We start from the raw sequence: 56182 nt of genomic DNA, 5'->3' as shown, positions 1-56182 counted from the left end.
TTGCTGACCGGCCCGACGCTCGTCGAGCGCACCGGAACGCAGGTCTCGATCCGCACCCCGCGCGGTGCCGACAACGCCCCGGCGATGGCGATCGACCTGGCCGCTCACGGCACGCCGGCGATCCGGATGGAGGTCCACAGCCCCACCCTCGACGACGTCTTCCTCGACCTCACCGGCCGCAGCCTGCGCGAGTCGGCCGACTCCACCACCCAGACCGAAGGAGCAGCAGCATGACCACCCTCACCATTCCCGCCACCCAGGTCCGTCGGACGACCGAGCCGCTGAGCAGGCCGACCGGGTTCCTCACCGACACCTGGACCGTCCTGCTCCGCGAGCTCACGCCCAAGCTGCGCCAGCCCGCCTCCATGCTCTTCGCGATGGTGCAGCCGCTGGTCTTCCTGGGCCTCTTCGCACCGCTTCTGCCCGCCGTCGAGAACGGCAGCGCGTTGCAGTGGTTCGTGCCGGGCATCGTCGTGATGACCGCACTCATGGGCGCATCGATGACCGGCGCCGACCTGACCGCGGAGATCCGCTCCGGCTCCCACGAGCGGCTCCTGGTCTCACCCCTCTCCCGGCCGTCCCTGCTGGTCGGACGGGCCCTGAAGGAGGTCGTACCGGTGCTGTTCCAGGCGGCGGTCATCCTCGCCGTGGTCACCCCGTTCAGCTTCGACCTCCACCTCGGCGGGGTCCTGGTCGGCGCCGTCATCGTCTCGCTCTTCGCGATCGGGCTGGGCGCGTTCAGCTTCGCCCTGGCCACCGCCGCCAAGGAGCAGGACTGGATCTTCTGGACGGTGCAGCAGATGCTGATCTTCCCGCTGCTGCTCCTCTCCGGCGTCCTCCTCCCGCTCGACGGCGCACCCGGCTGGCTGAAGTTCCTCAGCGACATCAACCCGATGACGTACGTCGTGGAGGCGGAGCGGGCGCTCTTCGCCGGTGAGTTCCCCGTCGATGTCGTCGCCAGCGGCTTCGTCGCGGGCGCGGCCGTCGCGGTCGTGGGAGTCCTGGTCGGCGTACGGACCATGGAGCGGTCGAGCTGAACGGTCGAGCCGAAACCCCTTGACCTCAAGTTCACTTTAGCTTCCAGACTGGACGCATGACACCCGGATCCCGCACCGCCCCGAGCCCGACAACGATCGTGCTCACCGTCATCGCCGGCACGGTGATGATCCCGATCGACATCACGATCGTCGCGGTGGCGATCGCCCGTCTCTCCCAGGAGACGGGCGCTTCGCTACCCGTGATCCAATGGGTCGCCACGGGCTACACGCTCGCCCTCGCGACGGTCATCCCGGCCGCCGCGTGGGCGATCAGCCGGTTCGGCGCCCGCCAGGTCTTCCTGACCGCGATCGGCGTCTTCACCGTCGGCTCCGGCCTGGTCGCGGCCTCCTGGAACGTCGAGTCGCTGATCGCGTTCCGGGTGCTGCAGGGGCTCGGCGGCGGCTTCGTGATGCCGGCCGCGATGACCCTGACCCTGCGCTCGGCACCACCGGAGGAGCGCGGCCGGCTGATGGCCCTGATGGGCCTGCCCGTGCTGGTCGGCCCGGTCTTCGGGCCGGTGCTCGGCGGCTGGCTGCTCGACACCATGTCGTGGCGGTGGATGTTCCTGATCAACCTGCCGCTCGGCGTGCTCGGCCTCATCCTCGGGCTGCGCAACCTCCCTCGCCTGGACCGCGGGCCGAGCGCCCGCCTGGACGTACGCGGCCTGCTCCTGCTCCCTCCCGCGATGGCGCTCCTCGTCCTGGGCACCTCGTTCGCCGAGGGCACGCTCCTCGACGCCCAGGTGCTGGTGCCGATCGGGGCCGGGATCGTCCTGGTGGCGCTCTTCGTCCGGCATGCGCTCCGCGCCGCGGCCCCGCTCCTGGACATCCGGCTCCTCGGCCGTCGCCTGACCGGCGGCAGCGCCGCGCTGCTGGTCTGCTTCGCCGGCGGTTACTTCGGCTCGATGATCCTGGTACCTCTCTACTGGCAGGTCGTACGTGGCGAGTCCGCCACCACCGCGGGGCTGCTGATGGCTCCCGCCGGGATCGCGGCCGGGATCATGATCCAGATCTCCGGCCGGCTCATCGACCGCTTCCCGCCGCTGCCGGTGATCGGCTCCGGCATCGTGGTCTCCACCCTGGGCTTCGGCGCCCTCGCGCTCCAGCTGAGCGCCGACGCACCGATGCCGCTCCTGGCCATCACCCACGCGATCGCGACCGCGGGCGCCGGGTTCGTGTTGCTGCCGACGATGACCATCGCCACCCGCTACCTCGAGGACAGCGCCATCCCGGCCGGGTCCACGATGATCAACGTGATGAACCAGGTCGCCACCGCCCTGTGCACCGCCGGCGTCTCGGTGCTCCTGGCCGCGGCGCTCTCCGCGCGCCTGCCCGGACTGGGCGGCGACGGCGTCGGCGCACTCAGCACGGTGTCACCCGCCGAGCGCGCGGCCGTCGCCCCGTTGGCTGCCGAGGCTCTTCAGGTCGCCTTCTGGCTGCCGGTCACGATGATGGCGGCATCGGTGATCATCGCGTTCATCGTCTTCCGGCGTACGCCCTCTGCTCGGCCGGCTCCGGCCGACAGCATTCAGCCGGTGGCCGCGGCGGTCGCCGAGTAGGCGCCTACCACCGGCGGTGGCCGCCCGGATACGGGTTGGGGTGGCCCGGGACGGGAGGGCCTGGGACAGGAGGGCCCGGCACAGGGCGGCCGGGGTAGCCGGGGTAGCCGGGGTAGCCGGGGTAGCCGGAGCCGGGATGACCGGAGTGGGGGCGAGCCGGCTGGACCGGGCCCCGGTGGAGCGGGCCGCCGGGGTGAGGTCCGGCCGGCCGGACCGGGCGGGTGGCCTCGAGGTCGCGCCGGTGCCGGTCTCGGCGCCGGCGCCACGCGAGCAGGAAAGCGATGAGCAGCCCCAGCGCGGAGAGGCCGAGCACCGCGACGGCGATCTCGACGTACCCGATCCCGAACAGCCCGCTCGAGGCCGGGGTCGGACCGTCCGAGGCGTCGGTGAACGTCACCGGACCGGCTGTCTCCGAGTCGCCCTGAGGCAGGGCCGAGGCGGATTCCGACTCGGACGGTGAGGCCGAGGGCACCTTCGACGGTGATGCGGAGGCAGAAGGCGTACGCGACGGGGTCGGCGAGGCGGTCGCCGACTTCTTCGGCTTCGGGGCCTGACGAGGAGTCGGGTCCTTGGTCGACGCAGGGGCGGTCGGCGCCGGTGCGGCGGTGGCCTCCGGCTTCGCGGTCGGCCGCACGCCCGGCGGGTACTTCGCGAAGACCTGGACACCCCAGGTGGTGCCGTCGACCTCCACGAACGCGATCCCGATGTGGGTGTAGTCGCCCAGGATGTTGGCGCGGTGGCCGTCGGAGTTCATCCAGCCCCGGTGCATCTCGGCGCCGGTCGGGTAGCCCATGGCGACGTTCTCCCCGATGCCCTGCCACCCCTCCGGGACCTGCTCGGCGAGGTCGGGGTTGTGCGAGAGCTCGCCGTCGGCGGCGATCTTGTAGGCCCATCTGCGCGCGAGGCCGTCGAGCGCGGAGTCGCGCGTGAGCGGGTCCAGACCGGCGTCGGCCCGCGCGGCGTTGGCCAGCCGCTTGATCGTGCCACCCTCCCCCGCGGACGCCGGACCAGCGCCGAGAAGCAGCGCGGCGGCCGCCAGCAGCAGGACGAGGACAGAGGACACGGGGCGATGCAGGTGGGGGGACATCCCCGCCAGGGTATCGACCTTTACTCTGGGACGCTGCGCTCGAGGTGGCGCTCGATGTGGGCGGCGATCCCGGCCATCAGCAGACTCTGCCCGAAGGCGGACGGGTCGTCGGAGTCGGATCCCTCACCGGGCCCGGCAGGCCGCCAGGTGGCCATCGACTCCATCAGACTCGGAAAGCGCTCCGGATCCGCGTACGTCACGAGCATCTGCTCGAACGAGGCATAGGGGTTCTCCGCGAGCCGCGCGGTCTCGACCTCGATCCGCGCCTCGCCCAGGGCGTACTGCGAGATGATGCCCAGGATCGCCATCTTCTCCTCCGGGGGCAGCGACACCTCCCGGAGGTAGTAGAAGCCGAGGTCGATCCAGGCCAGGCGGTTCGGCCCGGGGAGCGACGCCCCGAGCGGCAGGTCCAGGAACCAGGGCTTGCTGAGCGACAGGTCGACCTGGGCACGCATCCAGGCCGCCAGGCCTTCTCGCCAGCCCAGGTCGCGGGACGGCTCGCGCAACTCTGCACTGAGGCGGTCGGCGAGCAGGATGAGCAGCTCGTCCTTGTTCTTCACGTGCCGATAGAGCGCCATCGGAGAGCAGCCCAGTGCCTCGGCCACCCGGGCCATCGAGACGGCCGCAAGACCCTGCTCATCAGCGATGACGTAGGCAGCCTCGACGATCTGAGCGGCACTCAGCGCCGGCTTGGGGCCGCGCCGGCCGGCCGGAGGCTTGCCCCACAGACGAGGGATCAGGTCAGAACTCATCGCATCCATCATGCCCTGCTCCTCCCCGAAACCGGTTGACCGCCCAGCCGATCTGCGTAATCTATAAACAGTTAACGCCATACGCTATTAGATCGGACGGCTCATGAGCACATCGACACGACCTCTGGCGCGCCAATGGTGGGTCTTTCCGCTGGCTGCGGTGACGGTGATCTTCCTGGTGACGGCGCTGCCGCGATATGTCGGCCTGGACCCGTCGCGCTCGCTCGTCGAGACCGACCGCGGGCCGGCCTTCTATCCGGCGCTGGTGACGCACATCTTCTTCGGCTCGGTGATGCTCAGCTGCGGCGTGCTCCAGCTGTGGCCGTGGTTGCGCGCCAACCATCCGGCGGTGCACCGCTGGACCGGCCGCACCTACGTCGTCACCGCGATCCCGACGGGAGTGGCGGCGCTGGTCACCAGCCAGTTTCCCGTCGCCGGACCGTCCCAGCAGGTCGGCAACACACTCCTGGCCCTGCTGTTCCTGTTGTTCACCGTGCTCGGCTTCCGCGCCGCCCGGCAGCGACGCTTCAAGGACCACCGCGAGTGGATGTACCGCAGCTACGCGATGGCGTTCTCGATCGTGGCCAACCGCTTCTGGGGCATGGTGCTGATCATGATCTTCGTGCCTGAGGTCATGACCGGCGCCGACATCGGCACCGAGGACCCTACGCTCGCCGGCGCCGCCGCGGCCTCGGCATGGGTCAGCTGGGTCGTGAACCTGCTGATCGCCGAGTGGATCATCCACCGCAGGCCGCGGCGGCGGGCGAACCGTCAGGCCAGCGCGTCGCGCAGCGTCGAGCGCCAGACGCCGGTGAGCTCCTCGAGCGGGATCTCGACGGCGCCGCCGTCGTAGGAGATCGCGTAGGTGGAGCCGCCGGTCACGCCGAGCTGCGTCGCCGCGACCCCGTGGCGCTCGGCCAGCGAGGTGAGCCGCTCGACGTCGTCGGCCTTGATGGTGACGACCGCGCGGGCGACCGACTCCGAGAAGAGCGCGACGAACGGGTCGCCGGCGAGGGTGACCGAGACGCCGATTCCGGAGGACATCGCCGGCTCGGCCAGCGCCTGCATCAGGCCACCGTCGGAGAGGTCGTGGGCGGAGGTGACGAACCGCGCCTCCAGCAGCAGCTCGGCGAGCGCCTTCTCGGCGCCCAGGTTCACCTTAGGTGGCAGCCCACCGAGGTGACCGTGCACGACATGGGCCCACTCCGAGCCGGAGAGCTCCTCGTGGGTCTCACCGAGGAGCACCACGACCTCGTCGGCAGCCTGGAAGTCCGACGGCGTACGCGTGGTGACGTCCTCGATCACACCGAGCGTCGCGACCACCGGCGTGGGGTGGATGGCGACCTCGCCGGTCTGGTTGTAGAGGGAGACGTTGCCGCCGGTGACCGGGATGCCGAGCTCGAGGCAGGCGTCCTTCAGGCCGCGGGTGGCCTCGGCGAACTGCCACATCACGTCGGGGTCCTCGGGGGATCCGAAGTTGAGGCAGTCGGAGATGGCCAGCGGCTTGGCGCCGACGGAGGCGACGTTGCGGTAGGACTCCGACAGCGCCAGCTGGGCACCGGCGTAGGGGTCCAGCTTGGCGAAGCGGCCGTTGGCGTCGGTCGCGAGCGCGACGCCGAGGTTGGTCGACTCGTCGACGCGGATCATGCCGCCGTCGGAGGGCTGCGAGAGGACCGTGTTGCCCCGGACGTAGCGGTCGTACTGCTCGGTGATCCAGGACTTGTCGCACAGGTTCTCCGAGGCGACCAGCTTCAGGATGGTCTCGCGGAGCTCGTCGGCGGAGGCCGCGCGCGGGAGCTTCTCGGCCACGTCGGCCTGCAGCGCGTCCTGCCACGACGGGCGGGCGTAGGGACGCTCGTAGACCGGGCCGTCGTGGGCCACGGTGGTCGGGTCGACGTCGACGATGGTCTCGCCGTGCCAGTCGACGCGCAGCCGGCCCTCGCCGGTCACGGTGCCGATCACGGCCGCCTCGACGTCCCACTTGGCGCAGATGTCCATGAAGGTCGCCTCGTCCTCGGGCGCGATGACCGCCATCATCCGCTCCTGCGACTCGCTCATCAGGATCTCCTCCGGAGCGAGCGTCGAGTCGCGCAGCGGCACCCGCTCGAGGTGGACGTGCATGCCGCCGTCACCAGCGGCGGCGAGCTCGGAGGTGGCGCACGAGATGCCGGCCGCGCCGAAGTCCTGGATGCCGCGGACGATGCCCGCGGAGAAGAGCTCGAGGGTGCACTCGATCAGCAGCTTCTCCATGAACGGGTCGCCGACCTGGACGCTCGGCCGCTTGGCCGGACCGTCCTCGTCGAACTCCACCGACGCCAGGATCGAGGCGCCGCCGATGCCGTCGCCGCCGGTGCGCGCGCCGTACATGATCACCAGGTTGCCGGCGCCGGACGCCTTGGCCAGGTGCAGGTCCTCGTGACGGAGGACGCCGACGCAGAGCGCGTTGACCAGCGGGTTGCCGAGGTAGGAGGCATCGAAGACCGCCTCGCCGCCGATGTTGGGCAGGCCCAGGCAGTTGCCGTAGTGGCCGATGCCGGACACGATCCCGGGCAGCACCCGGTGGGTGTCCTCCTCGGACAGCGGGCCGAACCGCAGCGGGTCCATGACGGCGACCGGCCGGGCACCCATCGCGAGGATGTCGCGGACGATGCCGCCGACACCGGTCGCGGCGCCCTGGTGGGGCTCGACGTAGGAGGGGTGGTTGTGGGACTCGACCTTGAAGGTGACCGCATAGCCCTGGCCGACGTCGAGCACACCCGCGTTCTCACCGATGCCGGCGAGCATCTTGCCGGCCGGGGTCTCCTGCGGGATCTCGCCGAACTGCTTCAGGTGGACCTTGGAGGACTTGTAGGAGCAGTGCTCCGACCACATCACCGAGTACATCGCCAGCTCCGCGCCCGTCGGCCGGCGGCCGAGGATGCGCTTGATCTCGGCGTACTCGTCCTCCTTCAGGCCGAGCTCGGCCCAGGGCTGCTCGCGGTCGGGGTCACCGGCAGCGTGGTGCACGGTGTCCAGGAGCGGAAGATCGGACGCAACGGCAGCGGACGAAGTCTCGGTCACGGGCAGAAATCTACGTCAGAAGTGCCCAATCCCCCGAGTCGTCACCCTGGGCCCGATCATCTGGGCAGCCCGCGCCACTCCCGCAGGTCGCGGATCTCACCGAACTCCTCGAGCGCCTGCCGGGCGACCTCGCCGTCGGCGGCATAGGCGGCGACGCTCCAGCCGTGACCTTCCACCATCTCGGCGGTGATCCAGGAGGCCTCACCGTGCGGGGTGGGCAGCCGGCGCGGGCGCCAAGAGAGCGACATCGCGCCGTCGGGGCGCTGCTCGATCCTCGGGGTCGAGCCGGTGGCGGCGTACTTCCGGCGGCCGGCCTGCCAGTCGCTCGAGTAGGCGTAGTGGAGGTGGATCTCGCTGTCGCGCCAGGAGATCGAGCACTCCACGAAGAGGTCGCGCGGGCCGGTCTCGCCCCGGGCGCACTCGCCGCTCTCGGCCGCATCGGCGTAGCCGGGGAAGACCCACGTCATGCCGTCCACGCCGCGCGGGTCCGGGCATCGGGTCAGGGAGCCGGAGCCGTTGCCGTCCCAGCAGACGTAGGGCGTATTGACCCGCTTCGTGGTCGAGCTCACCTGGTCGGCGGCCACGAATGGTCCGGCCATCTCGCCGCCGTGCGCGACGTGGATGATCCCGGCGACCGTCAGCGCGAGCAGCACGGTGATCGCGAAGAGGACCGGCGTCACCCGATCACGTCGTCTCTGCACCGGCCCCAACCCCCTTTGCGGTCCGTTTCTTTACCAAGTTAACGCCGCGGCGCGGCTTTGGTTAGGGCAAATCAGCCGGGACGAACGTCCTGAGTCACGTCCACCGGCCGAGACCTCGGCCCGCGGGACGGATCGACGCCTAGTCTTCTATTCGTAGTTATTCAATAGAGAAAGGCAACACCGTGTCCTCCCCCAGCACGCTCAGCCGACGCAGCCTCCTGGCCACCGGGGCCGGCGCGATCGCCGCCACCGGTCTCGCCGTCCCCGCCAACGCCGCCGACGAAGCGCCCTTCCGGGCCCGCAAGCTCAACCGGCCCCGGCGCAAGCCCAACCTCCTGGTCATCCTGGGCGACGACCTCGGCTGGGCCGATCTGTCCGCCTACGGCTCCCCCGACATCGAGACGCCCCACCTGGACCGGCTCGCGGCCTCGGGCGTGCGGTTCACCGATGCGTACTCTGCCTCCTCGGTCTGCTCCCCCACCCGCTTCGGGCTCTACACCGGGCGCTATCCCGGTCGCCTCGCGGGCGGCCTGCCGGAGCCCATCTCGTCGCCGAACAAGCTGCACGGCATCCCGCTCGACCACCCGACACTGGCCTCGTTGCTCAAGGACCACGGCTACACGACGGCCCTGTTGGGCAAGTGGCACTGCGGCTATCTGCCCTGGTACAGCCCGACGCGGGTCGGCTGGGACGAGTTCTTCGGCAACTTCTCCGGCGGTCTCGACTACTTCTCGAAGCTCAACCACAACGGCGACCACGACCTCTACGAGGACGAGGTGGAGGTCGAGGACCTCCGCTACTACACCGAGATCGTCACCGAGAGGGCCGTCAGCTTCATCGAGCGCGACCACGAGGCCCCGTGGCTCCTGAACCTCAACTTCACCACCCCGCACTGGCCCTGGGAGGGACCCGAGGACAAGGCGGTGAGCGACGAGCTGACGGCCCGGATCGAGGGCGGCGAGAAGGGTGTCCTCTTCCACGACGACGGCGGCTCGCTGGCGACGTACAAGACCATGGTCGAGGACCTCGACCAGTCGATCGGCCAGGTCATCAAGGCCCTCGAGCGCACCGGCCAGCTGCGCGACACCGTCGTCTTCTTCGCCAGCGACAACGGCGGCGAGCGGTTCTCCAACGTGTGGCCGTTCACCGGCGCCAAGTCGGGGCTCAACGAGGGCGGCATCCGGGTGCCCACCATCCTGAGCTGGCCCGGCACCCTGCCCGGCCGGCAGGTCAGCGACGAGCCGGTGGTCACGACCGACTGGACCGCGACGTTCCTCGAGCTCGCCGGCGCGACCCCGTCGCCGGACCACCCGCTCGACGGCGCCAGCCTGGTCCCGTTCCTCTTCGGCGGCCGGCCGCGTGAGACCCAGGACCTCTTCTGGCGCATGCGCGGGCAGCGGGCGCTGCGCCGCGGGTCGCTCAAGTACCTTCAGCTCGACGGCACCGACCACCTCTACGACCTGAGCCAGGACGTACGCGAGCAGGCCGACCTGGCCCGAAAGCGGCCCGAGGACCTGGCGGAGCTGCGGGCGGCCTGGGAGAAGATCGACGACACCTTGCTGCCGTACTCCTGACGTACGCCTGCGCTGATGTCAGGTCAACCAAACGGCGCTGCCTGCGCGAGTCCACTGGTAACTGAGTGACGGTTGTGACTACCGTGACGAAATATGGGGGACTTCACCAGGCGCAGATACGTCAGACGGGCACTCGGCGCAAGCCTGATCTCCGGCGTCGTCGGGGTCGCGGGGCTGGCCGCACCCAGCCCCGCGGCTGCGAACCCGGTCACTCCGGGCAACTTCACCGGCTATGGTTTCGACCAGTGCCAGGCGCCGTCGCAGACGGCGATGGACCGCTGGTGGAAGCACTCCAACTTCAGCGCGGTCGGCATCTACATCGCCGGCAACTCGCGCGGCTGCCGCACCCAGACCAACCTGAGCGCCACGTGGGTGCGCAACCAGCAGGCCCGCGGGTGGCGGCTCCTGCCGATCACGCTCGGCCCGCAGGCGTCCTGCAACCCGCACTTCCCGCGCTACCGCGACGACCCACGGATCAGCGCAAACTCGACCAACCAGTACGCCACGGCGAAGCGCCAGGGCGTCAACCAGGCCAACGCGACCGTGGACGCGGCCAAGCGCTACGGCATCGCCGCCGGAAGCACGATGTTCTACGACCTCGAGGGTTTCGACATCGGCAACAAGCGCTGCCGTGAGTCGGCGATGTGGTTCGTCTCGGCCTGGAACCACCGGATCAAGGCACTCGGCTATCGACCGGGCATGTACTCGAGCGCGTCCTCCGGCATCAAGGCGATGTACGCCGTCTGGCACGCCCAGCCGCGCGGCTTCGTCTACCCCGCGGACCTGTGGATCGCCGACTGGGACGGCCGTCCCGGCACCTCGACCCGCTACATCCCGGACACCCCCTGGAACCCGCACAAGCGTGTCAAGCAGTACCGCGGCCCGCACAAGGAGACCCACGGCGGCACCACCATCGAGATCGACTCCAACTTCGTCGACCTGGGCCGCGGCTCCTACGCACGGCCGGTGACCCACTGCGGCGGCGTGCCGGTCAGCTTCACCAGCTATCCGGCGCTGAGGCCGCGCACCAGCTCCTACACCCCCTCGCCGATCTATACCAAGGCGCTCGAGTGCATGCTCCGCGAACGCGGGAGCTTCGGCGGCCCGATCGACGGGACGTACGACGCGGGGCTGGTGCGCTCGGTCAACGCCTGGCAGCGCTCGCACGGACTGGCGGTGCGCAAGACCTGGACCCAGGGCGCCTGGAAGACGCTGTGGGCAGCCAACAGCCGCCCGCTCCTGAAGCGTGGCTCCGCCGGCGAGAGCGTCCGCGACCTCCAGCGTGCGCTCAGCGCCACCTCCGCACCCGAGCGTCCGAAGATCACCGGCGTCCTGGACTGGAACACCCAGGTCGCCCTCGTCGCCTACCAGAAGCGCCTGGGCCGCACCGCGACCGGCATGGCCACCGAGGTGACCTGGTACGACCTGGCCCACGGCCGCTGAGTCCGAGGTCGTGAAGCCGAGCGTGGCCTATGGACCATGCTCGGCTTCACAACTCCTCGGGCTCGGAACAGACGATCTGTTGGGCCTCGGCGGCCGAGTCGGAGTGGGCGAGACCGGTCAGGTCGGCCGGGACGCCCTCGGCGTAGAGGTCGCTGAGGTCGAGGACGCCCACACAGAAGATGACCTCTTCGACCGCGCTCGGGAGCTCCGGGACCGAGTCGTCGGCGAACGGGCGATACTCCTCGAGCGGCAGCGGCGCGCGTACGGCTCGCTTCAGTTCCTCACCCGCCGCGAGCTTGACCCAACCGACCGCCGGCATCTGGGCGAACGTCTTGTCGTCCGGCGGGGCGAAGACCCGCTTGCTCACCTCGGCCCTGCTCCCGCCGCTGCCCAGGACGTAGACCGTGTCCGCCGACGCCGGCTGCGGCGCCCCGTTGGCGTACGTCGGCACCGAGTCGATCACGTAGACGTCGGTGTCCGCGTCGTTGACCACCCGATAGCTGATCTCCAGCGCATCGGCTGCCGTGACGATCTCCGACTCGAACCGGACTCCTTCGACCTCCCGCTCCCCCTCGGGAGCCTCCGCACAGCCGCTCATCAGAGCGCCGATCACGACCGTTGCCGCCAACGTCCTGGAACGTTCACGGAGGAGTACTTGCGCGAGTGTCACGCGGCCCACCTAACTGATCGCTACCGACTCCGAGCAGAACAGATGCTGCTCGGCGCTCGCGTGTCCGACGGTTTGCATCCCGTCCTCCTAGGTCCGCGGCGTCATCGACTCGGGAAATGGTGCGGAGACGACGCCGAGGCAGAACCGGATTCGGGAGTGTTCGGGTCGCCGTCGTGATCGATCGGTAGACCCACAGCCTGCCGCTCGCCCACCTTGATGTCGTTGTCCGGATCACCTGTGGCGTTGCGAAGTTCTTTCCCGGAACACGCGTGGCTACACGCGAACGCCGCACACGTCTCGTCATCCGAGACGCGTGCGGCGGTGTGCGCTCAGGAGAAGGGGTTGGGGAGGGCGCCGGGCAGGTCGGCGAGGAGCTCGCGGGCGCGGGCGGCGACCTTGTGCTCGACCAGGACCTCGTACTTGGTCGGCACGATCATCTTGACGCTCGAGAAGTCGCGGGTGCCCTTGGTCGCGGCGTAGCCGATCAGTGACCAGATCAGGCCGAAGACGACGCCGAGGAGCACCGTCGAGAGCAGGATGAAGAGGAAGTTCTCGCCGCCGAAGAGCGACATGATCAGGCCGACGAAGACACCGAGCCAGGCACCGGAGAGGACGCCGGCGAGCGCGACCTTGCTCCAGGTCAGGCGTCCGGTGATCCGCTCGATCTGCTTCAGCTCGGTGCCGACGATCATGCAGTTCTCGACCGGGAACTCCTTGTCGGAGAGGAAGTCGACCGACTTCTGCGCCGCCGCGTAGTCGTCATAGGTCGCGAGCGACTGGGGGAATTCCAGCTTCAGCGGGCTCTGCGGGCCGCCGACCGGCGAGGTGAAGGACATGCGTCCAGTCTGCCCCAGAGCAGGTCAGGATTTGAGGACGCCGTTCGCAATGACGTCGAGCATGGGACGTACGTCCTTGGCGTCGAGCGAGGACTGGTCGGCCATCGTCGCGACACCGCCCAGGAGGCGGCAGACGTCGAGGTTGTCGACACCTTCCCGCAGCACGCCGTGCTCGGCCATCTCCGCCAGGACGCTCTCGTTGGCGTCGGCGTAGGTCTGGCACTTGGTGCGCAGCGGTGAGTCCTGGCAGCCCAGGGAGGCGGTGATCTTGGCGGCCGCGCCCTGGTGGCGGGTCAGCAGGGCGACGTACTCCTCGAACCAGGCGAGCAGCTTCTCGCGGCACCCGCCCTCGGTCGCCATCGCCTTCTCGACGTGGGCGGAGACCTCCTCGATCCAGGTCGCCATGATCGCCTCGTGGAGGGCCTCGCGCGTCGGGAAGTGGCGGTAGAGGGTGCCGGGACCGACGCCCGCCCGCCGGGCGACCTCGTCGAGAGGCGCGTCGAGACCGCGCTCCTTGAAGACCGCATGGGCGACCTCGATCAGCCGTTCGCGGTTGCGTTGCGCGTCGGCTCTCATCAGGACCTCCTCGGTGGCTCCCGCTGCACTGCGGGGGCCTCAAGTTAACAGCAGTCACCGCCCGGCCATCTAAATGCGTTGCTAAACGGAGACACTCTCCGGTAGTGTCGTAGTCAAGCGGAGACTTCCTCCGCTTCACTGTACTCCCTTTCCGTCTCCAACAGGAGCTCTCGAATGACATCCACCGTGGCACCACCCACGCCACCCGCGGCCACCAAGGCCGCCGGCGCCGGGATCGCCCTGGTCCTGGTCGCCCAGCTGATGATCGTGCTCGACTCGGCGGTCGTGAACGTCGCGCTCCCCCGGATCGCCGGGGATCTCGAGTTCACGCCGGCGGCACTCACCTGGGTCCTCAACGGCTACACCCTCGCCTTCGGCGGCCTGCTGCTGCTCGGCGGTCGCCTCGGCGACGTCTTCGGCAGGCGACGTACGTTCGTGGCCGGCCTGTCCGTCTTCACCCTCTTCTCCCTGGCCGGCGGGCTCGCCCCGACCGACGATCTGCTCGTCATCGCCCGGGCTCTGCAGGGCTTCGGCGCTGCGATCGCCGCACCCCAGGTGCTGGCCCTGCTGACCACCTCGGCGAAGGACGAGGCCGGCCGCGCCCGGGCGATCGCGCTCTTCGCAGCGGTCTCCTCCAGCGGCGCCTCGATCGGCCTCATCCTCGGCGGCATCCTGACCGACATCGCCTCGTGGCGCTGGACGCTGTTCATCAACGTACCCATCGGGCTCGTCGTGCTCGCCCTCGTCGGCCGCCTGGTCGCCGAGACCGCCCCGCGACCGGGACGCTTCGACATCGTCGGCGCCGTGACCGCCACCGGTGGTGCGGCCGCGATCGTCTGGTCGCTGATCGGCGCCCCGGAGCACGGCTGGACCTCCGCGCGCACCATCGGCGGGATCGCGGTCGGCCTGCTCCTGCTGGTCGCCCTCGTGCTCACCGAGCGCCGCGTCGCTCACCCGCTGCTGCAGCTCCATCTCTTCAACAGCCACCGCCGCGTCGCCGCGTTCATCGCCGCGGTCGGGCTGGTCGGCGCTCAGTTCGCGACGTTCTACCTGACCGTGATCTACCTGCAGGGCGTGCTCGGCATGGGGCCGCTCGCCTCCGGACTGGCGTTCCTGCCGCTCACCCTGATGATCTTCGCGATGTCCCGGATCGCACCCCGCATCGCAGCCCGGATCGGGATGTCGCGAGTCCTGGTCCTGGGCGCCACCGGCCTCACGGTGTCGTTCCTGTGGCTGAGCACGCTGTCGGAGACGAGCACGTACGCCGGTGCCGTCCTGGCTCCGTTCCTCCTCAACGGTGCCTTCGCCTCGCTCGTCTTCACCTCCACCACAGCCCTCGGCCTGGAGGGGGTCGACGCGGCCCACGCCGGCTCGGCCTCGGGCCTGGTGCAGACCATGCAGCAGCTCGGCGGCTCGATCGGCCTGGCCGTGATCGCCTCGGTCTACGTCGCCAACGGCACCCCCGGCGAGGTCGTGCCGGGGATGCGCGAGGCCTTCTACGCCGCGGCCGCACTCGGTGCGCTCGGGATCATCGCCTCGCTGAGCGTCGTGCTCCGGCGCCCCTCCGGAGCGCACTCGTACGTCACCGGGCGGGCGGCGGTCGAGGTCGACTGAGTCATCGTGCTGGACATCGCGGACGCCCGTCGGAGCTCGACTCCGGCGGGCGTCCGCGCGAAGCACGAAGGACGTAGGACCCTCGCCACGAGTCGTTCGACCTCTGCCACCCGGGGCCGCAGAACTGCTATCTACACACCATGGGGGGTATCACTACTTTCGGGCGGGCCCGGCACATCCTTGCCGCCGGCATCACCGCAGGCGTCATGGTCGTCGCGGGACTGGCTTCTGCCGGTCCCGCGACGGCCGCTAACCCGGTCACGCCGGGCAACTTCACCGGCTTCGGCTTCGACCAGTGCCAGGCCCCGTCGCAGACCGCGATGGACCAGTGGTGGAAGTACTCGAACTTCACCGGGGTGGGCATCTACATCGCCGGCAAGTCGCGTGCCTGCCGCGTCCAGACGTACCTCTCGGCGACCTGGGTGCGCAACCAGCAGGCCCGCGGCTGGCGGCTGCTGCCGATCACGCTCGGCCCGCAGGCCTCGTGCAACCCGCGCTATCCGCGCTACGGCGACGATCCGAAGATCAATCCTGACCCGGCCGACGGCTATGCGGCGGCGAGGCGTCAGGCGATCAACGAGGCCAACGCGGCGGTCACCGCCGCCAAGGGCTACGGGATCGCGGCCGGCAGCACGATGTTCTACGACCTGGAGGCCTTCGACATCACCAACCGGACGTGTCGTGAGTCGGCGATGTGGTTCATCTCGGCCTGGAGCTACCGGATCAAGGTGCTGGGCTACCGCTCGGCGATGTACTCCAGCGCCGCCTCGGGGATCAAGGCGATCTACGACGTCTGGCGCGCCCAGCCGAGCGGGTTCACCTTCCCCTCTGACCTGTGGATCGCCGACTGGGACGGCAAGGCGAACACCTCGACGGCATACATCCCCGACACCGTGTGGAGCGACCACGACCGGGTCAAGCAGTATCGCGGCGGCCACGACGAGACCCACGGCGGCGTCACGATCAACATCGACTCCGACTATCTCGACGTCGGCCGCGGCTCCTACGCCCCACCGGTGGTCAGGTGCGGTGGTGTACGCGTCGACTTCGACTACTACCCCGACCTGCGCCCGGCGACGTCGACCTACACGCCTCCCGCGGCGTACGTGAAGGCGCTCAAGTGCATGCTCAGCACCCGCGGCACCTTCGACGGTGTGATGAGCGGCTACTACGGCTCCGCGCTGCGCGCCGCCGTCCACAACTGGCAGCGCAGCCACGGCCTGGCCGTCCGCGACCTGTGGACCCGCGGCGCCTGGAAGACGCTCTGGGCCGCCAACCGGCACCCGCTCCTGAAGCGCGGTTCGGCCGGTGACCAGGTCCGCGATCTCCAGCGAGCCCTCAACTCCACCACCCGCACCGAGGAGCGGGTCAAGGTGACCGGGGTCCTCGACTGGACCACCCACGTCGGCCTGGTCGCCTACCAGCGGCGCCTCGGGCGCACGACCAACGGCATGGCGACCGACATCACCTGGTACGACCTGTCTCGGGGTCGCTGAGGCGAGAGGTCAGGCGAAGGCCTTCTCCGCAAGTGAGGTGAAGAAACCAAGGCCGTCAAGGCCGGAGCCGGTAAGGGTCTCGACCGCGTGCTCGGGGTGGGGCATCAGGCCGACGACGTTGCCGGCCTCGTTGGTGATGCCGGCGATGTCGTTGACCGAGCCGTTGGGGTTCACGTCGAGGTAGCGCGCGACGACACGGCCCTCGTCCTCGAGCCGCTTGACGGTGTCGGCGTCGGCGACGTACTGCCCCTCGCCGTTCTTCAGCGGGACGACGATCTCCTGGTCCTGGGTGAAGGCGGAGGTCCAGGCGGTCGAGGTGTTCTCGATGCGCAGCTTCTGGTCGCGGCAGATGAACTTGAGGTGGTCGTTGCGCAGCAGGCCGCCGGGGAGCAGGTGGGACTCCACCAGCATCTGGAAGCCGTTGCAGATGCCGAGGACCGGGAGGCCCTTCTGGGCACCCTCGATGACCTCGGTCATGATCGGGGCGAAGCGGGAGATGGCACCGCAGCGCAGGTAGTCACCGTAGGAGAAGCCGCCCGGCAGGATCACCGCGTCGACGCCCTGGAGGTCGTGGTCGCCGTGCCAGAGCGCGACGGCCTCGTTGCCGCCGATGCGGACGGCGCGCTGCGCGTCGACGTCGTCGAGCGTGCCCGGGAAGGTGATGACGCCGATCTTCACTTGGCCGGCTCTTCCACGCGGACGACGTAGTTCTCGATCACCGTGTTGGCCAGGAAGGTCTCGGCCAGCTTCTCGATCTGGGCGAGCGCCTCGTCGGTGACCTCGGGGATCTCCAGCTCGAACCGCTTGCCCTGACGGACCTCGGTGACCCCGGTGAACCCGAGCCGCGGCAGGGCGCCGAGTACGGCCTTCCCCTGCGGGTCGAGAATCTCGGGCTTGGGCATGACGTCGACGACAACGCGAGGCATGGCTGCAGTGTAGGTGGGCCATACGCCGCTCACCTAAACCGTTGGTCTTCGGCCGTCACGGGCTTTACCGTCGGTCCTCGTGCGCCATCTGCTGATCGACATCACGCCGTTGCGTACGTCACCTGCTTTCCGCCGGTTCTTCATCGGGCGGGCGGTCTCGGGGCTGGGTGGGCAGATCTCGGTCGTCGCGGTCATGTACCAGGTCTGGGAGTCCACCCACAGCCCGTTCTGGTCCGGCAGCGTCGCCCTCGCCCAGCTGGTCCCGATGCTCACCATCGGGCTCTGGGGCGGCTCCGTCGCGGACCGGGCCGACCGGCGCTCGATCCTGATGGTCACGACCGTCGTCCAGCTGATGCTCGGCCTGCTCCTGGTCGCCCAGGCCAGCTGGCTCGGCACCTCCCCCGCCTCGCTCGGGCCCGTCCTCGCGCTGGTCGCGCTCCTCGCTGCGGTCGGTTCGATCGCCGCACCCGCGGGCATGGGCGTGATCCCGCGCCTGCTGCCGACCGACCAGGTCGCGGCCGGGCTGGCTCTCAACCGGCTGAGCTTCCAGGGGTCGATGCTCCTGGGCCCGGCGCTGGGCGGCCTGATCATCGGCTACGCGGGTCTCGAGGTCGCGTACGCCGTCGACGCCGTCTCCTTCGCCGCCGGCTTCCTCGGCGTGCTCGGCCTCCCAGCCCTCGCTCCCGCCACCAGGACGAGCGGCGGCGGAGTCCTCGAAGGGCTGCGCTTCGCGGCGACCCAGCCGGTCGTACGCGGCGTGCTGCTCGTCGATCTCGCGGCCACCGTCCTGGCCATGCCGGTGAGCCTGTTCCCGCTGATCAACGAGGCCCGGTTCGGCGGCGACCCACGTACGCTCGGGCTGTTCCTGACCGCGATCGCGGTCGGCGGGGTCGCGGCCTCCCTTGTCTCGGGCTCGTTCACCCGGCGCAGCAGGCCGGGTGTGATCACCATCGGCGCCGCCGCCGTGTGGGGCCTCAGCCTGGGTGCCGTCGGGCTGGCCACCTCACCGTGGCTCTGCCTCGCCCTGCTCGCCGTCGCGGGCGCGGCCGACTCGGTCAGCGTGGTCACCCGTGGCACCCTGATCCAGCTCGCGGTGCCCGACGACCTGCGCGGCCGGACAGCCGCGATCGAGATGATCGTCGGGGCCGGCGGGCCGGAGGTCGGCAACCTCCGCGGCGGCGCCGTCGCCCAACTCACCTCGGGCCCGTTCGCCCTGGTCAGCGGTGGCCTCACCTGCCTGCTCGCCCTGGTCGCCGTCGGCCTCACCTCTCGGCCGATGCTCACCTTCCGGACGAGCTAGGCGTCGCGGGCCGGCTGATTGTCGACGCTCGCCGCGCCTTGACGAGCTTTGGGCGCGGCCCGGACGTGAGCGCGTTCCCCTTGTTTGCCGATCAAGCTGAGGTACTCCACCGGCCCCGAGCTGGTGGCTGCGAACCAGTGCGGCGTGCGGGTGTCGAACTCCGCTGCCTCGCCGGGCTCGAGGATCAGGTCGTGCTCGCCCAGGACAAGCCGGAGCCTGCCGTTGAGGACGTACACCCAGTCGTATCCCTCGTGGGTACGCAAGTCCGGGTGAGCATCGTCGCGACCGGCGGGAAGGACGAACTTGTAGGCCTGAATGCCTCCCGGCCTCCGGGTCAGCGGCAGGATCATGGAGCCGTCCGCGCAGGGGATGGGTCGCAGGTTGATGCGCGGGTTGCCGGTTGGTGGCGCATCGACGAGGTCGTCGAGGGTGACGCCATAGGCCCGCGCCAGAGGGAGCAGCTGTTCCAGGGTGGGTCGGCGCAGGCCGGCCTCGAGCCGGGACAGCGTGCTGGTCGAGATTCCGGTCTCTTCAGCCAGGTGACTGAGGGTGATGTCGCGACGTTGGCGCAGCTGCTTCAGTCGCGGCCCCACCGCGTCGAGAGTGCGATCGGTCGAGTCGTCCATGCTCACAGATTGCCATTCGGCAACAACGTTTGCGAATCCGCACAGGACTCCGGACCATCGAATCCAGCGACAAGCAGGATCTGAAAGGAAGTCCATTGAGCACCAATCCACCGATCGTCAGCACCGGTCCAGGCGACCCAGTCGAGGAAGGTGACCCGACCATTCATGACGCGCGGCAGCGCCGCGCGATCCTGATCGCGGTCTGCATCGCGCTGATGGCAGTCATCGCCTCGGTCACGGGCCTCAACGTGGCACAGCCCGATCTGGCCGTCGAGTTCGACGCCTCGCAGAGCACCGTGCTGTGGTTCATCAACCTCTACACGATCAGCCTCGCCGCGCTGCTACTGCCACTGGGTGCCCTCGGTGACCGGATCGGCCGCAAACCGGTGTTGCTCGCCGGTCTCCTGGTCTTCGGTACCGCAAACCTGGCAGCCGGGCTGGCCACCTCCTCGGAGATGATGCTCGCCTCACGATTCCTCTCCGGGGTGGGCGCAGCCATGATCATGCCGGTCACGCTCGCAGTGATCACCTCGACCTTCCCCGAGGAGGAGCGCGCCAAGGGAATCGGCGTGTGGACCGGCGTCGCCGGCGGTGGCGGAATCCTCGGCATGTACCTCTCCGCGCTGCTCGTCGACGTCGCCACCTGGCGCTGGCTCTTCGCCCTGCCGGTCGCGCTCGTTCTGGTTGCGGTCGCGATGATCGTGCGGTCGGTGCCCAACTCACGCGAGCGCACCGAGCACGGGTTCGACACCGTGGGGTCGGCCACCTCCGTCCTCGCCGTACTCGGGCTGATCTTCGCCCTCCACGAGGGTCCGGTGCACGGCTGGACCGAACCTGCGACCATGATCGGCCTCATCGGTGGCATCATCGCCGCCGTCGCGTTCGTCGCCTGGGAACTGCGCCAGATGGCACCCCTGCTCGACGTCCGGCTCTTCGGCGAGCGGAGTCTGGCCAGCGGATCGGTCGCGCTGCTGGTGGTCTTCGGCGTGCAGGCCGGGATCTTCGTGGTGCTGTTCCCGTTCCTCCAGGCAGTGCTCGGGTGGTCAGCACTGCGCGCCACGTTGGCGATGATGCCGATGGCGTTGCTGATGATGCTCGCCTCCGGCCTCGCCCCGCAGGTCGCCGCCCGCATCGGAGCACGGGCCACCATGGCTACCGGCATCCTCCTTGTCGGCACCGGGCTCGCCCTCATGGCCAGCCTGGTCTCCGTCGACGGTGGCTACCTCGCGGTCCTGCCCGGCATGCTCGCCATGGGCCTCGGCATGGGCCTGTCCATGACGCCGTCCACCGAGGCGATCACCGGATCACTGCCTCGCGAACGTCAAGGCGTCGCGTCCGCCCTCAACGACGTGACCCGCGAGCTCGGTACCGCGCTGGGCATCGCCCTCCTCGGAGCCGTTCTGTCCGCCGGCTACCAGGGCGCGATCGACGATCACCTCGATGGAGTTCCGAACGACGTCGCGGACACCGCCCGCGAGGGCGTCGCGAACGCCATCGCCGCCGCCGGTGGCGCCGGCGACCAGGCCCCCGCCGTGGTCCGTGCAGCACAGGAGTCATTCGTCGCGGGGTGGCAGGACGCGATGTGGGCCGGAGCCGCAGTGATGGCCATCCTGTTCGCCTATGTCCTTGCCCGTGGGCCTCAGCGTGCCGCCGAGCCAGCTGACGGTGTCCCCGAGGCTCATCGGTGATACATGCCGAAGGTCGCAGCCACCGAGTGACTGCGACCTTCGGGCTACGGCTGCTGCCGGCGTACGAGCTGTGCTACTTGAGCTCGCGCTTGAGGATCTTGCCGGTGGCGGTCATCGGCAGGGCGTCGACGATCTCGACGATGCGCGGGTACTTGTAGGCCGCCATCTGCTCCTTGCTCCAGTCGACGATCTCCTCCGGGGTGGCGGAGGCACCGGGCTTGAGCACGAGGACGGCCTTGATCTCCTCACCGTGGGAGTCGTGCGGGACCCCGATGACGGCGGCCAGCGAGACCGCCGGGTGGGTGAGCAGGACCTCTTCGATCTCACGCGGGTAGACATTGAAGCCACCGCGGATGATGAGCTCCTTGGCGCGGTCGACGATGTAGTACCAGCCGTCCTCGTCGCGCTTGGCGAGGTCACCGGAGCGGAACCAGCCGTCCTCGGTGAGCACCTCGGCGGTCGCCTCGGGGCGGTTGTAGTAACCCTTGAAGATGTTGTGGCCCTTGATCGCGATCTCGCCGATCGCGTCGGGGGTCCACTCGATCTCGTCCCAGGAGGCGGGCTCGATGAGCTTCATTTCGACGCCGGGGATCGGGATGCCGATCGAGCCGGGGCGTACGGGCTGGCCGTACTCCGAGAAGGAGGCCACCGGGGAGGTCTCGGAGAGGCCGTAGCCCTCGAGGATGGTCACGCCGAAGCGCTTCTCGAACTCCTTGTGGATCTCGACCGGGAGGGCCGAGCCACCGGCGGCGGCGACGCGCAGGTTCTTGGCGAGGGTGGCCACGTCGATGTCCTCGGAGAGGGCACCGAGGAGCCCCCAGTACATCGTCGGGACGCCGGCGAAGAAGCTCACGCTCTCCTTGAGCATCGTGGCGAGCGCGGCCGCCGCGTCGAAGCGGGGCAGCAGCACGACGGTGCCGCCGAAGGCGATCGCGCCGTTCTGCACGACCGTCTGGCCGAAGGCGTGGAAGAGCGGCAGCACGGCCAGATAGGTGTCGGGCCGGTCGGCGGAGGCACCGAAGAGCTCGGCGCCGGCCAGCGCGTTGTCACGCATGTTGCGGTGACGCAGCTCGGCGCCCTTGGGCTGCCCGGTGGTGCCGGAGGTGTAGAGGATGACCGCGGTGTCGTCCTCGTCGGTGGCCACGGTGTCGAAGGTCGGCGGCTGGGCGCCGATGCCCTGGCCGAGGGTGGTGACGCCCTCGATCGGCGACGCTGCGGTCGGGTCGGCGGTGATCAGGAAGAAGTTCCCGATCCCGGCCTCCTGCGCGCCCGCGTGCGCCTCGGCACCGATGGCGAGCTCCGGCGTGCCCTCGAAGGCGAAGAGGGCCTTCGCGTCCGAGTCCTGGAGGTGGTAGGCCACCTCGCGCCCCTTGAGCAGCACGTTGAGCGGCACCACGGTGGCCCCGGCCTTGAGGATGCCGAAGTAGACCATCGTGAAGTAGGGCAGGTTCGGGCTCATCAGAGCGACCCGGTCGCCCGCGCCGATGCCCTTGCTCGCCAGCAGGTTCGCGACCTGGTTGGCGGCTCCGTTGACCTGGGCGTAGTTCAGACGGATGTCACCCAGCACGATCGCGGTGCGCTCGGGATAGTTCGCCGCGGAGTCTTCGAGCAGCGAAGCGAGGTTGTACGTGGACACATGGCCTCCAGTGGTGTGCGTGTTACGCGTCACAACCTACCCGCAAGTAGGACCCCAGGAAACAGAGTCTCGATTTTAGTGCGACACGTGTCCTGCGAAACTTTGCCTGCCGCTCGTCAGAAGCGGTGGCCGGTGAGCTTCTCGTACGCCTCGACGTACTTCGCCCGCGTGCGCGCGACGATCTCCTCGGGCAGTTCCGGCGGCGGACCACCGGCGGCCCGGTCCCAGCCGGACTCGGGCGAGAGCAGCCAACGGCGGATCACGTCCTTGTCGAAGCTGGGGATCGCGCTGCCCGGGTGCCACTGGCTCGCGTCCCAGTAGCGGGAGGAGTCCGGGGTGAGCACCTCGTCGGCGAGCACGATCGTGCGGATGCCGAGGTCGTCCTGGCGTACGCCGAACTCGAACTTGGTGTCGGCCAGGATCAGTCCGCAGCCGCGGGCGATCTCGTCGGCGCGCTGGTAGACGGCAAGCGTCAGCCGGCGCACCGCGGCGGCGTCGTCCTCGCCGATCAGCCTGGAGACGTACTCGTAGGTGACGTTCTCGTCGTGGTCGCCGAGCTCGGCCTTCGTCGCCGGGGTGAAGATCGGCGGGGTCAGCCGGGAGCCGTCGACCAGGCCGACCGGGAGGCGGATGCCGCAGACCTCGCCGGTGGCCTCGTACTCACGCAGGCCCGAGCCGGTCAGGTAGCCGCGCGCGACGCACTCGACCGGCAGCATGTGGAGCTTCTGCGCGACCACCGCCCGGCCTTCGACGGACGCCGGGACGTCGGTCGAGAGGACGTGGGTCGGCACCAGGTCCTCGAACTGCTCGAACCACCACAGCGACAGCTTCGTGAGGATCTCGCCCTTGTCCGGGATGACCGTGTCGAAGACGTGGTCGAAGGCCGAGATGCGGTCGCTGGCGACCATCAGGAGCTGGCCCGCGTACGGACCCTCCTCCAGCTCGTAGAGGTCGCGCACCTTGCCGGAGTGGAGGTGCTTCGCGCCCGGGATCGCCGGCGCCGGCGGGATGTTGAGTTCAGCCACGGGATCAGCCTAAGAGATGGGCGGCCGCGGGCCCGCTGTGGCAGAGTTTCGAGCCATGGCCGAGACAGCTGATCAGATCTACGCCCGCGTCCAGGCCGGCGGTGACCTGCCCGCCCCGAGCGTGACCGAGTGGGACGTCTTCCCGTGGGTCGTACGCGACGGGGAGATCGCACCCAAGCCGCTCGTCCCGCCCGCTCCCGAGGAGCCGCGCTCGGGCGAGGATGGCGTCGACTGCGACCTGTGCGGCACCGATCTGCCCGGCGTGATCTGGCAGGACGAGAGCTGGCGGGTGAAGCACCTGAAGCAGTCCGGCCTCCCGCTGGTGGTGATCCTCGAGCCGCTCGAGCACTACGATCTGCCCGATCTCGACGAGCACCAGGCGGCCGAGTTCGGTGTCCTCACCGTCCGGCTCGTCCGGATCATCGAGAGCCTGCCCAACATCGGCCGCTGCCATGCGATGCGCATCGGCGACGGCGCCGAGCACCTGCACATGTGGTTCCTGGCCCGCCCGAAGGACCTGCTCTCGGTACGCGGCAGCTTCTCGCCCGACTGGGACGACATCCTTCCGCCCGGCCCCGCGGAGCTCTGGCGCGCCGACCTCGCCGAGGTCGCCCGCAAACTGGCCACCCACGGCGGCGAGGCCCTGATCTGATGGCGTTGCCCGGCCGGTTCGACGAGGCGGACGTACGCCACCTGCTGGAGGTGATCGAGCAGGAGATCGTCCCGCTGACCCGCGCCGGCGTGGCCGCGGGCAACAAGATCTTCGGTGCCGCGATCCTGCGCCGGTCGGACCTGGCCGTCATCGCGGCCGAGACGAACAACGAGACCGAGAACCCGCTGTGGCACGGGGAGATCCATGCCATCAAGCGGTTCTTCGAGCAGCCGGCCGAGGACCGGCCGGCGCCCGGCGACTGCCTGCTGCTGGCGACCCACGAGCCGTGCTCGCTGTGCCTCTCGGGCGTGGCCTGGTCGGGGATCCCCGAGTTCGCCTACCTCTTCAGCCACCAGGACTCGGCCGACTCCTTCGCGATCCCCTACGACCTGGCGATCCTCAAGGGCGTCTACGCCGTCCCGGACCCCGACCGCGACGAGGTCGACCCGGGACGCGACCTCTACAACCGCACCAACGACTACTTCACCAGCACCGCCCTCGCCCCGCTCGCCGACCCCGATCAGCTCGCCCGGCTCAGCCGGACCTACGACGAGCTCTCGGCGGCGTACCAGGAACGGAAGGGCGGCGGGGCCATCGCCCACCCCTGACCGACCACCGGGCCGATCAGTCGTTGCTGCGCCAGCGCAGCAGCCCGGCCACGGAGGAGAGCACCACGACGACGGCGCCGTAGCCGTAGGTGGTGGCCGCGAGCCCGATCTCCGGCGTGAGCAGCCCGGCGACGACGGCAGGGATGCCGAAGGCCAGGTAGGACACGATGAAGATCACCGCGAAGACCTCGGCCCGCTCGTGGGCGGGGAGAAGCGGCATGATCGTGCGCAGGATGCCGAAGAAGGCGGTGCCGAAGCCGGTGCCGGCCACGACCACGGCGACGAGGTATGCCGCCGCCGAGCCGGTCAGCAGGGCGAGCAGGCTGAGCACGGTGCCGCCGGCCAGCGCCGCCGTGCCGTAGAGCGTCGTCACGCGAGCCGACCGGTTGCGGAACACGTACGCCGCCACCGCCCCCGCTCCGGCGAGGGCTCCGATCGCCAGCCCCTGGAGGATGTGGCTGGTGGCGCCCAGCTCGCTGCGTACGATCGCGGCCCCGAGGGAGAGGAACAGCCCACCGGTGGCCCAGCCCGCGAAGATCGCCGGGGCACTGCGGGCCAGCACCCCCCGGATCCCCGGCGGCACGGCGACCCGCGGACGCAGCGAGGCCAGCAGACCCTCGTGGCGCGGCGCGGTCTCGGGGGCGAGCCAGACGCCTGCCGCCAAGGCCAGGGACAGGACGACGAGGGCATCGAAGACGAGGAGCCGCGCGTCACCGCTCACCTGGAGGACCACGCCGGCGACGACGGCACCGAGCGCCAGCCCGACCATCGGCGCGACGGCGTTGACCACCGCGGCCGAACCGGGTCGCGACGGTCGTTCGAAGTCGGCCACCGTGGCCGACAGCGTCGAGAGCAGCAGGCCGCTCGCGACCCCTTGCAGGATCCGCGCCTCGAAGAGGAAAGCCGCCGTATCGGCTCCCCGGAAGAGCGCGAAGCTGCCCGCCAGCAGCAGGAACCCGACCGTCACCACAGGGCGCCGGCCGACATGGTCGGAGACCGAGCCGAACACGAGCAGCGTGCCCAGCAGCGCCACGGCGTAGACGGCGAAGACCGCCGTCATCACCCAGGGCTGCAGGCCGAGCCCGACCTGGAGGTCGGGATAGAAGGGCGAGGGCGCACTGGCCCCGGCCATCATCAGCACCACCGCCCCGAGGGCCATCCCGGCGCCGAGCCGCCGCCCTGCGACGACGTCCGTCCTCGTCGCGCTCATCACCTCTGCCGACATCACCACTCCATTCATCGTTCGAATTTTTTCGAACCTTTTAGGAGAGTACGTGCCTTTCCACGACTGTGCAACTATTATCGAACCATGAGTTCTTCCCCGGACCTTCCGCATCCCGAGCGGTCGGAGCTCTCACTGACGACCGTGCTCTTCGCGCTCAGCGACCCCGAGCGCCTCGCGATCGCCCGCCAGCTGGTCGACGGCCCCCTCGACATGGCCGAGTGCCACCTCAGCAACCCGAACGTGCCGAAGTCGACGAAGTCGCACCTGATGAAGGTGCTGAGGACCTCCGGGGTGGTCCGCAACGAGCCCAACGGCCGCGCGCGGCGCCTCTCGCTGCGCCGTGAGGATCTCGACGCCCGGTTCCCGGGGCTCCTCGACGCCGTCCTCTCCGCGGAGGACAGCAAGCCGAAGGCCTAGCTGTACTCGGCCATCACGTTGGTGACAGTCGGCTGATCGGTGGGAGTCCTGCGAGTGCGCTGTGGCGTCGAACAGTGTTGTAGCACTCGAGCCATGGGGAAAGCGCGGCGGCTCGGTCGGTGTTGGTGAGGTAGACCTGGCGGTAGGCCCACTCGGTCGCCAGGGTGCGGTTGTATCTTTCGACCTTGCCGTTCTGCCAGGGGCAATGGGGCTTGATGAACTTGTGCTTGGCTCCCAGCGTGGTGATCGCCTCAGCCACGTCGTTGGATCTGCGGTAGGAGAAGTGGTTGTCGGTGATGACCCGCTCGATGCGGGTGATGCCGTGGGCCGCGAAGTAGTCGGCGGCCCGGCGGATGAACCCTGCGCAGGTGGGGCCTTTCTCGTCGGGCAGGATTTCGGAGTAGGCCACTCGGGAGTGGTCATCGACCATCGAGTGCACGTAGTCGTAGCCGATCCGGGCCTGTTTCTTGGCCCAGGTTGACCCCATCTGACGGCCGTGGGCCTTCCAGCCGCCGCCGTCGGGGATCTTGCCGATCTTCTTGACGTCGACATGGACCAGCTCACCGGGCCGGTCGCGTTCGTAGCGCACCGTGGTGGTCTTCGAGGCCCGGATGACCTCCCCGGTCAACGGGTCACACTCACGCAGGTACGGGACGCGGTGGCGGCGTAGGACCCGGCCCACGGTCCGTGCTGGGACACCGAGTTCGGGCCCGAGCCAGTCCTGGCCGCGGCGCTCTTGGTGGCGCTTGACCACGATCGCTTCCTCGACTTCGGCCGGTGTCTGATTCGGGCAGTGGTGGGGACGCGAGGACCGGTCGTGTAGACCGGCTTCGCCTTCGGCACGGAACCGGGCGATCCAGCGGTGCGCGCACTGGCGCGAGACGCCTTGGGCCTTGGCTGCGTGCGCGACGGCCCAGTCGTCCTCGACGACTCGCTGGACCAAGAGTTGCCGGCCACGAAAGTTCAGCCGGGCATTACGGTGGGACACGAAGACCTCCGGACGGTGGATGACCTAGACAGCAACCACCGCACCCGGAGGTCTTCGCTACGTCAACAACCGACCCGGAGTGTCACCAACCTCATGGCCGAGTACACCTAGCGGCGCCAGGGCGCCGGACGCCCGTGCAGGAACCACTCCATGTTGCGGGTGATCCACGGCAGGCCGAAGTAGGTCATGAACGGCAGCGTCACGACCATCACCCCGAGCACCTTCAACGGCAGCGCCCACTCAGCGACGAAGGGTCCGGTCAGCCAGTTGGCCAGCAGGCTGACCGGGTAGAACATCAGGAAGATCGTGATCGTCTGCTTCCACCGCGGTGGCGGCGAGGCGACACCGGAGACCTGCTCGACGTCGTAGGTGCTGGGCGGGTCGAACCAGCCCTCGATCCCGGTGCGCCGCTCGATCCGGGTCTCCTCCACGAACGGCTCGCCCGCGCCCAGCCACCAGCCGCGCTGGCGGCTGTTGTCCCAACGCCCGAGGGTTTCGTGGGAGTCGAAGCGGTAGAGCAGGTGCCACTGGTCGGAGTCCGGTGACGGCCGCACCCAGCCAGCGCCCAGGAAACCCGGGAACTCGCTGGCCAGCCGGATCCCCGCCTGCATCCAGGCGACCATCTCGTCGCGGCGCTCCACGGAGACTCGACGGGCGATGGTCACGGTTACCGGCTCGGACATGCCGCCATCGTCGCAGGCACGTACGCCGCATCCCCAGCCCTCGCATAGGTTTGCGACATGTCTGTGGTGAAGATCAATGCAATCCAGGTGCCGGAGGGTGCAGGCGCGGAGCTCGAGAAGCGGTTCGCGGCGCGGGCCGGGGCGGTCGAGAACTCGCCGGGGTTCCTCGGCTTCCAGCTGCTGCGCCCGGTCGCCGGCGACGACCGCTACTTCGTCGTCACCCACTGGGACTCCGAGGAGTCCTTCGCGGCCTGGCGCGACGGCGACGCGCGGGCAGCGCACGCGACCCCGCCGGGCGAGGCACCGCGCAAGCCGGTCTCGACCGGCGCCGACCTGCTGGAGTTCGAGGTCGTGATGGACGTCAAGCCCGCCTGACGTCGTCCTCAGGCCGAGGTGACGTCGGAGACGCCGGGGATGCTGACCCCGCCTCGGCGCACCAAGGACTGCTCACCCCGCTGGACGACCTTGTAGAAGTGCTCGCTCCTCCCCCGCAGCAACGGCGTGGACCCGAGGAGCGAGAGGCGACCGTGGGCGAGGCGGCTGGCGGTGCGTACGGCCCGCCATCTCGCCTCGGCCGCGGCCGACCACGGGATGCCGTAGTGCTCGCGGACGAGCGGCGGGAGACTTCCCTGGACGACGGTGCGGAGCGTCTCGTTGGTCGGTGGCCCGCCGGGGAGGTGGTAGCCGGCGGTGCCGGCGATGTGGCGTCCGACCAGGCGCGCCTCGTCGACGAGATACGGCTCGTCCGAGGAGAGCCAGGCGTCGAAGCGGCGGCGGAAGTCCGGATAGGACGCCGGCGCTGCCGAGGCGGGCATGCCGAAGAGGCAGGCCCAAATCACGAAGCCGTCGAAGAGCTCCTCGCGCTCGTCAGGGAGCAGCGGGCGGACCAGCGCGTCGTACATGAACTCGACCGAGTCGAGCGCGAAGGCCGCCGTCCACCACATCAGCCCGGGGTCGGTGGCGGAGTAGTGCGCACCCGCCGGATGAGCCGGTCCGCCGTCGACCGCCATCGTCCCGTCGACCGGCACATGGCGGCGCGCGGTGAAGGCCAGCGCCCGGTCGGCCTCCTCCTCGGTGCCGAGGAAGACCGTCTCCATCAGCCGGGCGGTCAGCGCGAGCCGGGTGTAGGGCGTCTCCCGGTGCGCGGTGTGCTGCGCGGTTCCCACGAAGAGCCGTGGGTGGAGCCCGCCGATCACCAGCGCCCGCTGCCCCCAGGTGAGGCCGACCACCCGCTGACGCATCGCACGCACGACCATCGAGTCGTCGGCGAAGTACCCGGACATACCACCAGTCTCCCACCGTTCCGGCGGGGCCGCCGGGGATCAGGCCGGCTGGAGGGCCGGGACGACGTGCTCCCTGGTCAGCGGGGCGAAGTCGGCCCCGCCGGTGATCTCGGTCAGCGTCGCCCAGCGCAGCTCCGCGATCTCGGCCGCCGCGTCCGGCGTCACCTCGCCGGCCCACGTGAAGACCGTCGAACGCACCAGGTGCCCAGGCTCGTTGGCGGCATCGGCCTCGAACTCACCCAGCAGCACGAGCTCCTCGACCCGAAGGCGTACGCCGAGCTCCTCCGCGACCTCCCGCACGGCCGCCTCCGCGGCCGACTCCCCCGGCTCCAGCTTGCCGCCGGGCAGCATGAAGCTCGTGGTGCCGTTCTTCCGGACGCTCAGCATCCGGCCGCCGCCGTCGCGGAAGACGACCGCCGCGACGGTGATCACCGGCCCCGTCACCGGGCTCAGAGGATCTCGCCCGGCACGTAGGCGGCGGCCTCCGGGTGCGCGGCGGTGACGGCCTCCACGCGGCGTACGACCTCCTGGACCTGCGCGACGGCGGCTCCGGTGAACTCGATCGGCTCGGCGACGAGCGACTGGATCTGGTCCTCGGTCAGGCCGAGGCGCGGGTCGGCGCCGAGCTTGGCGAAGACGTCGTTCTCGGCCTGCCCCTTGCGCATCGACAGCGCGGTGCCGACGGCGGCCTCCTTGATCGCCTCGTGGGCCTCCTCGCGGCCGACGCCGTTGCGGACGGCGGCCATCAGGACCTTGGTGGTGGCCAGGAACGGCAGGTAGCGGTCGAGCTCGCGCTGGATCACGGCGGGGAAGGCGCCGAACTCGTCGAGGACCGTCAGGAAGGTCTGGAAGAGACCGTCGGCGGCGAAGAAGGCGTCGGGGAGCGCGACGCGGCGCACGACCGAGTCGGAGACGTCGCCCTCGTTCCACTGGTCGCCGGCCAGCTCGGAGATCATCGAGAGGTAGCCGCGCAGCACGACCGAGAGGCCGTTGACCCGCTCGGTGGAGCGCGAGTTCATCTTGTGCGGCATCGCGCTCGAGCCGACCTGGCCCTCCTTGAAGCCCTCGGTGACCAGCTCGTTGCCGGCCATCAGCCGGATCGTGGTCGAGAGGTTGGAGGGGCCGGAGACCAGCTGGACCAGCGCCGAGACCGCGTCGAAGTCGAGCGAGCGCGGGTAGACCTGGCCGACGCTGGTGAAGACGTTCTCGAAGCCGAGGTGGGCCGCGACCCGCTCCTCGAGGGCGGCGAGCTTGCTCGCGTCACCGTCGAGCAGGTCGAGCATGTCCTGAGCGGTGCCCATCGGGCCCTTGATCCCGCGCAGCGGGTAGCGGGCGATGAGCTCCTCGACCCGCTGGAGGCCGACGAGCATCTCGTCGGCGACGGTCGCGAACCGCTTGCCGAGCGTCGTCGCCTGGGCCGCGACGTTGTGGCTGCGCCCGGCCATGACGGTGGTCTCGTGCTCGGTCGCGAGCCGCGCCAGGCGCGCCAACGTGGCGACGGCACGGTCGCGGATCATCTTCAGACTCGAGAGGACCTGGAGCTGCTCGACGTTCTCGGTCAGGTCCCGCGAGGTCATGCCCTTGTGGATGTGCTCGTGGCCGGCCAGCGCGGCGAACTCCTCGATCCGCGCCTTCACGTCGTGGCGGGTCACCCGCTCACGGGCCGCGATCGAGTCGAGGTCGACCTCCTCGACGACCTTCTCGTACGCCTCCACGACCCCGTCGGGGACGTCGATGCCGAGATCCTTCTGAGCCTTGAGCACCGCGATCCAGAGCTGGCGCTCCAGCACGATCTTGTGCTCGGGACTCCAGATCCCGGCGAGGTCGGCAGCGGCATAGCGGTTGGCGAGGACGTTGGGCACCACAGTCACGGCGGACATTCTCCCATGTCCGATGCTCCACCCCACTAACGTGGCGGTATGGCTCTGCAGATCCTCGCCAGCCGGCCCGACCCGGCGATCTACACCCTGCCCTGGTCACGGGCCCTGGAGGACTGGCCGGACGACGTCGTGGTGCCGCTGACGCGGGGCCTGAGCCGTCACGTCGTACGCATCGTGCGGGTGCGCAACCACGTCTACGCGGTCAAGGAGACCCAGGCCGACATCGCCCGGCGGGAGTACAACATGCTGCGCGAGCTGCAACGGCTCGGTCTGCCGACGGTCGTCGCCAAGAGCGTCGTCACCGGCCGCAAGGACCACGACGGCAACGATCTCAACGCCGCACTGATGACCGAGCACCTCACCTACTCGCTCCCCTACCGCGCGCTGTTCGAGCGGGGCCTGGCCGCCGACCGGCTCCCCAGCCTGATCGACGCCCTCGTCGTCCTCCTCGTACGCCTCCACCTGGCCGGCTTCTACTGGGGCGACGTGTCCTTGTCGAACGTCCTCTTCGTCCGCGACGCGGCCGGCTTCGCCGCCTATCTGGTCGATGCCGAGACCGGTGAGCTGAAGCCCGAGCTCTCCGACCGGCTCCGCGAGTACGACCTCGAGGTCGCCTACCAGAACATCTACGGCGAGCTCCTCGACCTGCAGGCGAGCGAGTCGCTGCCGGAGGCCTTCCCGATCGACGCGATCGTCGAGCGGCTGCAGAGCCGCTACGACGCGCTGTGGCGCGAGCTCACCGAGGAGCAGGTCTTCTCGGCCGAGGAGATGTGGCACATCGAGCAGCGCATCGAGCGCCTCCACGACCTCGGCTTCGACGTCGAGGAGCTCGACATCACCACCAGCGAGGACGGCGACACGGTGGCGTTGCGGCCGCGGGTGGTCGAGCTGGGTCACCACCGCCGCGAGCTGCGTACGCTGACCGGGCTCGACGTCCAGGACGCCCAGGCGCGGCGGATCCTCAACGACATCTCCGCCTACCGCGCCACCCGCGAGCTCGGCGACCTGCCGATCGAGGTCGCCGCGAGCCGCTGGCTGCGCGAGATCTACGAGCCCATCGTCGCCATGCGCCCGCCCGGCGCCGCCGCGAAGCTCACCCCGGCGCAGATGTTCCACGAGATCCTCGAGCACCGCTGGGTGCTCTCCCAGTTCGCCGGGGAGTGGGTCAAGCTCATCAACGCCGCCGAGTCCTATTACGAGGACGTCATCCAGCACCGCCCCGACGAGGCGGTGACCCCACCGGCTGAGGACTGACCTCCGCGTGGTGAAGGCGAGAGCGACCTGTGGACCACGCTCGGGTTCACAACCTCGTCGCAGCATAAGGTGGGCCCGTGAGGATCCTCGTCGTTGGCACTGGTGGTCGTGAGCACGCGCTCGCTCTGAAGCTCTCCCAGGAGGGGAACGAGGTGTACGCCGCGCCCGGCAACCCCGGGATCGCGGAGTTCGCCACGCTGCGGGAGGTGGACATCATGTCCGGTCCCGCGATCGCCTCGCTGGCGGGCGAGCTGGGAGCCGACCTGGTCGTCGTCGGGCCCGAGGCGCCGCTGGTGGCCGGGGTCGCCGACGCGGTTCGTGAGGCGGGGATCGCCGTCTTCGGGCCGTCGGAGGCTGCCGCGCAGCTCGAGGGATCGAAGGCCTTCTCCAAGGACGTGATGTCCGCGGCCGGCGTCCCGACCGCGGGCTCGCGGGTGGTCTCGACAGGCTCGACCACCGGAGCCGAGGAGGCGGCTGCCGCGCTGGACGAGTTCGGTGCTCCGTACGTCGTCAAGGACGACGCTCTCGCCGCCGGCAAGGGCGTCGTGGTGACGCGTGATCGCGAGGAGGCACTTGCCCACGCGGCCGCCTGCGAACGGGTCGTCATCGAGGAGTTCCTCGACGGCCCCGAGGTATCCCTGTTCGCGATCTGCGACGGCACGCGTGCCTACGCGCTGCAGCCGGCGCAGGACTTCAAGCGGATCTTCGACGGCGGCAAGGGCGGCAACACCGGCGGGATGGGTGCCTACTCGCCGCTGCCGTGGGCACAGCCCGACCTGGCCGACGTCGTGCTGGCGACCGTCGTCCAGCCGACCCTGGCCGAGATGGAGAAGCGCGGCGCGCCCTTCGTCGGATGCCTCTACGTCGGGCTCTCGCTGACCGCCAAGGGCCCGAAGGTGATCGAGTTCAACTGCCGCTTCGGCGACCCCGACTCGCAGCCGGTGCTCGCGCTCCTGGAGTCCTCGCTCGGCGACCTGCTGTTCGCGGCGGCCACCGGCGCGCTGGACACCGTCGAGGCGCCGACCTTCTCCGACGGCGCGTCGGTGACGGTCGTGCTGGCCTCGGCCGGCTATCCCGAGTCCTCCTCGAAGGGCGACGTCATCACCGGTGTCGGCAACGCCAACTCGATCAACGACGTGGACGTGATCCACGCCGGCACCGCGATCGTCGACGCCTCCACTCCGGAGGAGCCCGACCACCGCCACCTGGTCACCGCGGGCGGCCGTGTCCTGGCGGTCCGCGCGAAGGGCTACGACATCGACGACGCACGCTCGCGGGCGTACGCAGCCGCCGACCTGATCACCTTCGACGGCCTCCAGCGGCGCTCCGACATCGCGGCCGAGCCGCTCGGCGTCGTCGAGGGCGCCTCGCTGCTTTGAGCATCGGCGTAGCCTGCCGGACATGACCTGGGTCGTGTTCGGCGTCGCCGTCGTTGTCGTGCTCGGCCTGATGATCGCGGCCTGCAACAAAGCCCTTCGCTCCTCGCGGCGCGGCGTCTCCTCCGGGCTCGGCGACGGCCTGGGCAGCTCCATCGACGTCTTCGATCCCGGCAACGCCCGCGCCGCGCGAGAGCTGAAGGACCAGGACAACATCGGTCACGTGATCCCGTCGCCCGACGGCGACGACCCGCCCCGCGGTGTCGACCTGAAGGCCGGGCGGGTCACCATCCGTCGTCCGAGCGCGCACCTGTGAAGCTGGGAGTGGCCACGAGGCCCCTCCCAGCTTCCCGGCCTCAGGTCAGCGAGTTGATGATGACCGTCTCGTCGCGCGCCGGGCCGACGCCGATGACCGACATCGGGGCGCCGGAGATCTCCTCGACGTACTTCACGTACGCCTGGGCGTTGGCCGGGAGGTCGCTGAACGACCGCGCCCCGGAGATGTCCTCCTTCCAGCCGGGCAGCATCTCGAAGATGGGCTTGGCGTGGTGGAAGTCGGACTGGTTGACGGGCATCTCCTCGTGGCGGACGCCGTCGACGTCGTAGGCCACGCACACCGGGATCTCGTCGAGACCGCCGAGCACGTCGAGCTTGGTGAGGACGAAGTCGGTGACGCCGTTGACGCGGGCGGCGTAGCGGGCGATGACGGCGTCGTACCAACCGCAGCGGCGCGGGCGCCCGGTCGTGGTGCCGAACTCGTGGCCGTTGTCGCGCAGGTAGTCGCCGGAGGCGTCGAAGAGCTCGGTCGGGAACGGCCCCTCGCCCACTCGCGTGGTGTAGGCCTTCACGATCGCGACCACCCGGTCGATCCGGGTCGGCGGGATGCCGGAGCCGGTGCAGGCGCCACCCGAGGTCGCGTTGGAGGAGGTCACGAACGGGTAGGTGCCGTGGTCGACGTCGAGCAGCGTCGCCTGGCCGCCCTCGAGCAGCACGGTCTCGCCCTTGTCGAGCGCCTGGTTGAGCAGCAGGCCGGTGTCGCAGACCATCGGCGCGATCCGGTCGGCGTAGGACAGCAGGTCCTCGACGACCGCCTCGACGGTGAAGCCGCGCCGGTTGTAGACCTTGGAGAGCAGCTGGTTCTTCAGCTCCAGCGCACCCTCGACCTTGCTGCGCAGGATCGACTCGTCGAAGAGGTCCTGGACGCGGATGCCGATGCGGTTGACCTTGTCGGCGTAGGTCGGCCCGATCCCGCGGCCGGTGGTGCCGATCTTGCGCGAGCCGAGGAACCGCTCGGTGACCTTGTCGAGCTGGCGGTTGTAGTCGGCGATGACGTGGGCGCTGGCCGACAGCTTCAGCTTGGAGATGTCGACGCCACGCTCCTCCAGACCACTCAGCTCCTCGAAGAGGACCGCGAGGTCGACGACGACCCCGTTGCCGATCACCGGCGTCACGCCGGCGGTCAGGATGCCGCTGGGCAGCAGGTGGAGGGCGTACTTCTCCTTGCCGATGACCACCGTGTGGCCGGCGTTGTTGCCGCCGTTGAACTTCACGACGTAGTCGACGTGCTCACCGAGAAGGTCGGTCGCCTTGCCCTTGCCTTCGTCGCCCCACTGGGCGCCGATGATCGTGATCGCGGGCATGTGTTGCTCCTTCGCTCCGGACGGAGTCCCTCCGGGCGTACCCGGCTGCTCAACGCACCAATATCTAGTGTGTGCTCGATCCATCTACAGAAAGCAAAAAACCCTGGCAAGACCAGGGCTCTTGCGACCACACGCTAGCAAATACCGGCCCGTACGTCACAGCCAGGCTCGCCGTGCGGCCTCGACACCCGCCTCGAACCGGGAGGTCGCGCCGAGGTCTTCGAGCAGTTCGGCGACCCGCCGCCGGACCGTACGCAACGAGACACCCAGCCTCCGGGCGATCTGTTCGTCCTGGGCTCCGCTGGCCAGCTCGGCGAGCAGCAGACGACGCTCCGCGGTCGGCAGGTCCTCGAGCTCGGCCGCCGGGAGGGCGCGGCGCCACAGCTCCTCGAAGTAGCTGGTCACCACCTCGACGATGCCCCGCTGGCGTACGTTGATCAGCGGCTGCTCCACCGGGCCGAGCGGGTCCGGGAACATCGCATGGGTGCTGCCGACGACCATCAGGTGAGTGGGGACGCTCGGCAGGATCCGGATCTCCTCCCCGATCTCGACCCGCATCCGCAGCACGTCGCGCGAGTTCCTCAAAGCCGCAACCGGGTAGATCCCGCGGCACCGGCGACCCGACCTGATCGTCGACTCGATGACCGAGATGAACCGCATCTCCGAGGGGTGCATGGTCACCGCCGGGCGCAGCCACATCATGTCGCCCGAGGTGGCCGAGACCAGGCGCTCGAAGGTCTCCGGCGTGAACTCGGTCGCGACCACCTCACCGTCGATCGGGCGCTCCTCACCGATCGTGGCCGGGAGCCGTGCGGCCGTGCCCGCGACGTACGGCACCGACTGGGAGATCTTGAGCAGGTGGTCGTGGGCGTCCTGGGCCCTGGTCGCGGCTCGCTCCAGCATGTGGGCGACCACCGCGGGAGGACTCAGCACGGTCAACGTCTCACCGCAGCTGATGACGCCGCTCTCGATCAGGGGCGCGGCCTCCTCCTTCAGCTCGCCCTCGGAGGTGGACAGCGTCGCCGCCACCGCCATGCACGGCCATCCGGTGAGCGGGAGGAGGCGACTGTAGAGCTGTGCCGCACCCGGGTCGAACCCGAGCGCGGTCATCAGCGTCTCCGACTGGCCGTTCTCCATACCTGGCACTCTAATGCCAGATAAGTGTCATGCCTCCGGCTTGAGCAGCGGGAAGAGGATCGTCTCGCGGATTCCGGCACCGGTGAAGAGCATGATCGCCCGGTCCAGACCGAGCCCGAGGCCGCCCATCGGCGGAGCGCCGTACTCCAGCGCCCGCAGGAAGTCCTCGTCGAGCTGCATCGCCTCGGGGTCGCCGCCGGCGGCGAGCAGGGACTGGGCCGTGAGCACCTCGCGCTGCACGACCGGGTCGATCAGCTCGGTGAAGCCGGTGCCGCGCTCGACACCACCGATGATCAGGTCCCAGGCGAGCACCTTGCCCGGCTCCTCGTCGTTGATCCGTGCCAGCGGCTGGGCGATCGCCGGGAAGTCGCACAGGAAGGTGGGCTGGATCAGGTTGGGCTCGACCAGCTCGCCACACAGCTCCATGACGATCTTGCCGGCGTCCCAGGCCGGGTCGAGCTCGACGTCGTGCTTGTCGGCGAGCGCCTTGAGCGTGTCGACGTCGGTGTCGGGCGTGACCTCGACGCCGACGGCCTCGGAGACACCCTCGTAGACCGGCAGCCACTTCCACTCGCCGTCGAGGTCGATGACGACTTCCTCACCGGTGGTCGAGCTTGTCGAGACCACCTGGCGCGAGCCCACCGCGTCGGCCGCGGCGAGATACATCCGGCGGATCTGCTCCGCGATCGTGAACTGGTCGCCGTAGGCCTGGTAGGCCTCGATCATCGTGAACTCGGGGCTGTGGGTGGAGTCGACGCCCTCGTTGCGGAAGATCCGGCCGATCTCGTAGACCTTGTCGATGCCGCCGACGACGGCCTTCTTGAGGTTGAGCTCGAGCGCGATGCGCAGCGTCATCGGCTGGTCGAACGCGTTCATGTGGGTGTTGAACGGCCGCGCGTGCGCACCACCGTGGATGAGCTGCAGGACCGGCGTCTCGACCTCGAGGTAGCCGTCGTCCTCCAGGCAGCGACGGATCGCCTGGGTGATCTTCGCCCGCGTGCGCACCATGTCGCGCGCCTCCTGGCGCACGATCAGGTCGGCGTAGCGCTGCCGGACCCGGGACTCCTCGGAGAGCTCCTTGTGGAGCACTGGCAGCGGACGCAGCGCCTTGGCCGCCATCTGCCAGCTCGAGGCCATGATGGAGAGCTCGCCGCGCCGCGAGGAGATCACCCGGCCGGTGACGGCGACGTGGTCACCGAGGTCGACCAGGCTCTTCCACTCCGCCAGCGCCTCCTCGCCCACCTCGGCGAGCGAGAGCATCACCTGGAGGCGGGTGCCGACACCCTCCTGGAGGGTCGCGAAGGCCAGCTTGCCGGTGTTGCGGACGAACATGACCCGACCGGCGACGGTGACCACGTCCTGGGTCTCCTCGCCGGCCTCGAGCTTGTCCTCGTAGGCCTCGCGCACCTCGGCGAGCGTGTGCGTGCGGCCGACCTCGATGGCGTACGCCTTCTTGCCCTCGGCCAGCAGGCGCTCGCGCTTCTCGCGCCGGACCAGCATCTGCTCGTTGAGGCTCTGCTGAACCTCGGGGGCGTCTGGCGCGTTGGTGGTCTGCTCAGTCACAGGGCAAGGCTAGGCGAAATCGCTGGTCCGACGCGATTCGGTAATTCAGCCGAGCAGGGTGTCGTACGCCGTCGGGCTGCTGTCGCGGAGGAACTCGCTGCAACGCTCCCACTCGTCGGTCTCGCCGATCGCCTTGGCCTGCTCGGCGAGGAGGGCCAGGCTGGTCAGGAAGCCGCGGTTGGGCTCGTGCTCCCACGGCACCGGGCCGTGGCCCTTCCAGCCGTTGCGGCGGAGCATGTCGAGCGAGCGGTGGTAACCGACGCGGGCGTAGGCGTAGACGGTCACGTCCTCGGCGCCGGCCTCCTTGGCGGCCGTGGCGAGCGCGGCCCAGGCCGCGGGCGAGGCCGGGTGGCGGCGTACGACCTCGGCGGGCTCCGTCCCGGCGGCCAGGTCGTCGGTCGCGGGGTCGGCGGGGAGGTGGGTCGGTGGCGGTCCGGCCATCAGGTCCTGGTGCGTCATGCGAACCATTGTGCCCGCGACCCCCGAAACCGTCGGTGGTCGGGTGTTGACTGTGGCCATGACCGAGACGACCGCGTCGCAGGCGCCGGGCAGCACCGTGGAGCATCCCTGGCGCAGCCTGGCCGCGCTGTGCATCGGCTTCTTCATGATCCTCGTCGACATGACGATCGTGACCGTCGCGACGCCGGACATCATGAGGGACCTCGAGGCGAGCACCAACGACGTGCTGTGGGTGACCAGCGCCTACCTGCTCACCTACGCCGTCCCGGTGCTGATCATGGGGCGTCTCGGCGACCGGTTCGGGCCGAAGTGGCTCTATCTCGGCGGCCTGGCGATCTTCACCCTCGCGTCGCTGTGGTGCGGGCTCGCCGACGACATCACGATGCTGATCATCGCCCGCGCGGTGCAGGGCGTCGGTGCGTCGATGATGACGCCGCAGACGATGGCGGTGATCACCCGGATCTTCCCGGCCGACCGGCGCGGTGCGGCGATGGCGCTGTGGGGCGCGACCGCGGGCATCGCGACGCTGGTCGGCCCGATCCTCGGCGGCGTGCTCGTCGACCTCGGTGGCTGGGAGTGGATCTTCTTCATCAACATCCCCGTCGGCGTGGTCGCGCTCGTCCTCAACTGGCGGCTGGTCCCGCTGCTGCCGACCCACCCGCACGTGTTCGACTGGCTCGGCGTCGCGCTGAGCGGGATCGGCATGTTCGGCCTGGTCTTCGGCCTCCAGGACGGCGAGCAGCGCGGCTGGGACGGGCTGATCTGGGCGCTGGTGATCGGCGGAGTAGCCGTGCTGGGTCTGTTCGTGCTGTGGGAGGCGCGCAACAAGCAGGAGCCGCTGCTGCCGTTGGGCCTCTTCGGCGACCGCAACTTCTCCGTCGCCAACATCGCGATCACCTGCATGGGGATGGCGGCCACGACGATGGGCTTCCCGCTGATGCTCTACGCCCAGATCGTCCGCGGCTACGACGCGCTCGAGGCGTCGCTGCTGATGGTGCCGATGGCCGCGGTGTCGCTGGTGCTCGCGCCGGTGGTCGGCCGGATCAACGACAAGGTCCACCCCCGCTGGCTCACCAGCTTCGGCTTCTTCTGCTGCGCCGTGGCCATCTTCTGGCTCACCGGGCCGATGACGCCGGGCTCGGCGGTCTGGGAGCTCCTCGTCCCGATGGGCCTGCTCGGGCTCGGGATGGCGTTCGTGTGGGCGCCGCTGGCGGCGGCCGCCACCCGCAACCTGCCGCCGCTACAGGCCGGAGCCGGGTCGGGTGTCTACAACGCCACCCGGACGGTCGGGTCCGTGGTCGGCTCCGCCGCCATCGCCGTGCTCATGGACGCCCGGATCACCGCCAACGGGCTGGACGCGAGCGCGGAGACCGCGGGCGGCGCCGGTGCCCAGCTGCCCGCGGAGGTCGCCGAGAGGTTCTCCCAGGCGATGGCCGAGGCGACGTTGCTGCCGGCGGTCGCGCTGGCGGTCGGCTTCGTGGCGGTGCTCTTCTTCACCACCCCGCGTCACCTGGTGAAGCCGCCCGCCTAGGACAGGGCGACGGAGAGCGGCAGGCCCCGGCACGGGATCATGTCGCGGGCGGTGGTGAGCGGGTCGCCGGTGGCCAGCTGCGGGTCGGCCGAGACGATCGCCTTGCCGTGGCCGTTCACCAGCGTCGCGCCGGCCTCGCGCAGCCCGGGCAGGAGCATCGTCTCGAGCGTCTCGACCAGGGTGTCGGCCCCCGCGACGCCGACCATGCGGCCGCCGGCGTAGACGGGCATCGTCGTGGTCATGACGTACTCGTCGGTGCAGACGAAGTCGACGTACGGCCCGACGAGCGTGAGCTCGCCCGTGCGCTCCGGGGTGCGGTACCAGGGCTGACGGGTGTAGTCGATCGCCTCGCCCGTCGCCGGGGCGTCGGCGTCGCCGAGGAAGTCACGTTCCTCGCCCTGCCACCAGACGAGGTAGAGCCGCCGGTCGCTCAGCACTCCCGGCGCCACCACGAAGCCGCCCCCGACGAGATTGGGGTTGCGCAGGAACTCCAGGGACCCGGGCTCGAGCCGCTCGCGCAGGGACGCGCTGGTGACCGGGCCGGCCTCGAAGAGGGCAGCCACCTCGCTGCGTACGCGCTCGAGCTCGGTCACGATCGGCCCGAAGTGCTGCTCGACCTGGGCCACACAGTCGAGGGGAGTCATCGTCTTCGTCATCGTCGCACCGCCTCATGGATCTCAGCCAAGCGTTCAAGGGAGTGAGCGACATGCTCACGTACGCTCTCCCGGGCCCTGACAGCATCCCCCGATGCCAGGGCATCGACAAGCTCCTGATGCCTGCTCGCCGTCGCCTCCCGGAAGCCCGGCTCGTCGAGCGGGATCCGGAGCAGGGCGCCGAAGTCGGCCTCCTGGCGCACCACCTCGCGCGTCATCCGGGCCGACTGGGTCAGGGCGGCCACCGACAGGTAGAGCTCGCTGTCCGCGCTGCGCCAGCGGGCCACGTCGCTGACGTTGAGCGGGATCAGCAGGTCACGCAGGTCCTCGACCTCGTCAGGATCGGTACGCTCCGCCGCGATCTCCGCGCACCCGGTGAGCACCACCTGATAGACGGTGGCCCGGTCACGCAGCTCGATCCGTGACATCGCGGCGAGCCGGTCCTCGACCAGGTCGGCGCTCTTCGGGGCACGTACGAACGAGCCACCGCCACGCCCACGGGTCGTCACCACCAGGCCCTTGGCGCGCAGTGCCACCAGCGCCTCTCGTGCCGTGACCGTGGCGACGCCGAGCATCTGGGCGAGCTCCGGCTCGCTCGGGAGCCGCTCGCCGTGCGCGAGCACGCCGGAGCGGATCGCCTCGGCGAGCCGGTTCTCGACACGCGCCGCCCTGCCCTCGTCGCCGATGGGGGCGAAGATGGCCGCACGGGCTCGGGAGGTCATCACACGCACACCTGAATTCTAATGTATGGCTCCAGATGATTCGGCCCCTCAGATCTGTTCGATTTTGTTCGAATCGGCACAGGAAGTTCATGAATTTCGTCTTAACTATCTGGATCCTTGGGCGTTTCTATGCCTAACCTGTGCGCACGACTGACGCAGTATTGGTGTCGGTCACCCAAGATCGTCGGGTGTCCAGGGCTTGTGGGGGGCGCTGGGCATCCGACTCCTTGATTTTGGGACGACCTGCCTCTGAATACGACAGGGCGGGGAGAACCTTTCGGCTCTCCCCGCCCTGTTTCTGTGCGTGTGTGCTAGAACACCGCGGCCACTGCGCTCGTCACCGAGTCGACGATGTCGCCCAGCAGGCCACCCTCGTCCTCCTCGACCGGAGCATCCTCGGTCGCCTCGTCAGCAGGCTCCTCGGTGGTCGGCCGCGCAGCCGGGGTCTCCGACTCGCTCGGCGTCGCCTCCGGCTCGGCCGGCTCCTCGGCAGGCGCCTCAGCGCTGTCCTCGCCGCCCGGAAGGATGTCATCCAGACCCGGCAGCAGCGGCGCGTCCTCCTCGGTCGGCTTCTCGACCGGAGCCACCTCGTCCGAGGACTCCGGCGACGCCGGCTTCTCGGCCGGAGCGTCGGACTTGTCCTCGCCCGGGGTCGACGCGCGGAAGCCAGCGTTGCCGCCTTCCGTCCCCTGAGGACCGCTAGCTGAGGCCGGGGCACTGGGCGCCGACTGGTTGCCGTCGCTGTCCTCAGCGGTGACCGTAACTGTCGAATCCTGGCCGAGCAGGCACCCAAACCTCATGGATGTGGCGCCCGGTTCCGAACGCTGCGGGAAGCAGAGAACGCCACCCTGCACCCGAACGATGTAGACAATCCCGCTCTGCGGCGTCTTGTTGTCCTCGTCCGTCGATGCCGACCACGAAACGTCGAAGCCGAGTGCCGAGACATTGTCCACCTTGACGTTCTGGGGGACCGTAGGCGCGATCTTCGTAGTCGTGCCGGTGGCCTCAGCAGACGGGTCAGACTCGTTGCCCGCACTGTCCACAGCCGTAACGGTGTAGGTGTACTCCTTGCCAGCCTCCAAGCCCGTGTCCTCGTACGAGGTGTCGTTGACCGGACCGACCAGCTTGCCGTTGCGGTAGAGGTTGTAGGTCACATCACCAACGCCATCGGTGTTGTCCTCGGACTCCAGCCAGCTCACGTTCAGCGTGCTGTCGCTGGGGTCACCCTGCTCGACCGTCACGCCCTGAGGAATCTGCGGAGCCGTGACGTCCATGACGCAGTCGATCTCGTTGCTGTCCTGGGACTCATTGCCAGCCTTGTCGGTCGCGGTGACCGAGAAGGTGTAAGTGACACCGGCTTCGAGGCCTGTGAAGGTCGCCGCGGTCTCCTCGGTCCGACCCGGGTTTCCGGCGTCCGGCGACGAGGTCACCGTGTAGTGGGAGATCCCGCTCTTGTCCTGCGCCCTGGACCAGTCGACCTTCGCGGAGGTGTTGGTCAGCACGTCGCACCCGCTGAGAGTGACCGGGTCGGGAGCCGTCTCGTCCTCAGGATCACCGGGGCCCGGTTCTTCGCCGTCGTCGTCGCAGAGCGGGAGGTCGGGGAAGAGGTCACAGACCGGCAGCTCACCGTCGCCGTCGCCGTCATCCGGCGGGGTCGACGGGTCCGTCGGCGGCGGGGTCGGCTCAGGCGGCTGGCACTGGGTCAGGTCCGGGCGGATCTCGCAGATGTCCACACCGGCACCCGGCGGGCGAGTGTCCTCGCAGGCGCTCGGGTCGAGCTCACAGGTCGGCGTGCTGCCCGAGGGGACGTTGCCCGCGGGGATGAAGGTCACGCCGGTGTTGGCGGCCGGGACGATGTCGTCGTCGACGATCTCCGGGTCGTCGGAGTCCTTGTCCGACGGCTTGTCGTCGGGCTCAATCGTGTCAGGATCGCTGGGGAGCGATGACTCCCCGGTTGTCGGATCCTTCTTCGGCGAGCTCTCCGGGTCGCTGTTTACGGTGCAAGAGAACAAGACGAGAAGCAGGATCAGGATGATCGCGCCTATGACGATTCCGCCGATTGTGCGGTTTCGCGCAGTGGTTTCCATTCCGAGGATGTCCCTCCCAAGATCAACGCCGAGGGGACGGTTCGACTGTCGTTACCCGTGAGTCGCCGTCCAGCCAGGGCATTGAATCGCTTTACCAATGACCGGCACAACGACATAAGCCCGTGTTTGCTATGCCGTGTGCCACAACGTTTTCCGAATCGGGACCATTGGCCTGTCCCCGGCGTGTTGCTCAGCCGATGGAGTTGCCCGCAGAACCGAGATGCTGGGCACCCTCGACGACCCGAGCGGCCATACCTGCCTCCGCGAGCTTGCCCCAGACGCGAGGATCGTACTGCTTCTTGTTTCCGACCTCGCCGTCGACCTTCAGAACACCGTCGTAGTTGGCGAGCATGTGGCCGGCGACGGCACGGGTGTAGGCGTACTGGGTGTCGGTGTCGATGTTCATCTTGACCACGCCGTAGGAGACGGCCTCCGCGATCTCCTCGGCGCTCGAGCCGGAGCCGCCGTGGAAGACGAGGTCGAAGGGCTTCGAGCCGGAGGGAAGGCCGAGCTTGGCGACGACGGCGTCCTGGGCGTCACGCAGGATGGAGGGACGGAGCTTGACGTTGCCCGGCTTGTAGACGCCGTGCACGTTGCCGAAGGTGAGCGCGGTCAGGTAGCCCTCGACACCGAGCGCGTCGGCGGTCGCGATGGCGTCCTCGGGGGTCGAGTAGAGCTTGTCGTCGATCGCGCCGACGATGCCGTCCTCCTCGCCACCGACCACGCCGACCTCGATCTCGAGCACGATGTGAGCGGTCTTGGCCAGCGCCAGCAGCTCCTGGGCGATCTCCAGGTTCTCGGCCAGCGGCACCGCGGAGCCGTCCCACATGTGGCTCTGGAACAGCGGCGCCTCGCCACGCTGCACGCGCTCGGCGGAGAGCTCGAGCAGAGGACGTACGAAACCGTCGAGCTTGTCCTTGGGGCAGTGGTCGGTGTGGAGCGCGATGTTGACGTCGTAGGACTTGGCGACCTCGGTCGCGTACGCCGCAAAAGCCACCGAGCCGGTCACCATGTTCTTGACCGTGGGGCCGGAGAGGTATTCCGCGCCACCGGTGGAGATCTGGATGATGCCGTCCGAGCCGGCCTCCGCGAAGCCGGCCAGTGCCGCGTTGAGCGTCTGCGACGAGGAGACATTGATCGCCGGGAAGGCGAACCCCTTCTCCTTCGCGGTCGCGAGCATCTCGGCGTACTTCTCGGGGGTGGCGATGGGCATCTGGGGGTCTCCTTGAAGATCCGTTGTCGACCGGTGCGCTGGTGGCCAGCGTAATGCGCCCCCGGGGCACCCCGCCCAACGCTCGCAGTTGGATCGATCAACCAGGACAACCGATCCGCCTCGAGATCCGTATCCAGGGGTGAGACTGACCTTGGAGGCACCATGGACTGGCAGGAAACCCTGGAACGGGCGATTCCCCAACCCCCGCCCACACAACCCGACCCGGCCGCGCTCGTCGCGGACGGGAAGAGGCTCGTACGCCGCCGACGGCTCGCCGTGGTGGCCGGCTCCGCGGCCGCGGTGGCCCTGGTGATCGGGATCGGCGCGGTCGTCGTGCCCTCGCGAGACAGCGCCACCCCGGACCCGCCGATCGCGACCCGGTCGACGGGCGAGGAATGGCCACCCGAGGTCGACATCCCCTTGAGCGACCTCGCTCCGGTCGCGTACGACTTCGACACCGGTGAGACGACGTTCCAGGAGGGCTGGACCGAGGTCGACCGGGTCGGAGCCCTCACTTCCAGCGACTCATTGGCGGTCGCGGTGACCGACGGGGAGAAGACGATCTACGCCTACTTCCCGCAACGTGAGGACGCCGCCTTCGCCGACGCATCCCATACCGCGAAGGACTTTCGGACGTGGGCACGTGAGCTTCCCGACCACCAGCCGGACGTCATGTGGGACCCCGGTGACCGGCTCTCCGTCGGCGGAAGCGGTTGGAAGATCGTCCGCGAGATCTCCAACCCCTTCGGATACGACGCACCCTGGGACTCGGTCGGAGCGGTCATCGAGCGGGAGGGCGTCGAAAAGTGGCTCTTCCTCCGGAATAGCCGCACAGCGCTTTCACTGGCACCCGACGGCGGCTCGATCTATGCCATTCCTGGCCAGAGCATCGATGGCTGGCTGACACGCATCGAGAGGTCGGATCGAGCGACCTACCGTCCGAACTACCGCAACCTCGTGGAACCGGCCATCACCGACGTCGTCGAGTTCAGCGGCTCGGAGGTCGTCCCCACCAGGGACGGGGTGGTGGTCCTCGATCAGATCGCTGACCCGGACATCAACGAGTCGTTCACGGCCGAGACGTCGCAGACCGCAGCCGCCCGGATCACCGTCGACGGCGAGGAGCAGTACGTCCTGGTCCAGGAGAAGGAGAGCGCGACTCGGACGAAGAACGTCTCGTGGGCGTTTGCCTACAACCTGCTCCCGGCGCCGTACACCGAGGACCGCGGGCCGTTCTCACTCGACGAGTTCGCCGCGATCGTCAGGCGAAACTACGGCTCCCAAGGGGGGCCGTGGACATGAGCGCGCACGACGAGGCCTTCACCGCGTTCGTCGCGGCCCGGCGGTCACACCTGGTGCGGGTGGCGTACGCGCTGTGCGGCGACTGGCACCGGGCGGACGACCTGGTGCAGACGTCCCTGCTGAAGCTGTACGCGTCGTGGCGACGGGTCGAGCGGGGGTCGGAGGAGGCGTACGTCCGGACGATCCTCGTCCGCGCCCACATCGACCAGACCCGGCGGCCGTGGTGGAAGCGGGAGCGCTCGGGAGAGCTGCCGGAGCAGCCGGGTCCCGCGGACCAGGTCGAGGAGCGGTCCGAGCTCTTCGACGCGCTCCAGGAATTGCCGGAGATGCAGCGCAAGGTGGTCGTCCTGCGCCACTGGCTGCAGCTGTCGGTCGCCGAGACCGCACGGGAGCTGCGGATCAGCGAGGGGACCGTCAAGAGCCACTCCTCGCGGGGGCTGACCGCGCTGCGTACCTGCCTGGGATCGGGGGACGCGTCCAGGACATAAGGCGGGCAGAGAGCAAGAGCGGCGAGCAAGGTGAAGATCCGCTATCGCGGGCAGCGGTCCTGGAATCCCCCGCTGCCGCCCGGCCCCGAGGCCACGCACCCTGTGAAAGGGGCACATCCGGGCGACCCGGAGTTAACTTTAGCGGATCAGCTTTTCACCGAGGACACCGGGGCGTAACCGCTTTACAACCACCGGTTCGATCCGGTCAACCGCGCCAGGCGTCCTCGGAGGACAGGTCGGCGTGCTGGACGACCCAGGAGTGCATCGCGATCGCAGCGGCGGCGGAGGCGTTGATCGACCGCGTCGAGCCGAACTGGGCGATCGAGAAGGTGCCGTCGACGCTCGCGCGCGCCTGCTCGGACAGACCCGGACCCTCCTGCCCGAAGAGGAAGCAGACCGACTTGGGCAGCTCCATCGTCTCCAGGTGGAGCGAGCCGGGAAGGTTGTCGATGCCGAGGAGGCGTACGTCTCGTTCATGGAGGTACGCCGCGAGCGACGGCACGTCGGGGTGGTGATGGACGTGCTGGTAGCGGTCGGTGACCATCGCGCCACGGCGGTTCCAGCGGCGGTTGCCGACGATGTGCACCTCAGCGGCCAGGAACGCGTTGGCGGTGCGGACGATGGTGCCGATGTTGAAGTCGTGCTGCCAGTTCTCGATCGCGACGTGGAAGCCGTGGCGGCGCTGGTCGAGGTCGGCGACGATCGCCTCGAGGGTCCAGTAGCGGTAACGGTCGACCACGTTGCGGCGGTCGCCGTTGGCCAGCAGCTCCGGGTCCCAGTGCGCCCCCTCGGGCCACTCCCCCTGCCACGGACCCACGCCGACCTCCGGCTGCCCGTGGGGCATCGGATCGTACGGTGCTCGGGATTCACCCTCGGACTGACGTGTGTCGTTCATCGACAAGACAGAATATTCGTACAACAAGAGTTGTTACCTATGGGTACCGTAGGGCGGGTGACAGGTGCGGGGAATTTTGCGCCGATGTTGGCTGGTCTGGAATGGATGAGTCCGGATTTTCTGCTGGCCACTTTCGGCGAGCCGCTCTTCTGGATCAGCCTCGTCATCATCTTCGTCGAATGTGGTCTTTTCTTCCCGTTCCTGCCCGGCGACAGCCTGCTGATCGCCCTCGGGATCTTCATCGCCACCGACAAGATCGACATCTTTCCAGGGCCTCCCGGCGTCGAGGTCGTGATCGCGATGGTCTTCTTCGTCGCCGCCGCTTTCGCGGGCAACGTGACCGGTTATGAGATCGGACGCAAGATCGGGCCACGGCTCTATGAGCGCGACGGCCGGTTCATCAAGAAGCGACATCTCGAACAGACCCGGGAGTTCTTCGACAAGCACGGCAACAAGGCGTTGGTGATCGGGCGATTCATCGCCTTCGTGCGCACCTATGTCACCGTCGTCGCCGGGGTCACCCACATGGACCGGCGGCGGTTCTATTTCTGGAGCTTCGTCGGTGGCGTGCTGTGGGTGCTGGCGGTGACGTTGTTCGGGTTCTTCGTCGGCGCGCGCTGGCCCTGGCTGGCCGACAACGTCGACTACCTGATCCTGCTGCTCTTCGCGCTCGCGTTCGCACCCGCGATGGTGGAGTGGTGGCGTCGGCGGCGTACGGCCTCGCGGCTGGCCGCGGACCTCGACCACGACGGTCACCCGGACCGGGACATTCTCGGGATGACGGTCCGGCCGCGCACCTCGGAGGACCAGGGTGCCGACCGCCGGGCCGACCACTAAGCGGTCAGATTCCCTCGGGCGAGCCGCTCCAGAGCCTGCTCGATCACCTCGCGCTGCTTGGTGAAGGTCCACCTGACCAGGTGCTTCCCGGCATCGGTGTCGTAGAACCCCTGCAGCGGGATGGCCACGACGCCGGCCCGTTCCGGCAGCGACCGACAGAACTCCAGACCGTCGCTCCAGCCGAGGTCGGTGATGTCGGAGACGGCGAAGTAGGTGCCCTCCGGGATCGTCACGTCCAGGCCGATCCCCTTCAGCCCGTCACAGAGCAGGTCGCGCCGCCCCTGGAGATCGAGGGCGAGCTCCTTGGGCCAGTGGTCGAGATGCTCGAGCGCGTACGCAGCGGCCGGCTGCAGCGGGGCACCGGAGGTGAACGTCAGCCACTGCTTGGCTCCCAGCAGCGCTTGGACCAGATGCTCGGGGCCGGTCGCCCAGCCGACCTTCCAGCCGGTGAAGGAGTAGGACTTGCCGATGCTCGACAGGGTCAGGGTGCGCTCACGCATCCCGGGGAGCGTGGCGATCGGGATGTGCGGGGTCCCGTCGAAGGTCAGGTGCTCGTAGACCTCGTCCGAGACCACGGTCAGGTCGTGGTCCCTCGCGAAGGCGGCGACCGTCTCGAGCTCCTCGCGGGTGAGCACGGTGCCGGTCGGGTTGTGCGGGGAGTTGAGGAGGAGCACCTTGGTCGCCTCCGAGACGGCCGCCTCGAGCGCTTCGCGGGGCAGTCTCCCGCCCGGAGCGGAATCGTCCAGGCTGAGCGTCACCGGGCGACGTACGCCGCCCGCGAACTGCACCACGGCCGGGTAGCTGTCGTAGTAGGGCTCCACGAGGATCACTTCGTCGCCCGGGTCGACCAGGGCGAGGATCGCCGCCGCGATCCCCTCGGTCGCGCCGGTGGTCACGGCGACCTCGCGGGCCGGGTCGAAGGTGAGGCCGTAGTGGCGGGCCTGGTGGGCCGCGACGGCCTCGCGCAGCGCGGGGATGCCGGGGCCTGGGGCGTACTGGTTGCGTCCGCTCTCCAACGCGGCCACGGCTTGCTTGATGATCTCCTCGGGGCCGTCCACGTCGGGGAAGCCCTGGCCGAGGTTGACCGCGCCGGTGGAGGCGGCCAGCGCCGACATCTCGGAGAAGATCGTCGGCGGGATGCCGTGGAGTCGTCGCGCAGTCATTCCGCCGCCTCCGTAGGACAGGGCGAAGAATACGGAAGCGGCGGAATGACCCTTGATGCCGTTCGCTGGCGCTCACTCATGACACTTAGGCTAGGGGTCGTGACCACGGATCAGACCCTTGCTGCCGACATCGACGCCACCTGCCGCCTGCACGGGGAGTTCACGCTCCGCTCGGGGCAGGTCAGCGACACCTACTTCGACAAGTACCTCTTCGAGGCGGACCCGGCGCTGCTGGAGCGTGTCGCGGCGCGGATGGTCGAGCTGCTGCCCGAGGGCACCGAGGTGCTCGGCGGGCTGGAGCTCGGCGGCATCCCGATCGTGACCATGGTCTCGGCCAAGACCGGCATCCCGGCCATCTTCATCCGGAAGAAGGCCAAGGAGTACGGCACCGCCAAGCTCGCCGAGGGGCCGTCCTTCTCGGGGAAGAAGGTCACGCTCATCGAGGACGTGATCACCTCGGGTGGCGCGGTACGCGACGCGGTCAACGCGCTCCGTCCGCTTGGTGCGATCGTGGACACTGTCGTGTGTGCGATCGACCGTTCGCCCGAGCCCGGTGAGTCGCTGCGTGACGTCGAGCTGGAGATCCGCTCGGTGCTGACCCGAGCCGACCTGGACGCGGTCAACGCGGCCTCCTAGGGATCCACGGCGTGGATTTCAGGTTCGGTCGCTAGGCTTCGCCCGCCCGATCCACCCACACACTTCGAAGAGAGCCTCATGATCCTCACCGCCACCCAGCCCGAGGAGCTCACCGGCGTCGCCGGCTGGGCGGTCGACCTGATGGACAAGCTCGGCCCGGTGGGTGCGGGGCTCGGCATCGCGCTGGAGAACCTCTTCCCGCCGCTGCCCTCCGAGATCATCCTGCCGCTGGCCGGCTTCACCGCCGCTCAGGGCCGCTTCACGATCGCCGAGGCGCTGATCTGGACCACGCTCGGGTCGGTCGTCGGCGCGCTCGCGCTCTACCTGGTCGGCGCGCTGATCGGCCGCGAGCGGGTCTACTGGGTCGGCGAGAAGCTGCCGCTGGTGAAGACCTCCGACCTGGAGAAGACCGAGGCGTTCTTCGAGAAGTACGGCGCCTGGACGGTCTTCTTCGGTCGCTTCATCCCGATCTTCCGGTCGCTGATCTCGGTCCCCGCCGGCGTGACCCGGATGCCGATCTGGAAGTTCCTGATCCTCACCACCGTCGGCTCCGCGATCTGGAACACCATCTTCGTGGTCGCCGGCTACCAGCTCGGTGACAACTGGGAGAAGGTCGAGCCGATCGTCGGCCGGTTCCAGAACATCGTCATCCTGGTCGTGGCCGTCGCCGTCGTGGCCTGGATCGGCCTGCGGGTCTACAAGATCATCCGCGGCTCCGACAACGGTGCCAAGGACGACTCGCTCGTCTCCTAGCTAGAACTGCTGGTGCGTCGGCGGTGTCGGTCCCGGCACCGCCGCTGCGGGCTGCTGCCAGGGGTCGCGGGGTGTGCGCCGGGCGAACCAGGCGCCTGCTCGGCCGACGTACAGCATCACGATCGCGGCGATGACCACCGCCGGGAAGACCACCACGAAGAGCGAGAGCAGCGCGGCGATCGAGCCGACCACGGTGAGCAGGACCCGGGCCACCTTGGAGCGGAACAGCACCATGATCCCCAGCGGGATCGCGATCAGGCTCAGCACGCCGCAGACGGCGAACCAGATCACCATCGCCAGCGTCACGCCCTTGTCCGAGGACGACGGGTCGTTGTAGTCGGCGATCCCCGCGGGCACCATGAACAGCGAGATCAGCAGCGCGATCACCGAGCCCACGATCGTCATGATCGATGCCGCGACCACCGTCCCTGGTCTGGTGTCGGGATCGGGCTGCGGGTAGTGAGGGCGGAGGTACGCCGGGGGCTGCTGGCCCATCGCGTACTGGCCGTAGGCCGGTGGCGCCTGCCCCCATCCCTGGGGCTGCTGCGACGGCGTGGGCTGGGGCGGGGCGTACGGCGTCGGGGGCGGCGGCTCCTGCCCCTGGAACGGCGGCTTGCCGCCGTAGGGGTTGTCGAAGGAGCCGTACTGATCTGACATGCCGCGGAGCCTATCCGGCCCGCAGGCTCACTTGGTGCGGAACCACGCGGCGACCTCGGGTCGCAGCAGGAACGAGAAGGTCGCCACCGCCGCTCCGAAGAGGACCACGGCCGGCGGGAAGGCGAGCGCGAAGAGGAGCAGGGAGAGCGCCGAGACGGCGGCCGAGATCATCAGCGCGATCCGGGCCCAGGAGTGACGGCGGATCGCGAAGGCCGCGAAGACTCCGGCGGCCACGCACACGAGCGCCACCAGCACGGCCATGATCCAGGCCGAGGCGATGATGACGTCGGTGGTGTAGAGCCCCGCCACCTCCCGCATGGACGGATCGTTCTCCGCCTGCTTGCGCACCTGATCGAGGATCAGGTCGGGGTTGGCGGTCGCGGTCGCCGCCGAGGCGAGCATCATCAGCGCGGTGAACCCGGAGCCGATCCAGGTGAGCACCGCCGCCGCCATCACGGCGCCGGGGCGGCGCGTGGGCGCTGCCGGGGCGCGCTGGGCGACCGGACCCGTCCAGGGCGGCGGCTGCTGTGCCGAGAGCCGGGCCGGGCCGGTGGTCGAGCTCGTCTCCGTTGTCGAGGCGGCCGGCCCGGTCGGGGCGGTCGGAGCCTCGGGCGGGGTCGGCGCGACGTACGACTTCTGGTCCGGGTCGCTGTTGTCGAGCGCCTCCCGCTTCGTCGGGGAGACCCCGTCGAACCAGTCGCGGGTGGGCGACATCCACAGGAGTACGACCGCGACGGCGGACAATGTCGACCAGAACCCGCCACCGAACATCCCGGCGAAGAAGAGCGGTGCCGCGATGACCGTGAGCGCCAGCCGAGCCTGCTTGTTGCGCTGCAGCACGTGCCAGCCGAGGATCACCGCCGCCGCCGCGATCGCGCCGGTGACCAGCGCCATCACGTGCATGAGGGTCAGGATGCTGTCGAGGCCGATCCCCGAGCCGGCCAGCGGCGGCTCGGCCAGCACCTCCTCCACCCGCTCCCTGGTGTCCAGGCTGCGCAGCCCGGCGATCTGGTCCCAGGCGGTCACCACGGTGAGCAGTGAGCCGAGCACGATGAGCCACCCGGCGAGGGTGGCCTGACCGGGGCGGGGAAGCTTCGTTTCAGACATGTCGGGAATCATTTTCTCATCCCGGCCAACTTCGCGTGCCGAGAGGTCGGGCGCGTCGGCCGAACGGGCACGGTGCTGACGCCTCGGCCGACGTACGCGCCTACTCGGCGCGGCCGAGACGGAGGCGATCGAAGGCCTTGGGCACGGTGAGAGCGGGGAGGGCCGCGGCGATCTCCTTCGCACAGGCGGCCGGGGTCGCGGCGGTGGTGTCGACGCGGATGTCGTACGGGTGGGAGTAGACCAGGGCCTGGGATCGGGCGAGGCCGGCAGGACGGTCACCGCGGGCAGCCTCCCGGCGCTCGAGCTCGTCCGGGGAGCACCAGACCTCGACGAGGGTGACGTCGTAGCCCTCGAGCACCTCGAGCAGGTCGTCGAGCCGCCAGGTCTCGCTGAGCGGGTAGTCCATGATCACGTCGTTGCCGACAGAGGCCAGGGCCGCGACGGCGCGGTGATAGCCGAGCCGGGTGCGGCGCAGCATCTCCGCGATCCCGGCCTCGTCGAGCTCTCGCGTGTGCACCGTCGACCGCATCCCGCTGATCCCATCGACCGGCACCAGGAACCACGGGTCCTCGAGCAGCGGCAACAGCTCCCGCCCGACGCTGCTCTTGCCCGAGCTCGACGCCCCGTTGAGCAGGATGATCCGACCGTTGCGCACGCAGCCAACGTACTAGCCATGGCTCGGGCCGCGTCGAGGTGATCCTCGGGCTTCCCACCCAGATCATCCCGCCGAGAATGTAGTTGTGGGCGACGAAACGGCAGTTTCGTCGCCCACAACTACGGACTCGGCCACCAGAACTACGGTTTCGGCCGGGGCGGGTCAGATCTTCAGGATGAGGCCGTCACCGTCTCGGTCCACGGTGACCTGGCCACCGTCGGACACCTCGCCACCGATGAGCTTCCGGGCGAGCGGGTCGCCGATGGCGGACTGGATGAGGCGGCGGAGGGGTCGGGCGCCGTACGCCGGGTCGTAGCCGGTCTCGGCGAGCCATTCCCGAGCCTCGGTGGTGACAGAGATCGAGATGCGGCGGGCGGCCAGGCGCTTCTCCAGCAGACCGAGCTGGATGTCGACGATCTTGGTGAGATCGGCCAGCGAGAGGGCGTCGAACATGACGACCTCGTCGAGGCGGTTGAGGAACTCGGGCTTGAACGATCCCCGGACCACGGCCATGACCGACTCGTGCTTCGCGTGCTCGTCCATCACCGGGTCGACCAGGAAGTTCGAGCCGAGGTTGGAGGTGAGGATGAGGAGCGTGTTGCGGAAGTCGACCGTGCGGCCCTGACCATCGGTCAGGCGACCGTCGTCGAGCACCTGCAGCAGGATGTCGAAGACCTCGGGGTGAGCCTTCTCGACCTCGTCGAGCAGGACCACCGAGTAAGGGCGACGACGCACCGCCTCGGTCAGCTGACCACCCTCGTCGTAGCCGACGTAGCCCGGAGGCGCTCCGACCAGACGGGCGACCGAGTGCTTCTCGGAGTACTCGGACATGTCGATGCGTACGATCGCGCGCTCGTCGTCGAAGAGGAAGTCCGCCAGCGACTTGGCGAGCTCGGTCTTACCGGTGCCGGTCGGACCCAGGAACAGGAACGAGCCGGTGGGACGGTTGGGGTCGGCGATGCCGGCGCGAGAGCGGCGCACCGCGTCGGCCACGGCCGTGACCGCGGACTTCTGCCCGATCAGGCGCCGCCCGATCACGGCCTCCATCTCGAGCAGCTTGGCCTGCTCGCCCTGGAGCATCTTGCCGGTCGGGATGCCGGTCCACGCCTCGACCACCTCGGCGATCTGCTGGGCGGCGACCTCCTCACCGACCAGCCGGTCGGTGACCTCGTCCTCGGCGGCGGCCGCCGCGGCGATCTGCTCCTCGAGCACGGGGATCTTGCCGTAGAGGATCTCGGACGCCTCGCCCAGGGATCCCTCACGCTGCAGGCGCTCGGCCTCGATGCGCAGCGCGTCGAGCTGCTTGCGCAGTGCGCCTTCGCCTTCGAGAGAGGCCTTCTCCCGCTCCCAGCGAGCCTCCAGTCCGCGCAGCTCCTCCTCCTTGTCGGCGAGCTCCTTACGCAGCGCCGCGTGACGCTCCAGAGACGCGTCGTCGGACTCCTTGGAGAGCGCGAACTCCTCCATCTTCAGCCGGTCGACGGCACGGCGGAGCTGGTCGATCTCCTCGGGAGACGACTCGATCTCCATCCGCAGCCGGGACGCGGCCTCGTCGATGAGGTCGATCGCCTTGTCGGGCAGCTGACGACCGGTGATGTAACGGTCGGACAGGGTCGCGGCAGCCACCAGCGCGGCGTCGGTGATGCGGACACCGTGGTGCGCCTCGTACTTCTCCTGGATGCCGCGCAGGATCTGCACGGTGTCCTCGACCGACGGCTCGCCGACGAAGACCTGCTGGAAGCGGCGCTCGAGGGCCGGGTCTTTCTCGATGCGCTCGCGGTACTCGTCGAGCGTGGTCGCGCCGATCATGTGCAGCTCACCGCGCGCGAGCATCGGCTTGAGCATGTTGCCGGCGTCCATCGCGGAGTCGCCCCCGGCACCCGCGCCGACGACGGTGTGCAGCTCGTCGATGAAGGTGATGACCTGCCCCTCGGCGGCCTTGATCTCCTCCAGGACGGCCTTGAGCCGCTCCTCGAACTGGCCGCGGTACTGCGCACCGGCGACCATCGCCGCCAGGTCGAGCGAGAGGACCCGGCGGCCCTTCAGCGAGTCGGGTACGTCACCGGCGATGATCCGCTGGGCGAGCCCTTCGACGACGGCCGTCTTGCCGACGCCCGGCTCGCCGATGAGGACCGGGTTGTTCTTCGTACGCCGCGAGAGCACCTGGATCACCCGGCGGATCTCGGCGTCACGGCCGATGACCGGGTCGAGCTTGCCCTTCTCGGCGGCCTCGGTGAGGTCCTGGGAGTACTTCTCGAGCGCCTCGTAGGAGTCCTCGGCGTCCTGGCTCGTCACGCGACGGTTGCCGCGGACGGCCTTGAGTGACTCGCGCAGCCCCTTCTCGGTGAGCCCGGCGCCCTTGAGCACCTTCTGCGCCGACGACTCGACCGTGGCCAGCGAGATCAGCAGGTGCTCGGTGGCGGCATAGTCGTCCTTCAGAGAGGTGGCCAGCGTGATCGCCCCCGCCAGGACGCGGGTCAGCGCACCCGAGGCAGCGGGCTGCTGCACCGTCGACCCGCTGGCGCGCGGGAGACCGGCGAGATCGGCAGCCGCCGCACGCGACAGCTCCTCGGCGTCCACACCGGACTTGGTGACCATCGACGTGGCCGTGCCCTCGTCCTGCTGCAGCAGCGCGACAAGCAGGTGGATCGGCTCGGTCGTGGTGTTGCCCGCCGTCGTGGCGGAGAGCTGCGCGGCCTCGATGGCCTCGCGAGC

55 protein-coding genes and 1 pseudogene (2 of these 56 cut by a window edge) are annotated in these 56182 nt (G+C 69.4%); 23 read left to right on the top strand and 33 right to left on the bottom strand.

The annotated features are described in order from the left end of the window. The 3 genes in view from OG984_RS24085 to OG984_RS24075 are tightly spaced (at most 56 nt apart) and all read left to right on the top strand, a layout consistent with a single transcriptional unit that may run on beyond the window. A protein-coding gene (locus OG984_RS24085; protein ID WP_328528704.1) for an ATP-binding cassette domain-containing protein crosses the window boundary here: on the top strand, positions 1-234 show its 3' portion. Its footprint begins 777 nt before the window's first position; 234 of the gene's 1011 nt are visible here — the last part of the coding sequence; its start codon lies beyond the left edge, outside the window; the stop codon is at positions 232-234. Then, positions 231-1037 (top strand): ABC transporter permease, encoded by an 807-nt coding sequence (locus tag OG984_RS24080; RefSeq protein ID WP_328528703.1) that lies wholly within the window; start codon positions 231-233, stop codon positions 1035-1037. Before OG984_RS24085 ends, OG984_RS24080 begins: the two co-directional genes overlap by 4 nt. Positions 1038-1093: 56 nt before the next feature. Further along, positions 1094-2596, top strand: a complete 1503-nt coding sequence (locus OG984_RS24075) for a DHA2 family efflux MFS transporter permease subunit (RefSeq protein WP_328528702.1) — start codon at positions 1094-1096, stop codon at positions 2594-2596. A gap of 4 nt (positions 2597-2600) precedes the next feature. Here the strand turns inward: OG984_RS24075 and OG984_RS24070 are convergent, their stop codons facing one another. Both OG984_RS24070 and OG984_RS24065 read right to left on the bottom strand, forming a co-directional pair. Further along, a complete protein-coding gene (locus OG984_RS24070) occupies positions 2601-3659 on the bottom strand; it encodes a CAP domain-containing protein (protein ID WP_328528701.1) in 1059 nt (352 codons plus the stop codon). Between the two features lie 44 nt (positions 3660-3703). Beyond that, a complete protein-coding gene (locus OG984_RS24065) occupies positions 3704-4435 on the bottom strand; it encodes a TetR/AcrR family transcriptional regulator (protein ID WP_328528700.1) in 732 nt (243 codons plus the stop codon). 103 nt (positions 4436-4538) lie between these two features. Between OG984_RS24065 and OG984_RS24060 the strand changes: the two genes are divergently transcribed. After that, positions 4539-5288: a DUF2306 domain-containing protein gene (locus OG984_RS24060; protein ID WP_328528699.1), complete on the top strand. Its 750-nt coding sequence runs from the start codon at positions 4539-4541 to the stop codon at positions 5286-5288. Here OG984_RS24060 and purL read toward each other — a convergent pair. Both purL and OG984_RS24050 read right to left on the bottom strand, forming a co-directional pair. Beyond that, on the bottom strand, positions 5207-7495 hold the full coding sequence (gene purL, locus OG984_RS24055; RefSeq protein WP_328528698.1) for a phosphoribosylformylglycinamidine synthase subunit PurL: 2289 nt from the start codon (positions 7493-7495) through the stop codon (positions 5207-5209). The genes OG984_RS24060 and purL overlap by 82 nt on opposite strands. A 56-nt stretch (positions 7496-7551) precedes the next feature. Next, positions 7552-8196 (bottom strand): hypothetical protein, encoded by a 645-nt coding sequence (locus OG984_RS24050; RefSeq protein WP_328528697.1) that lies wholly within the window; start codon positions 8194-8196, stop codon positions 7552-7554. A gap of 182 nt (positions 8197-8378) precedes the next feature. Here OG984_RS24050 and OG984_RS24045 point away from each other — a divergent pair, with 182 nt between their 5' ends. After that, the gene (locus tag OG984_RS24045) at positions 8379-9770 is read left to right on the top strand and encodes a sulfatase-like hydrolase/transferase (RefSeq protein ID WP_328528696.1); all 1392 of its coding nucleotides are present in this window, start codon (positions 8379-8381) and stop codon (positions 9768-9770) included. A 93-nt stretch (positions 9771-9863) separates the two neighbouring features. Continuing rightward, on the top strand, positions 9864-11213 hold the full coding sequence (locus tag OG984_RS24040; protein WP_328528695.1) for a glycoside hydrolase domain-containing protein: 1350 nt from the start codon (positions 9864-9866) through the stop codon (positions 11211-11213). A gap of 46 nt (positions 11214-11259) precedes the next feature. Here the strand turns inward: OG984_RS24040 and OG984_RS24035 are convergent, their stop codons facing one another. The 4 genes and pseudogenes from OG984_RS24035 to OG984_RS24025 all read right to left on the bottom strand — a co-directional run bounded on the left by OG984_RS24035 (position 11260) and on the right by OG984_RS24025 (position 13295). Further along, the gene (locus OG984_RS24035) at positions 11260-11883 is read right to left on the bottom strand and encodes a hypothetical protein (protein WP_328528694.1); all 624 of its coding nucleotides are present in this window, start codon (positions 11881-11883) and stop codon (positions 11260-11262) included. A gap of 101 nt (positions 11884-11984) precedes the next feature. Further along, positions 11985-12110: pseudogene (locus OG984_RS29555) on the bottom strand (M91 family zinc metallopeptidase); the annotation flags it as partial. Between the two features lie 102 nt (positions 12111-12212). Next, complete coding sequence (locus tag OG984_RS24030; RefSeq protein WP_008360523.1) at positions 12213-12719, bottom strand: general stress protein; 507 nt, start codon at positions 12717-12719, stop codon at positions 12213-12215. 24 nt (positions 12720-12743) lie between these two features. Then, positions 12744-13295 carry a TetR/AcrR family transcriptional regulator gene (locus OG984_RS24025; protein ID WP_328528693.1) on the bottom strand — a complete coding sequence of 184 codons (552 nt, stop codon included), beginning with the start codon at positions 13293-13295 and terminating at the stop codon, positions 12744-12746. 174 nt (positions 13296-13469) lie between these two features. Between OG984_RS24025 and OG984_RS24020 the strand changes: the two genes are divergently transcribed. Then, on the top strand, positions 13470-14909 hold the full coding sequence (locus OG984_RS24020) for an MFS transporter (RefSeq protein WP_328528692.1): 1440 nt from the start codon (positions 13470-13472) through the stop codon (positions 14907-14909). Positions 14910-15049: 140 nt separating this feature from the next. Then, complete coding sequence (locus tag OG984_RS24015; protein WP_328528691.1) at positions 15050-16405, top strand: glycoside hydrolase domain-containing protein; 1356 nt, start codon at positions 15050-15052, stop codon at positions 16403-16405. A gap of 9 nt (positions 16406-16414) precedes the next feature. On the opposite strand, the gene purQ is transcribed toward OG984_RS24015, so the two are convergent. After that, the gene (purQ, locus tag OG984_RS24010) at positions 16415-17083 is read right to left on the bottom strand and encodes a phosphoribosylformylglycinamidine synthase subunit PurQ (protein ID WP_008360516.1); all 669 of its coding nucleotides are present in this window, start codon (positions 17081-17083) and stop codon (positions 16415-16417) included. Then, positions 17080-17331: a phosphoribosylformylglycinamidine synthase subunit PurS gene (gene purS, locus OG984_RS24005; protein WP_196872656.1), complete on the bottom strand. Its 252-nt coding sequence runs from the start codon at positions 17329-17331 to the stop codon at positions 17080-17082. The genes purQ and purS overlap by 4 nt, the downstream gene beginning before the upstream one ends. Positions 17332-17410: 79 nt before the next feature. On the opposite strand from purS, the gene OG984_RS24000 reads away from it, so the two are divergent. Next, the gene (locus OG984_RS24000; RefSeq protein WP_328528690.1) at positions 17411-18631 is read left to right on the top strand and encodes an MFS transporter; all 1221 of its coding nucleotides are present in this window, start codon (positions 17411-17413) and stop codon (positions 18629-18631) included. Here the strand turns inward: OG984_RS24000 and OG984_RS23995 are convergent. Then, positions 18628-19257, bottom strand: coding sequence for a helix-turn-helix domain-containing protein (locus OG984_RS23995; protein WP_328528689.1), 630 nt, complete (start codon positions 19255-19257; stop codon positions 18628-18630). The genes OG984_RS24000 and OG984_RS23995 overlap by 4 nt on opposite strands. Positions 19258-19352: 95 nt before the next feature. Here OG984_RS23995 and OG984_RS23990 point away from each other — a divergent pair, with 95 nt between their 5' ends. Beyond that, complete coding sequence (locus tag OG984_RS23990) at positions 19353-20945, top strand: MFS transporter (RefSeq protein WP_328528688.1); 1593 nt, start codon at positions 19353-19355, stop codon at positions 20943-20945. A 73-nt stretch (positions 20946-21018) separates the two neighbouring features. Here the strand turns inward: OG984_RS23990 and OG984_RS23985 are convergent, their stop codons facing one another. Then, complete coding sequence (locus OG984_RS23985) at positions 21019-22581, bottom strand: long-chain-fatty-acid--CoA ligase (protein WP_328528687.1); 1563 nt, start codon at positions 22579-22581, stop codon at positions 21019-21021. Positions 22582-22697: 116 nt separating this feature from the next. Beyond that, the gene (locus tag OG984_RS23980) at positions 22698-23606 is read right to left on the bottom strand and encodes a phosphoribosylaminoimidazolesuccinocarboxamide synthase (protein WP_328528686.1); all 909 of its coding nucleotides are present in this window, start codon (positions 23604-23606) and stop codon (positions 22698-22700) included. A 55-nt stretch (positions 23607-23661) separates the two neighbouring features. Here OG984_RS23980 and OG984_RS23975 point away from each other — a divergent pair, with 55 nt between their 5' ends. Together OG984_RS23975 and OG984_RS23970 are read left to right on the top strand one after the other, a co-directional pair. Next, entirely contained in the window at positions 23662-24258 is a 597-nt protein-coding gene (locus OG984_RS23975; protein ID WP_328528685.1) for a hypothetical protein, read from the top strand. Beyond that, positions 24258-24866: a nucleoside deaminase gene (locus OG984_RS23970; RefSeq protein ID WP_328528684.1), complete on the top strand. Its 609-nt coding sequence runs from the start codon at positions 24258-24260 to the stop codon at positions 24864-24866. The genes OG984_RS23975 and OG984_RS23970 overlap by 1 nt, the downstream gene beginning before the upstream one ends. A 16-nt stretch (positions 24867-24882) precedes the next feature. Here the strand turns inward: OG984_RS23970 and OG984_RS23965 are convergent, their stop codons facing one another. Beyond that, entirely contained in the window at positions 24883-26106 is a 1224-nt protein-coding gene (locus OG984_RS23965) for an MFS transporter (protein ID WP_328528683.1), read from the bottom strand. A 69-nt stretch (positions 26107-26175) separates the two neighbouring features. Here OG984_RS23965 and OG984_RS23960 point away from each other — a divergent pair, with 69 nt between their 5' ends. Beyond that, positions 26176-26508 carry an ArsR/SmtB family transcription factor gene (locus tag OG984_RS23960; protein WP_328528682.1) on the top strand — a complete coding sequence of 111 codons (333 nt, stop codon included), beginning with the start codon at positions 26176-26178 and terminating at the stop codon, positions 26506-26508. 13 nt (positions 26509-26521) lie between these two features. Here the strand turns inward: OG984_RS23960 and OG984_RS23955 are convergent, their stop codons facing one another. Both OG984_RS23955 and OG984_RS23950 read right to left on the bottom strand, forming a co-directional pair. Beyond that, positions 26522-27496, bottom strand: a complete 975-nt coding sequence (locus OG984_RS23955) for an IS481 family transposase (protein WP_328528435.1) — start codon at positions 27494-27496, stop codon at positions 26522-26524. Between the two features lie 107 nt (positions 27497-27603). Then, complete coding sequence (locus tag OG984_RS23950; RefSeq protein ID WP_328528681.1) at positions 27604-28179, bottom strand: antibiotic biosynthesis monooxygenase; 576 nt, start codon at positions 28177-28179, stop codon at positions 27604-27606. Between the two features lie 57 nt (positions 28180-28236). Here OG984_RS23950 and OG984_RS23945 point away from each other — a divergent pair, with 57 nt between their 5' ends. Further along, the gene (locus OG984_RS23945) at positions 28237-28554 is read left to right on the top strand and encodes an antibiotic biosynthesis monooxygenase family protein (protein WP_328528680.1); all 318 of its coding nucleotides are present in this window, start codon (positions 28237-28239) and stop codon (positions 28552-28554) included. An 8-nt stretch (positions 28555-28562) separates the two neighbouring features. Here the strand turns inward: OG984_RS23945 and OG984_RS23940 are convergent, their stop codons facing one another. The 3 genes from OG984_RS23940 to purB are packed head-to-tail and all read right to left on the bottom strand — an operon-like array spanning position 28563 to position 31327. Next, the gene (locus OG984_RS23940; protein ID WP_328528679.1) at positions 28563-29462 is read right to left on the bottom strand and encodes an oxygenase MpaB family protein; all 900 of its coding nucleotides are present in this window, start codon (positions 29460-29462) and stop codon (positions 28563-28565) included. Positions 29463-29501: 39 nt separating this feature from the next. Further along, on the bottom strand, positions 29502-29906 hold the full coding sequence (locus tag OG984_RS23935; protein ID WP_328528678.1) for an NUDIX hydrolase: 405 nt from the start codon (positions 29904-29906) through the stop codon (positions 29502-29504). A gap of 5 nt (positions 29907-29911) precedes the next feature. Beyond that, positions 29912-31327 (bottom strand): adenylosuccinate lyase, encoded by a 1416-nt coding sequence (purB, locus tag OG984_RS23930; RefSeq protein WP_442941016.1) that lies wholly within the window; start codon positions 31325-31327, stop codon positions 29912-29914. Positions 31328-31381: 54 nt separating this feature from the next. On the opposite strand from purB, the gene OG984_RS23925 reads away from it, so the two are divergent. The 3 genes from OG984_RS23925 (at position 31382) to OG984_RS23915 (ending at position 34288) form a co-directional block, all read left to right on the top strand. Beyond that, positions 31382-32596, top strand: coding sequence for a DUF4032 domain-containing protein (locus tag OG984_RS23925; RefSeq protein WP_328528676.1), 1215 nt, complete (start codon positions 31382-31384; stop codon positions 32594-32596). A gap of 77 nt (positions 32597-32673) precedes the next feature. Continuing rightward, positions 32674-33975, top strand: a complete 1302-nt coding sequence (purD, locus tag OG984_RS23920) for a phosphoribosylamine--glycine ligase (RefSeq protein WP_328528675.1) — start codon at positions 32674-32676, stop codon at positions 33973-33975. Between the two features lie 22 nt (positions 33976-33997). Next, the gene (locus OG984_RS23915; RefSeq protein WP_328528674.1) at positions 33998-34288 is read left to right on the top strand and encodes a hypothetical protein; all 291 of its coding nucleotides are present in this window, start codon (positions 33998-34000) and stop codon (positions 34286-34288) included. A 40-nt stretch (positions 34289-34328) separates the two neighbouring features. Here OG984_RS23915 and OG984_RS23910 read toward each other — a convergent pair whose 3' ends face one another. The 4 genes from OG984_RS23910 to OG984_RS23895 all read right to left on the bottom strand — a co-directional run bounded on the left by OG984_RS23910 (position 34329) and on the right by OG984_RS23895 (position 38771). Beyond that, positions 34329-35612, bottom strand: a complete 1284-nt coding sequence (locus tag OG984_RS23910) for an adenylosuccinate synthase (protein ID WP_328528673.1) — start codon at positions 35610-35612, stop codon at positions 34329-34331. Positions 35613-35768: 156 nt separating this feature from the next. Continuing rightward, positions 35769-36749, bottom strand: coding sequence for a helix-turn-helix transcriptional regulator (locus tag OG984_RS23905; RefSeq protein WP_328528672.1), 981 nt, complete (start codon positions 36747-36749; stop codon positions 35769-35771). Between the two features lie 27 nt (positions 36750-36776). Next, the gene (lysS, locus tag OG984_RS23900; protein WP_328532387.1) at positions 36777-38249 is read right to left on the bottom strand and encodes a lysine--tRNA ligase; all 1473 of its coding nucleotides are present in this window, start codon (positions 38247-38249) and stop codon (positions 36777-36779) included. A 108-nt stretch (positions 38250-38357) separates the two neighbouring features. Continuing rightward, on the bottom strand, positions 38358-38771 hold the full coding sequence (locus OG984_RS23895; RefSeq protein WP_328528671.1) for a DUF3151 domain-containing protein: 414 nt from the start codon (positions 38769-38771) through the stop codon (positions 38358-38360). Positions 38772-38829: 58 nt separating this feature from the next. On the opposite strand from OG984_RS23895, the gene OG984_RS23890 reads away from it, so the two are divergent. Next, positions 38830-40302: a DHA2 family efflux MFS transporter permease subunit gene (locus tag OG984_RS23890; RefSeq protein WP_328528670.1), complete on the top strand. Its 1473-nt coding sequence runs from the start codon at positions 38830-38832 to the stop codon at positions 40300-40302. Here the strand turns inward: OG984_RS23890 and OG984_RS23885 are convergent. From OG984_RS23885 to fbaA, 4 genes are all read right to left on the bottom strand, one after another. Beyond that, on the bottom strand, positions 40299-40958 hold the full coding sequence (locus tag OG984_RS23885) for a cache domain-containing protein (RefSeq protein WP_328528669.1): 660 nt from the start codon (positions 40956-40958) through the stop codon (positions 40299-40301). The genes OG984_RS23890 and OG984_RS23885 overlap by 4 nt on opposite strands. After that, positions 40955-41677 carry a FadR/GntR family transcriptional regulator gene (locus OG984_RS23880; protein ID WP_328532386.1) on the bottom strand — a complete coding sequence of 241 codons (723 nt, stop codon included), beginning with the start codon at positions 41675-41677 and terminating at the stop codon, positions 40955-40957. The genes OG984_RS23885 and OG984_RS23880 overlap by 4 nt, the downstream gene beginning before the upstream one ends. Before the next feature lie 311 nt (positions 41678-41988). Beyond that, a complete protein-coding gene (locus tag OG984_RS23875) occupies positions 41989-43689 on the bottom strand; it encodes a fibronectin type III domain-containing protein (RefSeq protein ID WP_328528668.1) in 1701 nt (566 codons plus the stop codon). Between the two features lie 265 nt (positions 43690-43954). Further along, a complete protein-coding gene (gene fbaA / locus OG984_RS23870) occupies positions 43955-44977 on the bottom strand; it encodes a class II fructose-bisphosphate aldolase (protein ID WP_328528667.1) in 1023 nt (340 codons plus the stop codon). Between the two features lie 162 nt (positions 44978-45139). Here fbaA and OG984_RS23865 point away from each other — a divergent pair, with 162 nt between their 5' ends. Then, complete coding sequence (locus OG984_RS23865; protein WP_328528666.1) at positions 45140-46279, top strand: hypothetical protein; 1140 nt, start codon at positions 45140-45142, stop codon at positions 46277-46279. Continuing rightward, entirely contained in the window at positions 46276-46767 is a 492-nt protein-coding gene (locus OG984_RS23860; RefSeq protein WP_328528665.1) for a SigE family RNA polymerase sigma factor, read from the top strand. The genes OG984_RS23865 and OG984_RS23860 overlap by 4 nt, the downstream gene beginning before the upstream one ends. A 205-nt stretch (positions 46768-46972) precedes the next feature. Here the strand turns inward: OG984_RS23860 and OG984_RS23855 are convergent, their stop codons facing one another. Next, positions 46973-47611 (bottom strand): TrmH family RNA methyltransferase, encoded by a 639-nt coding sequence (locus OG984_RS23855; protein ID WP_328528664.1) that lies wholly within the window; start codon positions 47609-47611, stop codon positions 46973-46975. A gap of 108 nt (positions 47612-47719) precedes the next feature. Here OG984_RS23855 and OG984_RS23850 point away from each other — a divergent pair, with 108 nt between their 5' ends. After that, entirely contained in the window at positions 47720-48499 is a 780-nt protein-coding gene (locus tag OG984_RS23850) for a DedA family protein (RefSeq protein ID WP_328528663.1), read from the top strand. Here the strand turns inward: OG984_RS23850 and OG984_RS23845 are convergent. Then, positions 48496-49662 (bottom strand): aminotransferase class I/II-fold pyridoxal phosphate-dependent enzyme, encoded by a 1167-nt coding sequence (locus OG984_RS23845; RefSeq protein ID WP_328528662.1) that lies wholly within the window; start codon positions 49660-49662, stop codon positions 48496-48498. The two genes, OG984_RS23850 and OG984_RS23845, sit on opposite strands and share 4 nt — an antisense overlap. A 99-nt stretch (positions 49663-49761) precedes the next feature. Between OG984_RS23845 and pyrE the strand changes: the two genes are divergently transcribed. Further along, positions 49762-50298 (top strand): orotate phosphoribosyltransferase, encoded by a 537-nt coding sequence (gene pyrE, locus OG984_RS23840; protein ID WP_196872635.1) that lies wholly within the window; start codon positions 49762-49764, stop codon positions 50296-50298. A gap of 78 nt (positions 50299-50376) precedes the next feature. Further along, on the top strand, positions 50377-51051 hold the full coding sequence (locus tag OG984_RS23835) for a DedA family protein (protein WP_328528661.1): 675 nt from the start codon (positions 50377-50379) through the stop codon (positions 51049-51051). Here the strand turns inward: OG984_RS23835 and OG984_RS23830 are convergent, their stop codons facing one another. The 4 genes from OG984_RS23830 to clpB all read right to left on the bottom strand — a co-directional run. After that, positions 51052-51708, bottom strand: coding sequence for a hypothetical protein (locus OG984_RS23830; RefSeq protein ID WP_328528660.1), 657 nt, complete (start codon positions 51706-51708; stop codon positions 51052-51054). Positions 51709-51735: 27 nt separating this feature from the next. Further along, entirely contained in the window at positions 51736-52815 is a 1080-nt protein-coding gene (locus OG984_RS23825; RefSeq protein WP_328528659.1) for a hypothetical protein, read from the bottom strand. A 100-nt stretch (positions 52816-52915) separates the two neighbouring features. After that, positions 52916-53470: a chloramphenicol phosphotransferase CPT family protein gene (locus tag OG984_RS23820; protein WP_328528658.1), complete on the bottom strand. Its 555-nt coding sequence runs from the start codon at positions 53468-53470 to the stop codon at positions 52916-52918. A 162-nt stretch (positions 53471-53632) separates the two neighbouring features. Next, positions 53633-56182 carry the 3' portion of an ATP-dependent chaperone ClpB gene (gene clpB, locus OG984_RS23815; RefSeq protein ID WP_328528657.1) on the bottom strand. The gene runs 36 nt beyond the window's last position, so 2550 of the gene's 2586 nt are visible here — the last part of the coding sequence; the start codon falls outside the window, past its right edge; it ends in the stop codon at positions 53633-53635.

Source organism: Nocardioides sp. NBC_00368, from assembly GCF_036090055.1.
Lineage (GTDB): Bacteria > Actinomycetota > Actinomycetes > Propionibacteriales > Nocardioidaceae > Nocardioides.
This window is presented reverse-complemented; position numbering and strand designations above follow the sequence as displayed.

Bases quoted from the DNA above. Each gene is read 5' to 3' on its own strand.
- OG984_RS24080 (WP_328528703.1), top strand. From the start codon at position 231: ATGACCACCCTCACCATTCCCGCCACCCAGGTCCGTCGGACGACCGAG.
- OG984_RS24075 (WP_328528702.1), top strand. From the start codon at position 1,094: ATGACACCCGGATCCCGCACCGCCCCGAGCCCGACAACGATCGTGCTC.
- OG984_RS24065 (WP_328528700.1), bottom strand. From the start codon at position 4,435: ATGAGTTCTGACCTGATCCCTCGTCTGTGGGGCAAGCCTCCGGCCGGC.
- OG984_RS24060 (WP_328528699.1), top strand. From the start codon at position 4,539: ATGAGCACATCGACACGACCTCTGGCGCGCCAATGGTGGGTCTTTCCG.
- OG984_RS24040 (WP_328528695.1), top strand. From the start codon at position 9,864: ATGGGGGACTTCACCAGGCGCAGATACGTCAGACGGGCACTCGGCGCA.
- OG984_RS24030 (WP_008360523.1), bottom strand. From the start codon at position 12,719: ATGTCCTTCACCTCGCCGGTCGGCGGCCCGCAGAGCCCGCTGAAGCTG.
- OG984_RS24025 (WP_328528693.1), bottom strand. From the start codon at position 13,295: ATGAGAGCCGACGCGCAACGCAACCGCGAACGGCTGATCGAGGTCGCC.
- OG984_RS24020 (WP_328528692.1), top strand. From the start codon at position 13,470: ATGACATCCACCGTGGCACCACCCACGCCACCCGCGGCCACCAAGGCC.
- OG984_RS24015 (WP_328528691.1), top strand. From the start codon at position 15,050: ATGGGGGGTATCACTACTTTCGGGCGGGCCCGGCACATCCTTGCCGCC.
- purS (WP_196872656.1), bottom strand. From the start codon at position 17,331: ATGCCTCGCGTTGTCGTCGACGTCATGCCCAAGCCCGAGATTCTCGAC.
- OG984_RS23995 (WP_328528689.1), bottom strand. From the start codon at position 19,257: ATGGACGACTCGACCGATCGCACTCTCGACGCGGTGGGGCCGCGACTG.
- OG984_RS23975 (WP_328528685.1), top strand. From the start codon at position 23,662: ATGGCCGAGACAGCTGATCAGATCTACGCCCGCGTCCAGGCCGGCGGT.
- OG984_RS23970 (WP_328528684.1), top strand. From the start codon at position 24,258: ATGGCGTTGCCCGGCCGGTTCGACGAGGCGGACGTACGCCACCTGCTG.
- OG984_RS23965 (WP_328528683.1), bottom strand. From the start codon at position 26,106: ATGAATGGAGTGGTGATGTCGGCAGAGGTGATGAGCGCGACGAGGACG.
- OG984_RS23960 (WP_328528682.1), top strand. From the start codon at position 26,176: ATGAGTTCTTCCCCGGACCTTCCGCATCCCGAGCGGTCGGAGCTCTCA.
- OG984_RS23950 (WP_328528681.1), bottom strand. From the start codon at position 28,179: ATGTCCGAGCCGGTAACCGTGACCATCGCCCGTCGAGTCTCCGTGGAG.
- OG984_RS23945 (WP_328528680.1), top strand. From the start codon at position 28,237: ATGTCTGTGGTGAAGATCAATGCAATCCAGGTGCCGGAGGGTGCAGGC.
- OG984_RS23940 (WP_328528679.1), bottom strand. From the start codon at position 29,462: ATGTCCGGGTACTTCGCCGACGACTCGATGGTCGTGCGTGCGATGCGT.
- OG984_RS23925 (WP_328528676.1), top strand. From the start codon at position 31,382: ATGGCTCTGCAGATCCTCGCCAGCCGGCCCGACCCGGCGATCTACACC.
- OG984_RS23915 (WP_328528674.1), top strand. From the start codon at position 33,998: ATGACCTGGGTCGTGTTCGGCGTCGCCGTCGTTGTCGTGCTCGGCCTG.
- OG984_RS23910 (WP_328528673.1), bottom strand. From the start codon at position 35,612: ATGCCCGCGATCACGATCATCGGCGCCCAGTGGGGCGACGAAGGCAAG.
- OG984_RS23905 (WP_328528672.1), bottom strand. From the start codon at position 36,749: ATGGAGAACGGCCAGTCGGAGACGCTGATGACCGCGCTCGGGTTCGAC.
- lysS (WP_328532387.1), bottom strand. From the start codon at position 38,249: ATGCTGGTCCGGCGCGAGAAGCGCGAGCGCCTGCTGGCCGAGGGCAAG.
- OG984_RS23895 (WP_328528671.1), bottom strand. From the start codon at position 38,771: ATGACGCACCAGGACCTGATGGCCGGACCGCCACCGACCCACCTCCCC.
- OG984_RS23890 (WP_328528670.1), top strand. From the start codon at position 38,830: ATGACCGAGACGACCGCGTCGCAGGCGCCGGGCAGCACCGTGGAGCAT.
- OG984_RS23885 (WP_328528669.1), bottom strand. From the start codon at position 40,958: ATGACGAAGACGATGACTCCCCTCGACTGTGTGGCCCAGGTCGAGCAG.
- OG984_RS23880 (WP_328532386.1), bottom strand. From the start codon at position 41,677: ATGACCTCCCGAGCCCGTGCGGCCATCTTCGCCCCCATCGGCGACGAG.
- fbaA (WP_328528667.1), bottom strand. From the start codon at position 44,977: ATGCCCATCGCCACCCCCGAGAAGTACGCCGAGATGCTCGCGACCGCG.
- OG984_RS23865 (WP_328528666.1), top strand. From the start codon at position 45,140: ATGGACTGGCAGGAAACCCTGGAACGGGCGATTCCCCAACCCCCGCCC.
- OG984_RS23860 (WP_328528665.1), top strand. From the start codon at position 46,276: ATGAGCGCGCACGACGAGGCCTTCACCGCGTTCGTCGCGGCCCGGCGG.
- OG984_RS23855 (WP_328528664.1), bottom strand. From the start codon at position 47,611: ATGCCCCACGGGCAGCCGGAGGTCGGCGTGGGTCCGTGGCAGGGGGAG.
- OG984_RS23845 (WP_328528662.1), bottom strand. From the start codon at position 49,662: ATGACTGCGCGACGACTCCACGGCATCCCGCCGACGATCTTCTCCGAG.
- OG984_RS23835 (WP_328528661.1), top strand. From the start codon at position 50,377: ATGATCCTCACCGCCACCCAGCCCGAGGAGCTCACCGGCGTCGCCGGC.
- OG984_RS23830 (WP_328528660.1), bottom strand. From the start codon at position 51,708: ATGTCAGATCAGTACGGCTCCTTCGACAACCCCTACGGCGGCAAGCCG.
- OG984_RS23825 (WP_328528659.1), bottom strand. From the start codon at position 52,815: ATGTCTGAAACGAAGCTTCCCCGCCCCGGTCAGGCCACCCTCGCCGGG.